At 36.8% G+C, this 57,671-nt stretch carries 56 protein-coding genes, 1 tRNA gene and 1 riboswitch (1 of these 58 running past the window's edge); of the genes, 37 read left to right on the top strand and 20 right to left on the bottom strand.

Annotation, left to right across the window (positions count from 1 at the left end; genetic code table 11):
- Window positions 1-2,060: the 5' portion of a TonB-dependent receptor gene (locus tag LIV57_RS11840; RefSeq protein ID WP_227942743.1), read on the bottom strand. Its footprint begins 550 nt before the window's first position; only the first 2,060 of its 2,610 coding nucleotides appear in the window; its start codon is at window positions 2,058-2,060; its stop codon lies off the left edge, out of view.
- Between the two features lie 374 nt (window positions 2,061-2,434).
- On the opposite strand from LIV57_RS11840, the gene LIV57_RS11835 reads away from it, so the two are divergent.
- From LIV57_RS11835 to LIV57_RS11820, 4 genes are read left to right on the top strand one after another with little or no spacing between them, the layout of a single operon-like run.
- The gene (locus tag LIV57_RS11835) at window positions 2,435-2,830 is read left to right on the top strand and encodes a low affinity iron permease family protein (RefSeq protein ID WP_120230957.1); all 396 of its coding nucleotides are present in this window, start codon (window positions 2,435-2,437) and stop codon (window positions 2,828-2,830) included.
- Window positions 2,831-2,857: 27 nt separating this feature from the next.
- Window positions 2,858-3,427, top strand: coding sequence for a CinA family protein (locus LIV57_RS11830; RefSeq protein WP_227942742.1), 570 nt, complete (start codon window positions 2,858-2,860; stop codon window positions 3,425-3,427).
- Window positions 3,428-3,458: 31 nt separating this feature from the next.
- Window positions 3,459-4,211 (top strand): SDR family oxidoreductase, encoded by a 753-nt coding sequence (locus LIV57_RS11825; RefSeq protein ID WP_227942741.1) that lies wholly within the window; start codon window positions 3,459-3,461, stop codon window positions 4,209-4,211.
- An 11-nt stretch (window positions 4,212-4,222) separates the two neighbouring features.
- The gene (locus tag LIV57_RS11820) at window positions 4,223-5,695 is read left to right on the top strand and encodes an alpha-amylase (RefSeq protein WP_227942740.1); all 1,473 of its coding nucleotides are present in this window, start codon (window positions 4,223-4,225) and stop codon (window positions 5,693-5,695) included.
- A gap of 18 nt (window positions 5,696-5,713) precedes the next feature.
- On the opposite strand, the gene LIV57_RS11815 is transcribed toward LIV57_RS11820, so the two are convergent.
- Window positions 5,714-6,718 (bottom strand): NAD-dependent epimerase/dehydratase family protein, encoded by a 1,005-nt coding sequence (locus tag LIV57_RS11815; RefSeq protein ID WP_227942739.1) that lies wholly within the window; start codon window positions 6,716-6,718, stop codon window positions 5,714-5,716.
- Window positions 6,719-6,741: 23 nt separating this feature from the next.
- On the bottom strand, window positions 6,742-7,509 hold the full coding sequence (locus LIV57_RS11810) for a succinate dehydrogenase/fumarate reductase iron-sulfur subunit (RefSeq protein WP_202842380.1): 768 nt from the start codon (window positions 7,507-7,509) through the stop codon (window positions 6,742-6,744).
- A gap of 187 nt (window positions 7,510-7,696) precedes the next feature.
- On the opposite strand from LIV57_RS11810, the gene LIV57_RS11805 reads away from it, so the two are divergent.
- Window positions 7,697-8,269, top strand: a complete 573-nt coding sequence (locus tag LIV57_RS11805) for a ferritin-like domain-containing protein (protein ID WP_227942738.1) — start codon at window positions 7,697-7,699, stop codon at window positions 8,267-8,269.
- 59 nt (window positions 8,270-8,328) lie between these two features.
- On the opposite strand, the gene LIV57_RS11800 is transcribed toward LIV57_RS11805, so the two are convergent.
- The 3 genes from LIV57_RS11800 to LIV57_RS11790 are packed head-to-tail and all read right to left on the bottom strand — an operon-like array spanning window position 8,329 to window position 10,241.
- Window positions 8,329-9,177, bottom strand: coding sequence for a cyanophycinase (locus tag LIV57_RS11800; RefSeq protein WP_227942737.1), 849 nt, complete (start codon window positions 9,175-9,177; stop codon window positions 8,329-8,331).
- Between the two features lie 25 nt (window positions 9,178-9,202).
- On the bottom strand, window positions 9,203-10,048 hold the full coding sequence (locus LIV57_RS11795; RefSeq protein WP_227942736.1) for a hypothetical protein: 846 nt from the start codon (window positions 10,046-10,048) through the stop codon (window positions 9,203-9,205).
- The gene (locus LIV57_RS11790; protein ID WP_227942735.1) at window positions 10,041-10,241 is read right to left on the bottom strand and encodes a hypothetical protein; all 201 of its coding nucleotides are present in this window, start codon (window positions 10,239-10,241) and stop codon (window positions 10,041-10,043) included. The genes LIV57_RS11795 and LIV57_RS11790 overlap by 8 nt, the downstream gene beginning before the upstream one ends.
- A gap of 219 nt (window positions 10,242-10,460) precedes the next feature.
- Here LIV57_RS11790 and LIV57_RS11785 point away from each other — a divergent pair, with 219 nt between their 5' ends.
- The gene (locus tag LIV57_RS11785) at window positions 10,461-11,072 is read left to right on the top strand and encodes an alpha-ketoglutarate-dependent dioxygenase AlkB family protein (protein WP_227942734.1); all 612 of its coding nucleotides are present in this window, start codon (window positions 10,461-10,463) and stop codon (window positions 11,070-11,072) included.
- A 130-nt stretch (window positions 11,073-11,202) separates the two neighbouring features.
- The gene (locus tag LIV57_RS11780) at window positions 11,203-11,814 is read left to right on the top strand and encodes a DUF4142 domain-containing protein (RefSeq protein WP_227942733.1); all 612 of its coding nucleotides are present in this window, start codon (window positions 11,203-11,205) and stop codon (window positions 11,812-11,814) included.
- Window positions 11,815-11,937: 123 nt separating this feature from the next.
- On the opposite strand, the gene LIV57_RS11775 is transcribed toward LIV57_RS11780, so the two are convergent.
- Window positions 11,938-12,399, bottom strand: a complete 462-nt coding sequence (locus LIV57_RS11775; protein WP_227942732.1) for a PA2169 family four-helix-bundle protein — start codon at window positions 12,397-12,399, stop codon at window positions 11,938-11,940.
- Window positions 12,400-12,520: 121 nt separating this feature from the next.
- Window positions 12,521-12,629: riboswitch (TPP riboswitch) on the top strand.
- Between the two features lie 25 nt (window positions 12,630-12,654).
- On the opposite strand from LIV57_RS11775, the gene pnuC reads away from it, so the two are divergent.
- On the top strand, window positions 12,655-13,251 hold the full coding sequence (pnuC, locus tag LIV57_RS11770) for a nicotinamide riboside transporter PnuC (RefSeq protein WP_227942731.1): 597 nt from the start codon (window positions 12,655-12,657) through the stop codon (window positions 13,249-13,251).
- Window positions 13,238-14,269: a hypothetical protein gene (locus LIV57_RS11765; RefSeq protein WP_227942730.1), complete on the top strand. Its 1,032-nt coding sequence runs from the start codon at window positions 13,238-13,240 to the stop codon at window positions 14,267-14,269. The genes pnuC and LIV57_RS11765 overlap by 14 nt, the downstream gene beginning before the upstream one ends.
- Before the next feature lie 493 nt (window positions 14,270-14,762).
- Here the strand turns inward: LIV57_RS11765 and LIV57_RS11760 are convergent, their stop codons facing one another.
- The gene (locus tag LIV57_RS11760) at window positions 14,763-15,299 is read right to left on the bottom strand and encodes a GNAT family N-acetyltransferase (protein ID WP_227942729.1); all 537 of its coding nucleotides are present in this window, start codon (window positions 15,297-15,299) and stop codon (window positions 14,763-14,765) included.
- Between the two features lie 164 nt (window positions 15,300-15,463).
- Here LIV57_RS11760 and LIV57_RS11755 point away from each other — a divergent pair.
- The 6 genes from LIV57_RS11755 (at window position 15,464) to LIV57_RS11730 (ending at window position 22,660) form a co-directional block, all read left to right on the top strand.
- Window positions 15,464-15,537, top strand: a tRNA-Ala gene (locus LIV57_RS11755).
- Window positions 15,538-15,947: 410 nt separating this feature from the next.
- Window positions 15,948-16,382 carry an NAD(+)--rifampin ADP-ribosyltransferase gene (gene arr / locus LIV57_RS22980; protein WP_410673731.1) on the top strand — a complete coding sequence of 145 codons (435 nt, stop codon included), beginning with the start codon at window positions 15,948-15,950 and terminating at the stop codon, window positions 16,380-16,382.
- Window positions 16,383-16,759: 377 nt separating this feature from the next.
- On the top strand, window positions 16,760-19,777 hold the full coding sequence (locus LIV57_RS11745; protein WP_227942727.1) for an ATP-binding protein: 3,018 nt from the start codon (window positions 16,760-16,762) through the stop codon (window positions 19,775-19,777).
- Window positions 19,774-20,388 carry a response regulator transcription factor gene (locus tag LIV57_RS11740; RefSeq protein WP_227942726.1) on the top strand — a complete coding sequence of 205 codons (615 nt, stop codon included), beginning with the start codon at window positions 19,774-19,776 and terminating at the stop codon, window positions 20,386-20,388. Before LIV57_RS11745 ends, LIV57_RS11740 begins: the two co-directional genes overlap by 4 nt.
- Before the next feature lie 162 nt (window positions 20,389-20,550).
- Window positions 20,551-22,137 carry a hypothetical protein gene (locus LIV57_RS11735; protein WP_227942725.1) on the top strand — a complete coding sequence of 529 codons (1,587 nt, stop codon included), beginning with the start codon at window positions 20,551-20,553 and terminating at the stop codon, window positions 22,135-22,137.
- A gap of 337 nt (window positions 22,138-22,474) precedes the next feature.
- The gene (locus LIV57_RS11730) at window positions 22,475-22,660 is read left to right on the top strand and encodes a bacteriocin-like protein (RefSeq protein WP_227942724.1); all 186 of its coding nucleotides are present in this window, start codon (window positions 22,475-22,477) and stop codon (window positions 22,658-22,660) included.
- An 88-nt stretch (window positions 22,661-22,748) separates the two neighbouring features.
- Here the strand turns inward: LIV57_RS11730 and LIV57_RS11725 are convergent, their stop codons facing one another.
- Window positions 22,749-23,432: a hypothetical protein gene (locus LIV57_RS11725; RefSeq protein WP_227942723.1), complete on the bottom strand. Its 684-nt coding sequence runs from the start codon at window positions 23,430-23,432 to the stop codon at window positions 22,749-22,751.
- A gap of 384 nt (window positions 23,433-23,816) precedes the next feature.
- Here LIV57_RS11725 and LIV57_RS11720 point away from each other — a divergent pair, with 384 nt between their 5' ends.
- Window positions 23,817-24,185, top strand: a complete 369-nt coding sequence (locus LIV57_RS11720; protein ID WP_110008797.1) for a hypothetical protein — start codon at window positions 23,817-23,819, stop codon at window positions 24,183-24,185.
- A 38-nt stretch (window positions 24,186-24,223) separates the two neighbouring features.
- Here LIV57_RS11720 and LIV57_RS11715 read toward each other — a convergent pair whose 3' ends face one another.
- Complete coding sequence (locus LIV57_RS11715) at window positions 24,224-24,919, bottom strand: hypothetical protein (RefSeq protein WP_227942722.1); 696 nt, start codon at window positions 24,917-24,919, stop codon at window positions 24,224-24,226.
- 124 nt (window positions 24,920-25,043) lie between these two features.
- On the opposite strand from LIV57_RS11715, the gene LIV57_RS11710 reads away from it, so the two are divergent.
- From LIV57_RS11710 to LIV57_RS11635, 16 genes are all read left to right on the top strand, one after another.
- Window positions 25,044-25,589, top strand: coding sequence for a C40 family peptidase (locus tag LIV57_RS11710; RefSeq protein ID WP_227942721.1), 546 nt, complete (start codon window positions 25,044-25,046; stop codon window positions 25,587-25,589).
- Between the two features lie 299 nt (window positions 25,590-25,888).
- Window positions 25,889-26,497: a methyltransferase family protein gene (locus LIV57_RS11705; protein WP_227942720.1), complete on the top strand. Its 609-nt coding sequence runs from the start codon at window positions 25,889-25,891 to the stop codon at window positions 26,495-26,497.
- Window positions 26,498-26,569: 72 nt separating this feature from the next.
- Window positions 26,570-27,382 (top strand): 2,3,4,5-tetrahydropyridine-2,6-dicarboxylate N-succinyltransferase, encoded by an 813-nt coding sequence (locus LIV57_RS11700; RefSeq protein WP_089691708.1) that lies wholly within the window; start codon window positions 26,570-26,572, stop codon window positions 27,380-27,382.
- 29 nt (window positions 27,383-27,411) lie between these two features.
- Window positions 27,412-28,581 (top strand): glycosyltransferase family 87 protein, encoded by a 1,170-nt coding sequence (locus LIV57_RS11695; protein ID WP_227942719.1) that lies wholly within the window; start codon window positions 27,412-27,414, stop codon window positions 28,579-28,581.
- 5 nt (window positions 28,582-28,586) lie between these two features.
- Window positions 28,587-29,516 carry a glycosyltransferase family 2 protein gene (locus tag LIV57_RS11690; RefSeq protein ID WP_227942718.1) on the top strand — a complete coding sequence of 310 codons (930 nt, stop codon included), beginning with the start codon at window positions 28,587-28,589 and terminating at the stop codon, window positions 29,514-29,516.
- A 1-nt stretch (window position 29,517) separates the two neighbouring features.
- Window positions 29,518-30,294 (top strand): polysaccharide deacetylase family protein, encoded by a 777-nt coding sequence (locus tag LIV57_RS11685; RefSeq protein ID WP_227942717.1) that lies wholly within the window; start codon window positions 29,518-29,520, stop codon window positions 30,292-30,294.
- A complete protein-coding gene (locus tag LIV57_RS11680) occupies window positions 30,291-31,388 on the top strand; it encodes a glycosyltransferase family 4 protein (protein ID WP_227942716.1) in 1,098 nt (365 codons plus the stop codon). The genes LIV57_RS11685 and LIV57_RS11680 overlap by 4 nt, the downstream gene beginning before the upstream one ends.
- Before the next feature lie 248 nt (window positions 31,389-31,636).
- Entirely contained in the window at window positions 31,637-32,494 is an 858-nt protein-coding gene (gene hisG / locus LIV57_RS11675; RefSeq protein WP_227942715.1) for an ATP phosphoribosyltransferase, read from the top strand.
- A 210-nt stretch (window positions 32,495-32,704) separates the two neighbouring features.
- Entirely contained in the window at window positions 32,705-33,979 is a 1,275-nt protein-coding gene (gene hisD / locus LIV57_RS11670; protein ID WP_227942714.1) for a histidinol dehydrogenase, read from the top strand.
- A 435-nt stretch (window positions 33,980-34,414) separates the two neighbouring features.
- A complete protein-coding gene (gene hisC, locus LIV57_RS11665) occupies window positions 34,415-35,440 on the top strand; it encodes a histidinol-phosphate transaminase (RefSeq protein WP_227942713.1) in 1,026 nt (341 codons plus the stop codon).
- A gap of 165 nt (window positions 35,441-35,605) precedes the next feature.
- On the top strand, window positions 35,606-36,700 hold the full coding sequence (hisB, locus tag LIV57_RS11660; protein WP_227942712.1) for a bifunctional histidinol-phosphatase/imidazoleglycerol-phosphate dehydratase HisB: 1,095 nt from the start codon (window positions 35,606-35,608) through the stop codon (window positions 36,698-36,700).
- 2 nt (window positions 36,701-36,702) lie between these two features.
- The gene (gene hisH / locus LIV57_RS11655; protein WP_227942711.1) at window positions 36,703-37,281 is read left to right on the top strand and encodes an imidazole glycerol phosphate synthase subunit HisH; all 579 of its coding nucleotides are present in this window, start codon (window positions 36,703-36,705) and stop codon (window positions 37,279-37,281) included.
- Between the two features lie 2 nt (window positions 37,282-37,283).
- Window positions 37,284-38,006 carry a 1-(5-phosphoribosyl)-5-[(5-phosphoribosylamino)methylideneamino]imidazole-4-carboxamide isomerase gene (hisA, locus tag LIV57_RS11650; RefSeq protein WP_227942710.1) on the top strand — a complete coding sequence of 241 codons (723 nt, stop codon included), beginning with the start codon at window positions 37,284-37,286 and terminating at the stop codon, window positions 38,004-38,006.
- Window positions 37,999-38,751: an imidazole glycerol phosphate synthase subunit HisF gene (gene hisF, locus LIV57_RS11645; RefSeq protein ID WP_227942709.1), complete on the top strand. Its 753-nt coding sequence runs from the start codon at window positions 37,999-38,001 to the stop codon at window positions 38,749-38,751. The genes hisA and hisF overlap by 8 nt, the downstream gene beginning before the upstream one ends.
- Window positions 38,748-39,335: a bifunctional phosphoribosyl-AMP cyclohydrolase/phosphoribosyl-ATP diphosphatase HisIE gene (hisIE, locus tag LIV57_RS11640; RefSeq protein WP_227942708.1), complete on the top strand. Its 588-nt coding sequence runs from the start codon at window positions 38,748-38,750 to the stop codon at window positions 39,333-39,335. The genes hisF and hisIE overlap by 4 nt, the downstream gene beginning before the upstream one ends.
- Window positions 39,304-39,849 (top strand): tetratricopeptide repeat protein, encoded by a 546-nt coding sequence (locus tag LIV57_RS11635; RefSeq protein ID WP_227942707.1) that lies wholly within the window; start codon window positions 39,304-39,306, stop codon window positions 39,847-39,849. Before hisIE ends, LIV57_RS11635 begins: the two co-directional genes overlap by 32 nt.
- Before the next feature lie 83 nt (window positions 39,850-39,932).
- Here LIV57_RS11635 and LIV57_RS11630 read toward each other — a convergent pair whose 3' ends face one another.
- The 6 genes from LIV57_RS11630 to LIV57_RS11605 all read right to left on the bottom strand — a co-directional run bounded on the left by LIV57_RS11630 (window position 39,933) and on the right by LIV57_RS11605 (window position 45,783).
- Complete coding sequence (locus LIV57_RS11630) at window positions 39,933-41,102, bottom strand: M28 family peptidase (protein WP_227942706.1); 1,170 nt, start codon at window positions 41,100-41,102, stop codon at window positions 39,933-39,935.
- A gap of 196 nt (window positions 41,103-41,298) precedes the next feature.
- Window positions 41,299-42,474, bottom strand: coding sequence for a M28 family peptidase (locus LIV57_RS11625; protein WP_227942705.1), 1,176 nt, complete (start codon window positions 42,472-42,474; stop codon window positions 41,299-41,301).
- A 62-nt stretch (window positions 42,475-42,536) separates the two neighbouring features.
- Entirely contained in the window at window positions 42,537-43,718 is a 1,182-nt protein-coding gene (locus LIV57_RS11620) for a M28 family peptidase (protein WP_227942704.1), read from the bottom strand.
- 353 nt (window positions 43,719-44,071) lie between these two features.
- Window positions 44,072-44,416 carry a 50S ribosomal protein L20 gene (rplT, locus tag LIV57_RS11615; RefSeq protein ID WP_002979659.1) on the bottom strand — a complete coding sequence of 115 codons (345 nt, stop codon included), beginning with the start codon at window positions 44,414-44,416 and terminating at the stop codon, window positions 44,072-44,074.
- A gap of 117 nt (window positions 44,417-44,533) precedes the next feature.
- Window positions 44,534-44,731, bottom strand: coding sequence for a 50S ribosomal protein L35 (gene rpmI, locus LIV57_RS11610; protein WP_034694453.1), 198 nt, complete (start codon window positions 44,729-44,731; stop codon window positions 44,534-44,536).
- Window positions 44,732-44,961: 230 nt separating this feature from the next.
- A complete protein-coding gene (locus tag LIV57_RS11605) occupies window positions 44,962-45,783 on the bottom strand; it encodes an alpha/beta fold hydrolase (RefSeq protein ID WP_076594815.1) in 822 nt (273 codons plus the stop codon).
- A gap of 360 nt (window positions 45,784-46,143) precedes the next feature.
- Here LIV57_RS11605 and LIV57_RS11600 point away from each other — a divergent pair, with 360 nt between their 5' ends.
- The 4 genes from LIV57_RS11600 (at window position 46,144) to LIV57_RS11585 (ending at window position 52,124) form a co-directional block, all read left to right on the top strand.
- On the top strand, window positions 46,144-46,386 hold the full coding sequence (locus tag LIV57_RS11600; protein ID WP_227942703.1) for a hypothetical protein: 243 nt from the start codon (window positions 46,144-46,146) through the stop codon (window positions 46,384-46,386).
- A gap of 371 nt (window positions 46,387-46,757) precedes the next feature.
- The gene (locus tag LIV57_RS11595; RefSeq protein WP_227942702.1) at window positions 46,758-49,223 is read left to right on the top strand and encodes a tetratricopeptide repeat protein; all 2,466 of its coding nucleotides are present in this window, start codon (window positions 46,758-46,760) and stop codon (window positions 49,221-49,223) included.
- 61 nt (window positions 49,224-49,284) lie between these two features.
- Window positions 49,285-51,492 carry a histidine kinase gene (locus tag LIV57_RS11590; RefSeq protein WP_227942701.1) on the top strand — a complete coding sequence of 736 codons (2,208 nt, stop codon included), beginning with the start codon at window positions 49,285-49,287 and terminating at the stop codon, window positions 51,490-51,492.
- Between the two features lie 2 nt (window positions 51,493-51,494).
- The gene (locus LIV57_RS11585; RefSeq protein ID WP_227942700.1) at window positions 51,495-52,124 is read left to right on the top strand and encodes a response regulator transcription factor; all 630 of its coding nucleotides are present in this window, start codon (window positions 51,495-51,497) and stop codon (window positions 52,122-52,124) included.
- 81 nt (window positions 52,125-52,205) lie between these two features.
- Here LIV57_RS11585 and LIV57_RS11580 read toward each other — a convergent pair whose 3' ends face one another.
- Both LIV57_RS11580 and LIV57_RS11575 read right to left on the bottom strand, forming a co-directional pair.
- Window positions 52,206-52,772 (bottom strand): hypothetical protein, encoded by a 567-nt coding sequence (locus tag LIV57_RS11580; RefSeq protein ID WP_227942699.1) that lies wholly within the window; start codon window positions 52,770-52,772, stop codon window positions 52,206-52,208.
- Between the two features lie 306 nt (window positions 52,773-53,078).
- Window positions 53,079-54,152 (bottom strand): resolvase, encoded by a 1,074-nt coding sequence (locus tag LIV57_RS11575; protein ID WP_227942698.1) that lies wholly within the window; start codon window positions 54,150-54,152, stop codon window positions 53,079-53,081.
- 158 nt (window positions 54,153-54,310) lie between these two features.
- Between LIV57_RS11575 and LIV57_RS11570 the strand changes: the two genes are divergently transcribed.
- A complete protein-coding gene (locus tag LIV57_RS11570; protein ID WP_227942697.1) occupies window positions 54,311-54,874 on the top strand; it encodes a hypothetical protein in 564 nt (187 codons plus the stop codon).
- A 93-nt stretch (window positions 54,875-54,967) separates the two neighbouring features.
- On the opposite strand, the gene infC is transcribed toward LIV57_RS11570, so the two are convergent.
- Together infC and thrS are read right to left on the bottom strand one after the other, a co-directional pair.
- Window positions 54,968-55,468 carry a translation initiation factor IF-3 gene (gene infC, locus LIV57_RS11565; RefSeq protein ID WP_027372223.1) on the bottom strand — a complete coding sequence of 167 codons (501 nt, stop codon included), beginning with the start codon at window positions 55,466-55,468 and terminating at the stop codon, window positions 54,968-54,970.
- Window positions 55,469-55,632: 164 nt separating this feature from the next.
- The gene (thrS, locus tag LIV57_RS11560) at window positions 55,633-57,552 is read right to left on the bottom strand and encodes a threonine--tRNA ligase (protein ID WP_227942696.1); all 1,920 of its coding nucleotides are present in this window, start codon (window positions 57,550-57,552) and stop codon (window positions 55,633-55,635) included.
- Window positions 57,553-57,671 lie beyond the last annotated feature (119 nt).

Here is a 57,671-nt window from a genome sequence, read left to right as displayed (position 1 = left end):
AATGATACCATTCCTCTCAGTCTAAGGTTAGCGAAAGGCCTGGCTTTTGCTTCCAATTCGATTCCCTGGTGTAGCTGCCCAACGTTCAATGCATTATAGAAATAAGCATTTCCAAGGGTTAACTGAGAGAATTTGGCAACATCTGCAGCCGTAGCATTGAATGTTCTTGAAATAAATCGGTCATCCCACTGCGTTCTGTAAGCATTGATGTTCACGTCCACATAACGGGATTTGAAACCGTAACCTAATTCCACAGAGAAGATTCTTTCATTCTTGGCATCATTGTAAATATTCTGGTTTGAAGGGAATAAAGCATTGAATAAAGGTTGTCTTGAAATAACTCCAGTATTGAAAAATACATTGTGGTGATCGTCAATATTATAGTTGGCACCTCCTTTTACAATATAACCTGTTTTGTGATACCATTTTGTTTCCTGATTCCCTGGAGTGTACAGCATATAATCTCGTCTCTTGTAATATTGCTCGGAAACAGATCCCTGAACGGATGCACTTAGCTTTTCAGAGCTGTATTCAACCATACCATAGATCCCTGCCCATTTTACAAGTCCTTCGTTGTGTATGGATACTTTCTGAGCATCTTTAAGCTTGGTAAGCGGCTCCGGCTTTACAGTTTGATTAATATAATATCCTTTTGGCGCATTGGCTGTGGAAGGAACAAATAACGCATCAGATCCTAACATATCAGTTACAATGTCATACAAAGCTCCTTTGTACGTTTTAAGATCGATACCTCCGTTGAAAGTCCAGTTGTTTTTTTTGTAATTAAGGTCTGCAATTACACCATACCAGTCATGAGCATTGATACTCTGCTTTCTCACGATACCAGTGGTTCCGTTCAGAGTAGAGACATATTGGCCGTTATAATCACCGGGAGATCCTGCGGGAGCCGTAAAGGTAGATTTCTGGAAGGTATTTCCATTATAATCTGTTACCATACCGCCTCTGTTGTAACGGTAAATCATATCCCAGTTGATTGTACCGTCTCCGCCTGCACCATAATTCATGAAATTCATGGTTTGTCCTGCAGCGTTTTTGATAGAACCGTTAAGTCCGGTACCGCCGCCGCCGCGTCCCCATGAGCCGTAAACCACTGTAGATAACTTCAGGTTGTCATTCATGGTCCAGTCCCAGTTCAAAGAGGCGATAGGCTTATGGTAGAAATTAGGAGCTAAATTGAATTGAGAACCATTCAGCATTCCTGTTTGAGGGTTATATCTTCTTCCGTAAGTTTCAAATTGCTGTAAAGTGGCAACATTGGCTCCGGTTGCAGAAGACCTTCTCGTATCGTGTACCTGTGGTGCTCCGGTTGCAATTAAATTAAATGCATGTTTTTCATTAGGCTTAAATCCTGTTGAGAAAAACCATGAGTAACCTTCTCCTTTTGTTCCGTTGATGTATCCGTCACCTTGCCAGCGGGAAAGCAATACGGTTGTTCCCCACTTGTTTTTTAACCCTGAAGAGTACATGGCAGAAATTCTGGAGTAGTTATCGTTTCCGACTTCTCCTTTGATCATTGCTTTTTGCTCGGAATCGGTAGCTTTGGTTACAATATTGATGGTTCCTCCAACAGAAGGTACTACAAATTTAGAAGCACCCAATCCTCTCTGGATCTGAATATTGCTGGCAATATCAGCCAAACCGGTCCAGTTGGACCAGTACACTGTACCTCCCTGCATGTCATTCACCGGCTGTCCGTTGATGATTACCGCAATGTTGGCACCATCAAAACCTCTCATGTTGATTCTGCTGTCTCCGAATCCTCCACCTACTTTCGTTACGTAAACGGATGGAGTAGACTTCATAATTTCAGGGAATTCTCTGTTTCCCAGTTTCTCCTGAATTTCTGCTGCCTTAATGTTGGAAACCGCAACAGGAGTTTTTCTCTCTTTGGCTGTTTGGGAAAGGTTTCTACCTACCAACATAACCTCATCAATAGATTTGGATTTCTCTAAAGAATCCTTCGTACTCTGCCCATAATATATGGCGGCCGTAGGTAATACAAGCGCTATAATAAGTCGCTTTTTAAAAGTAATGCTCATGAAATAAACTAGCGTGTTTGATTTTTAAGGCTGCAAAGATGGATAATTATTTTTTAATTAAGTATTAAATCTTAACGAAGTGATTTTATTCAGTTTTTTGAATATGCTTTATTTCCCGCTTTTTTGAATATGTTAATTATTCCACATCTTTCGTTTACAATTTGTTACAAAAGAGATTGATCAAAAAAATGGTTTGTTTTTAACGGGTAAAAATAATTATGTGCTTCTCCATATTTTTAAATAAAACTCAATATTCTTGGAAAATATACTATAATAATAGCTATGTATTAAAAGTCAGAGATGACTTGAATCATAATTTTTATACTGTTGTTTTGATAACTTGTATTATCATTTTATTCAAAATTGTATTATTTATGAAAAAAAATTTTTTTGAAAGGTTTTCAGATCGTGTTGTCTGTATAACTGGAAGTCCGGGTGCTTTTATGGGAGCCAGTTTACTGGTGGTTGTGTGGGCTGTATGCGGACCTGTTTTCAATTATTCAGAAACCTGGCAGCTTGTTATCAATACCGGTACCACTATTATTACTTTCCTGATGGTATTTCTGATTCAAAAAACCCAGAATAAAGATTCTAAGGCTATTCAGATAAAACTCAACGAATTGATAGCATCCTATGAAAAGGCCAGTAACAGGCTGGTGGATATAGAAGATCTGACGGAAGAAGAACTGGACAAGCTTCACAAATATTATGAGAAGCTTGGACAACTATCCCAAGAAAAAGAACATTCACAGGATCCCGTGCAAAAATAGTCTTAATACTATTATAATATATATAGCATGATTTTAAAATCTTCTCAAATTGCCCACGCTGATTCACTGTCAGTGAAATCCCTGGTGCATTTCGTCATAGAACTCGAGAAACTGTTTAAACGTATCGGAGAGTATCTTCTTTCCGGACAGGAAACCGTTTCAACGGCTGAAAGTGTTACATCCGGATTTTTACAGTTTTCATTTTCCCAGATGAAGGATGCCTCTCAATTTTTTAAAGGCGGCATGACAGCGTACACTTTAGAAGAAAAGGTAAATCTTCTTGATGTAGATGCTCTGGAAGCCAGACAATATAACTCTGTATCTCCTCATATTGCTGAGACAATGGCGTTGCAGGTAGGTAAACTCTACAAAACAGACTGGTCTATTGGAGTTACAGGATATGCCACTCCGGTGGAAGAATCAGAAGGGAAGCTCTTCGCTTACTTTGCCATTGCCCACAAAGGAAAAGTGGTTCTTTCAGAGAAATTAGATCTGCATTCCAGAACCAAGCCTGTTAATGCCCAGCTCTATTACAGTGAATTCATCCTGGGATGTTTTAAGCTGGAACTGGATAAGAACCGGAAAAACAAAGAATAAAACTATTTCAATAATAAACTATAATCACACTATGAAAGATTTACAACTGAAAAATAAATCTGTTCTTATTACAGGAGCAGACAGCGGAATTGGTAAAGCCATCGCTCTTTTATTTGCTAAAGAAGGAGCTGATATTGCCTTCATACACTATCATGATGCCAAAGATGCCATGAAAACAGTGGATGAAATAAAAAAAACAGGAAGAAAAGTTCTTTCGTTTGAAGGAGATATTAATGACAGCAAATTTTGTGAATCTGTTGTTAAGGAAGTCGTATCCAAATTAGGAGGAATAGATATCCTGATCAATAATGCCGGAACCCAGGTTCCCTGTGAAAGTATAGAAAATCTTAAAGAGGAGGATATCCGCAAGACTTTCGATTCCAACATTATTGGAATGATCCTTCTGACAAAGATCGTATTCCCTTATTTAAAACAAGGAGATTCTATTATCAATACTACTTCAGCTACTGCCTATCTGGGACATGAAGAATTACTGGATTATTCAGCAACCAAAGGCGCTATCGTTTCGTTCACCCGTTCACTGGCACTGCAGGCTAAACCTAAAGGAATACGGGTGAATGCTGTTGCACCCGGACCGGTGGCCACGCCGCTCACGGAAAAAACATTCGGGGAAGAAGATGAAGATCAGAATAAACCACCGCTAGAACGTAATGCTTCTACCGAAGAAGTGGCAGCAAGTTTTCTATTTCTTGCCACAGATGCTTCATCACAGATAACGGGACAGGTTCTTCATCCTAATGGAGGTTTAATTGTTAACGGTTAATCTTAACGGATATGAATGGAGTTATTATTCAGTTTTTCCATTGGTACCATCCCGGAAACCTATGGAATGAGTTTGCTGAAAAAGCAGAATATTTAAGAGATTTGGGATTTACTGCCGTCTGGTTTCCTCCTGCCAATAAATGCAGTCTCAATATGGAAGGGCGTGGCTATGATGTATATGATCTTTATGATTTGGGAGAATTTGATCAGAAAGGCAGTATACCAACCCGGTACGGGACAAAAGCCGAATATTTAATGGCAATAGAGAAAGCGCATGAAGCGGGAATGTCTGTATATGCAGATATTGTTTTAAACCACAGGATGGGAGGAGATGAAGAAGAAAAGATTATGGTACATCAGCTGAATGAAGAAAACCGTAATGAAAGAATCTCTGAAAATATGGAGGTTTCAGCCTATACGAAATTTACTTTTCCGGGAAGAAAGGGAGTGTATTCGGACTTTATATGGGATCATCACTGTTTCAGCGGTATTGATTATGTGATCAGAGAAGGAGAGGAGATGAAGGGTGTTTTTAAAATCCATAATGAATATGGTGAGGAGTGGACAGATGCCGTAAGTCATCAGTTCGGTAATTATGATTATCTGATGGGAGCTGACATAGAGTACCGTAATCCTTATGTTGTGGAGGAAATGAAAAAATGGATCAGATGGTATATGGAAACAACGAAAGTAGACGGAATCAGATTGGATGCCTTAAAACATATCTCCTCCGACTTTTTGAAAGACTGGATCTCCTATATTAAAACAGAAGTGAATCCTGAATGTTTTGTTTTGGGCGAATTCTGGAAAGACGAGGCAGAAAAAATTGAGTATTTTTCCGATAAAATGTCTGATCTTATCTCTTGTTTTGATGCTCCGCTGCATTATAATTTCTTTAAAGCATCACAGGATGGTAAAGACTACGATATGAGCCGGATTTTAAAAGGAAGCTTCCTGGAGAAGAAACCGGTATTCTCAGTTTCTTTTGTTGAAAACCATGATACACAGCAGCTTCAGGCTCTTGAATCTGCGGTGAAAGACTGGTTCAAACCCTTGGCTTATGCTATTATTCTTCTTACCGATGAAGCTTATCCCTGCATATTTTATCCCGATCTTTTTGGTGCAGACTATATCGATATAAAAGATGAACAGGAAGTGCATATCATCATGCCGAAGGTTGAAGAACTTCCTGGTCTGCTTGAAGCGAGAAAGCTTTTTGCATATGGTGAGCAGATCGATTATTTTGATCATCCCAACTGCGTGGCTTTTGTACGGAAAGGAGATGAAAAGCATCCGGGTTGCATTGTAATCATGTCTAATAGCGAAGAAGGCTACAAAGAAATAGAATTGGGAAAAGAACATGCGGATTCGGTTTATACCGATTTTTTAAAGAACCGTCATGAAGAAATTTATACAGATAAAAACGGGAAAGCGGTGTTTACTGTAAATCCTGGTTCGGTAAGTGTATGGGTGAAAAAAAACTGAAATTATAATATCGAGGAACTATTTTTTTTCGCTGAGAAAGTTATCAATATGGAATAAAAGACTTTCTCTAACCGGAATAAAATGGTATTTCAGCAGAGTAGCAACTTTTTTATTGGATATATTTTGGGATGAGGTTAGAAATTCAATGTTTTGGGTGGTCAGCATCCTTAGCTTTGGCACTAACCCTCCCAAAAGTATATTCAGGAATTTTCCTATGTTTAAGAAAATTTTTGGCAATACGAATGGTTTTATTTTATGCAGCTTCCCGGCAATGATAGCAGACAGCTCTTTGTATTTTATATTTTCAGAGGCAATAAGAAACCTTTCCCCGAAAACATTTTTATCCATTAGTGCTGTAGCAATGAAAGCCACGTCTCTTACATCTGCACATCCGGCTTGCCCTGAAAAAGTGTAAAAACTCCTTATAAAATTCTTCAGGAACTTTCCACTGCTTTTATCCCAGTTTCCGCTTCCTATGATCATTCCCGGATTGATGATAATGGTATTCAATCCTTCTTGAAAAGCTTTACAAACAGCCAAATCAGCTTTATATTTGGAAACAGCATATATGGTATTATCTGTGCCATTAATAAGAGGAGAGTGCTCATCAACAGGTTTATCCATTCTTTCCTTTTTAAAAATAACCGCAGAGCTTACATACAGAAACTTGCTGATTCCTGAATTTTTACAGCATTCTAAGAGGTTTTGTGTTCCTTCCACATTCACACGCTCTACCTTTTCCCTGTCATCAGGATCATAACTCACTTTAGCAGCGCAATGATAGACTTCCTTTACACCTTGCAGCGCCTGTTGTAAGGTTTTTTCGTCATCAAGGCTGATATCTACCCATTCAATTTTATCAAAAAGAATAGCTGCATTTTCTGTGTAGTAACTTAGTGATCTTTTGACCTCTTCGAGATCACTTGACTTTCTTTTGCATGCCCTTACCGTTCTGCCTTTTTTTAGAAGCTCCAGAACGATTACCCTGCCAAGAATTCCGGTGGCTCCGGTTACTAATACCATGGTTTCAGGTTTAAAATTATTGGTTATGGTTTACTGATCCAGGCAGACATATATTCTCTGTTCATTCTTGCAATATTATCGAGTGATATATTTTTCGGACACTCTACTTCGCAGGCTCCGATTACCGAACAGTTTCCGAAACCTTCATCATCCATTGCCTGAACCATGTTCAGAACTCTTCTTTTTGCTTCTACTTTTCCCTGCGGAAGTAATGCCAGGTGGGAAACCTTTGCTCCCACAAAAAGCATTGCAGCGCCATTAGGACAGCAGGCAACACAAGCTCCGCAACTGATACATGCAGCAGCATCCATGGCTTTATCGGCATCTTCTTTCGGAACTAAAATCGCATTGGCGTCTAATGTATTCCCTGAAGTATTTACAGAAATAAACCCTCCGGCAGCCATTATTCTGTCAAAAGCACTGCGGTCTGTAATGAGATCTTTGATGACAGGAAAGGCAATACTTCTCCAGGGTTCAATAACTATTGTTTCGCCATCATTGAACATTCTCATGTGGAGCTGGCAGGTTGTGATTCCTGTATCAGGGCCGTGTGCTCTTCCGTTGATATAAAGAGAACACATTCCGCATATTCCTTCCCGGCAGTCGTGATCGAAAGCTACAGGCTCTTTATTCTCATCAATCAGCTGTTCATTGAGAATATCCAGCATTTCAAGGAAGGATGAATCTGTAGAAATACCGGATACTTTATACATTTCAAATTTTCCTTTTGTTTTTCTGTCTTTCTGCCGCCAGATTTTCAGCGTAAGATTTAAAGTGGTTCTTTTTCCCATGTTAATTATTGATTTAGTGATATTAAAAGTACATCTAAAAGCACTTTCATGTTTATGAGTCTTCTCATATTATATCTTAAAATAGATATTCAGGCTGATAATTTTAGATACCACATCTTGGCATTTCAGGTAAAAATGGTCTTATAGTTGCAGATTTATCACCAATCAAACACTAAATTATTATATTATGGAAACTAAAACGGCAACCAAAAAATCACCAGCCAAAAAAACGACAACAGCAAAAACAACAGCAAAAACTCCGGCTAAAAAAAATGCAGCCAAAAGTTTGGAAGATCTTTTTGAAGATGCACTGAAAGATATTTACTGGGCTGAAAAAGCACTGCTGAAAGCGCTACCGGTAATGATGAAGAATGCTACCGATGAAAAGCTTAAAAAAGGTATTGATAAGCATATTATTGAAACGGAAGGCCATGTGGAAAGACTTGAAGAATGTTTTAAAGCATTAGGGAAAAAAGCCCAGGCAAAGAAATGTGATGCTATGCAGGGACTGCTGGACGAAGGAAAGAGCATTATGGAAGAAACAGAACCGGGAGCTGTAAGAGACGCGGGAATTATTGCAGCAGCACAAAAAGTTGAACATTATGAAATCGCCACATATGGTACACTTGCTGCATTCGCTAAAGTATTAAAAGAAGAGGATTGTCTTAAAAACCTTTTAAGCACATTGGAAGAAGAAAAAAAATGTGATGAACTGCTGACAAAGGTTGCTGATACCAACCTTAACAGCAAAGCAATGTAAACATACAATCTTTATAAAAAAGGAGACCTGATTTTTTATTCGGGTCTCCTTTTTCGTTTTTATTGATTTCCTGTGTTTGCTCCTTCAAATGTATTATTCATAAGATCAATTTTACAGTTGTCTGTTAAAATATGGACCTTGAGGTTTTCTACATAAACGGGAAATCCTTTTTTAACAGTTTCAGTATTCGTCTGCCCGATTTCCTTTGCACTGATCATCCATACAGAACCCGATCCTCTGCAGGTCGCGTTATGTCCTTCTTCAATAAGAAGGGCAGTATCTTCTCCTAGGCCGATTCCCAGGCATTCCGGATGAAGAATCACAGCATGTGATAGCCTGCCGAACCTTGCACGGTGTGCAAAATGGGTATCAATAATACAGTTCTTGATGAATCCTAACCCGGAATCCAACTCAATATCATTTTCCAGAATTGCTTCACCGTTGACTGCTTCAAGAATAACTATTTTAGGCATACACATTGCTCCCGCGCTGGTGCCTGCAATCATAAAGCCTTCTTCTTCATTATATTTTTTCTTTAAAACATCCGTAACAACAGAGGGCTGCAAAAATCTGCAGATTTTATCCTGGTCACCGCCTGTAAAGAATATCGTTTTTGCTTCCTCAATTCTTTTCAGATAAAAATCTGTATGTACCTGATCATCACAAATATCCAGAAAACCAAAGTTGGTATATCCGATTTCTTCAAATGTTTTGGTGTAAGTTTCCTGCATTTCTTCGGGTTCGGAAGTAGCCGTTGTAATTACTTCAATGCGGTCATCTTTAGAGGTTACCAGCAGTTTAAGAATTTCATTGGGCGAAAAATTATTGTTTTTATTTTCTATCTCGGGTTTATCGCCGTCTCTATCTTCTTTACCGCCGATAATCAGTAGTTTTCCTTTAGGTATCATATGTAAAGTCATTTAAAAATTAAAATCATTGAATGCTATTCCTGTTGGTGAAATTTAAATTGTAATGGAACTGTTTATCTTTAATAAAATCTCCATTATATAAATTAATAACCGATCCTTCGGTAAGGATATGTCCCTTCAGATATTTCATAAAAACGGAGGTTCCCTTTCTTATCTTTTTTTTATTAACATTTCTGGCATTAATAATCATTATCGTACTGCTGCCGTAGCAATAAGCTTTGTAACCTTTCTCAATAACCAGCATCATTCCTTTATTCAGGCCGATACCAAAACATTGAGGCTGAAGAATAATAGTTCTGACCAGATCTTTAAATCTTGTTCCATTGTTAAATTTGGTATCAATGATACAGTTATTGATAAATCCCAGACCTTGGTGAATCCCTTTTTCGTTCAGCAAAAGTTCCGGAATATACATAGAGCTGGTATTCATTCCGATAACTGTAAAATCTTCTTCATGAAGGTATTTATTATGTAAAAGTTTTAGGATCTCAGATCTTTTCAGGAGTTCACAACTTTCCGGATCCTCATTCGCGAAGAAAATTACTTTAGCCTGGAAGATTCTGTCATAATAATCATTAAAATTATTTTCCTGCAGAATATGAATAAACCCGAAATTGCTGTATCCATGCCTCTGCAATACGGCCGAATATTTCTCTCTGTATTCTGGCTCGGAACCTGAAATGATAATTTCAATACAGGTATTTCTCCGTTCCGGCAATAACCCGAACAGCTGAGGTGGAAATTGACTGGTTTCCGTTTTCTGTTCTGCCTCTTCACAAGAATCAGGATTGTTGCTGCCAATAAAGATGAGCCTGCCTTTTGGATTCATAGCACAACAATCCTTATTCATTATCGGGTTTTACCTTGACACTGTCACTTTCCTGCTGCATGGTGTCTGAAACTCCATCAAGGGTTTGGATCGTATCTGAAGCCTTGTCGTTTACCGTTTCTCTTTTGTTGTTTTGATCGATATACTGTGTTTCGGATTTTGTACATGCTGATAACATCAGCAATAATACCATATATAGTGCTGTTTTTTTCATAATAATCTATTGGTTACAGCAAACATAATCATCAAAAAGAGAAGTATTTATGATGTGAATCACAATTCCCGGATAGCAAAGGCTGAACAAAACCGTCTTTAAAATTGCTGTTAAATTGCTGTTGAAAAGCGAATGTTAATATTTGTATCTTTTTCAATATATTTGTGGATATTTTTCGTATCAATGCGGTGGAAAAATTAATAGTAAATAGTAACAACAATGGAGCAGCTTAGTTTATTTAATCCACAGGATCTGTACGAATTTCCAAAAGACCTGCTGGAATACAGAGAACATTTTCTGAATCAGGAAGAAGCTGACCGCCTGAAAATTCATCTGCTTGAAACAGCTCCCTGGAAACAGCGTACCCAGAAAATGTACGATAAGATGGTGCTGACCCCACGCTTAACAGCCTGGTACGGAGATGAAGAAAGAGCTTATCCTTCAGGTATTGGGGAACTGGATACCAGCCCCTGGACACCTGAACTGTTTTCTTTAAAACAAAGAATAGAAGAAACATTTGGGTATCAGTTCAATTCCGTATTATTGAACCTTTACAGAGATCATAACGATTCTGTTGCCTGGCATCGGGATAAGGAAAGCAGATATGGAAAACGTCCGGTGATTGCATCAGTAAGTTTAGGGCAGACCAGAAATTTTGATTTCAGGAAAAAAGACCATCATCAGAGTAAATACAGCCTGCCTCTTCCTCACGGTTCGTTATTGATTATGAAAGGAGACCTTCAGGAAAACTGGGAACATCGGATTGCCAAATCTGCCACCACCATGAAAGAGCGTATTAATCTTACGTTCAGACTGGTTAATCAGTTGTAATATATTCATTCATATTATTTTATAATTAGGTTTAAAGTATTGTGATCTGCTTTTTTGGCAAATAAATTGTTGCATTTATAAACAAAGTCATTGTTTGACTTCTCTATATCACCATTTAAAATTTATTATTATGAAAAATCTTGTAGTAACAATTTTTGCATTAGCTGCTTTAACTGCCTGCAAAAAAAACGAACCGACAACCACGAGTCAATCTGAGGAAAGTACCACAATGTCTGCCCCTGCAGAATCCGGAATGACGGTAACCGACTCAACAAAAATGACAGACACCAAAGATCAGAAAAGTACTCTCAGCGATCAGGACAAAAAGTTTGCAGATGCTGCAGCCATAGGAGGACTGATGGAAGTAATGATGGGTAAACTGGCCGCGACAAACGCTGAAAACTCAGTAGTAAAATCTTTGGGAGCAATGATGGTAACTGATCATACCAAAGCGAATGACGAGCTTAAGAATTGGGCTTCAGGAGCAGGGTATACATTACCCACAAGCTTAGATACCGAAAAGCAGAAGATGTATGATGACCTGAAAGCTAAGAAAGGTAAAGACTTTGACAAAAAATATACAGATCTTATGGTCAGTGATCATAAAGAAGATGTGGAAGCGTTCAAAAAAGAGGCATCGGAAGGAACAGAAGCCTCATTAAAATCTTTCGCAGCGAAAACACTTCCGACACTTGAACATCATTTGAAGGAATCGGAAAAAGCTAAAAATGCGGTCAAATAATATTGAGTTTATATGACTTGCATCATAAGTCCGAACATAAGGTATTTAATACTTTTGATGTGATTAAATATTATTTTGTTCTTGATTATAGTAAGCTCCTCTTTTTAAGAGGAGTTTTTTTGATTATTCTTTCTTTTTATATTCTTCAATTTTCTTAAACTGTCTATAAGAATCTTTCAGCTTTCGAAGCTGTTCAGATACAACCTCAGTACTTTTTGGGCTGAGATCACCAGTATCCAGGGCATTTTGATAAGCTTCTATAGCTGCTTTTTCGCCAAACACCACATTTTCTAATGTAGATTCTATCAGATTTCCCATGGTAAAAGAATTTTTAATGTCAATCCATGTTCTGTGAACAGCTCCTGCCACGGACGTTGAGTCCTCCGGAGTACCTTGCTTTTCTGTGATGAGGTTGATCAGTTCATTTTTCATGATTTTCGACTGCGAAATCATATGGTCGTATTCATCCTTTATTTCCGGATACATTTCCCAGACTTTTCCCTCAACTTTTTCGAAACCTTCCTTCCTGTCGTTGGTAATGTGTAGTAAGTCATTAAGTACCGATATTTCCTGCTGATGATCCATAATATAATTTTTAGATTAACTATAAAAGTAAAACTTATCCGGTGAACTCTTTATAATCCTGATCATATCTCAAAAATAATAGGCTAAAGTCCTTTCTTTTTTCAACAAAAAGCTGCACCTTTGCCCAACAATGGGGTGCTACAGATAACAGTGGCTGAGATGATACCCAGGAATATACTTCCACACCTGATCCGGATAACGCCGGCGTAGGGATTGCTTATTGATCATCTCATCATTTGATTTCTAATAATTAATATGATGCAGGACATTTTAAAACAAATTACCTTACCGGAATGGTTCGGAGTCTTATTTTCAGTAATCCAGGTTTTACTGGCCCGTAAAAACAATGTCAACAACTATCTTTTCGGAATTGCAGGTATTCTGCTTACACTGTATGTGATGCTGACTTCGAAGCTCTATGCTGAATTTACCTTAAATCTTTATTATCTGGTCATGAGCATCTATGGATGGCTGTACTGGAAATTTGGGAAACAAAGATCCGAGATGGAAATCTCTGTTACCTCAACCACAGAAAAATGGATTACCGGAGGAATTGTTCTGGGAACTTTTATCTTATTCTGGTTCTTCCTGACTCATTTTACCGACTCGGATGTTCCGGTTTGGGATTCTCTGGTGAGCGCCTTTGCCTGGGCCGGAATGTGGCTGATGGCAAGAAGAAAAATTGAAAACTGGGTAATACTGAATGTCAGTAATCTTATTTCAATCCCGCTAATGATTCATAAAGAATTATATCTCTATGCTGTTTTAACGTCGTTTTTATTTTTAGTGGCCATTTCCGGATATATAGAATGGCAGAGAATCATTAAATCCAAAGCTAATGCTGAGTATTAAAGAGATCAGGCAAGAACTTCAGGGCGCCTCTGTAATTTCTGATAAAGTAATGCAGCATATTCATGAGGAAGGACTGCTTAAGATCTGGGTTCCCCAAAAATATGGCGGACTCGGCTACCGTTTTGAAGAAGGGCTTAAAGCCTTATTTGGCTGGGCTGAAACCGATGGAAGTTTCGGCTGGATGCTGACACTTTGTGCCGGTGCCAATTACTTTTCCAGAAATATCACGCCTGAAATTGCTCAATTACTCTTTACACATTCTGAAACCTGCTTTGGAGGAAGCGGAATGGTTGGCGGGACGGCAGAAAAACAGGATGACAGCACTTATCTGATCAACGGTTCATGGAATTTCGCAACAGGAACACCTCATCTGACTCATTTTACATTGAATGCCAGGGTTATGGAAAATGGTAAAGCTATAAAGGATAAAGACGGCAATGAGATCATCCACTCATTCATCGTTCCTAAAGAGGAGGTTCATATTATTCCCAATTGGAATTCTATGGGAATGAAAGCCAGTGGAACCTATTCTTTTACCATTAATAATGTCTGTGTCAGTGAAGATTACAGCTTTGTTTATGATACTTTTTTCACGAATGATATTCTGGACAGCATTCCGTTCCGGGTTTTTGCTGACTTAACACTCCTTGTCAATTATCTTGGAATAGCTTCTCATTTTATTGAAGAGGCAGAATGTATTCGTTCTGAAATCAATTTCAAGCGTTTTACTGAATCTGTTGAAAAACATTTGGGAAAAGTATTAAGCATAGCCAGAGAAGTAGAACATATACTCGGTGATCACAAAGAGATTCCGGAGGATAAACAACACGTGATTCATCAGTATGGAGTAGAGCTGGTTCAAAAATTATCCCGTCAGATCCTTACTGTTTATACACAGCTGGGAATTCGGGCAACCGATACTGATTCTGCAGTGTACCAGGTATTCTGCGATTATTTTACAGCGGCTATGCATTCCAATTTCAGGCCTTCTGCAGATGATCTGGACTTTTCATTCTGAGTTAAAGTTTCAGAAAATAATTCTGTTAATGAGTGTTTTATGTGAATATTTTGTTAACAATATTCTTTATAGTGAATATTGTACAATAAATTTTAATTATTTCACTATATTTGGAATAAACTAAAACCTGAAATAAGCCCAACATAACACCTGCTAAATAAGAGCAACCAGATTACAAAAACATTATGAAAGACTTATTTTCACTCAACGGAAAGAGGAAGGATCATGTAATTATGTATTTTAAAAAAGAGAGGCATCCATTGGTAGAAAATGATAACTGGATAACGGTTACAATTAAAGAATGGTACCGGACAATGATCATATCCTGTTTAATATGCAATGACTTAGTCACTCTAATTATCGTAAGAATAAAATTCACTCCATTTTACGAAAAATATACAGTACTGTAAGTTGATTCCTGTTGATACCTTTGTAAAAATAGATGGCCGGAACAGTTGATGGTGATATTGATCCCCGGAAAGGAGTTATATTCTTATCTGGCAAGCCATTCTTCCCGAAGAACCGCATAAATAACATCATCAACCCATTTATTTTTCCAGAACAGACTTTTTACAAAATGACCTTCTTTTCGTAAACCGATTCTTTCCATCAATAGAATAGAAGCTGTGTTGTCCGGATCCACAGACGCTGTAATTCTGTGTTTATGTAAATCATTAAACAGGTAACTTATGATGCCTTTTAAAGCCTCAGAAGCATATCCTTTTCCTTGAAAAGACGTATTTAATGTAATTCCCAGTTCTACCTGTGCATTTTCATCTCCGGTAAAATGAACTCCGATATCTCCGATAACCGTTTTTGTTTCTTTATCCGTAATTAACAGCTGATACCAGCTTTCAGGCTGGTTAAATTCTGTAGTATTTCTCAGGATAAAATTTTCCACCTCTTCCAGCGTTTCAGGGATCCAGCCTTGAAATCTATTGGCTTCAGCATCGGAACGGTAATCGAAGATGTCCTGTTGATCCTCAATTGTAATGTCCCGTAGAACTAATCTTTCTGTGTAGAGCTGCATAAGGGTAATATAATTTCGGACAAAAATAGGGGTAATTGGTAGTTATTCAATGGGCAATTCAAGTTTTTATGAAGATTAAAGCTAATTTATTTCAATAAAAACGATAAAATATTTGCAAATACCATTTAAATACTTACTTTTGTACCGCTTTAAAAACAAAATACGGGGGATTGGCGCAGTTGGCTAGCGCGTTTGACTGGCAGTCAAAAGGTCACGGGTTCGAATCCCGTATTCTCCACTAAAGAGCTGTAATACAATATATTGCAGCTCTTTTTTATGATTAATATTTTGTCCCGGCAATTCCAACAGAATACACTAGATTTGAAATAAAAAATTAACATGGAATTTTCTCCTTTTAATCCTGTGATTAAGCTTTGTCTGCAAGGAATGGATTTTGAAGACAAAGGAATGCCTGAAAAAGCAGGTGAATTATTTTTGCAAGCCTGGGAAGAAGCTACGGATGACCATGAAAAGTTTCTGGCAGCTTATTATCTGTCACGTAACCAGAAAACAACTGGTAATCAGTTGAAATGGCTTGAAACTTCTTTAGAATTTGCTTTAAAAATTAATGATGATACCATTAAAAGTGCATTGCCCGCTCTTTATCAGAACATTGCTCAATGCTGGGAGAAGTCGGGAGATACAGAAATGTCAAAAAAGAATGCTGAACTGGCATTACAGTTAAAAAACCATCCGTCCGATAAAGGACCTTTTTATCACGGAACAAAAGCAGATTTAAAAATTGGAGATTTACTGAAAGCAGGCGGAAGTTCCAATTATCAGTCTGACCTGAAAATGAATCATATCTATTTTACCGCTTTGGTAAACGGAGCAGGACTTGCCGCCGCATTAGCAAAAGGAGAGGGCACAGAACGTGTGTATATTGTAGAACCAACAGGAAATTTTGAGAATGATCCCAATGTTACCGATAAGAAATTTCCTGGAAATCCCACCCGCTCTTATCGTTCCGAAATGCCTTTGAAAATTATCGGAGAAGCAGCTGATTGGACCAGACCCGCTCCTGCAGATCTTCAGAGATTCCGAGAAAAGCTGGAAAACAATAATGGGGAGATTATCAATTAGTCTCTCTTATTTATTTTTTGATGATCTTTAATATATTCCAAGGTTTTATCGATAAGAATAGAGTTTCCACCGCCGTTATTTCGGAGATCAATAGCCCAATTTTTACTATTTTTCTGATGCGGTAAATACCTTATCGGGAAACTTATTAAAATCATTCCTATTCCAGACATACTTCTGAAATCCAGAAAAGCCGATTTGTGATCAACAATTTGGCTTTGCGATTACCGATATCAACCAGGCAAGGGATCTTTGAACTTCATTTACGGTTTGTAGAAATATTTAGTATGAAAATACCTACTTTATAGTAATGTCCTATATTTTAGCAATAAAGTGTTTTAAATAAATTATCTTTACACTATTGGTAAAAATGATTGGTTTTGTGTAGAAATATTCTTACGGTTGGTTTTCTGTTTGCTTTTCTTTTGTTTTATTCTCAACAATACACGGTGCAGTTTTTCAATACAGATAACGGACTGCCTCAGAATAGTGTAAAAGATATTATAAAAGATAAATATGGTTTTATCTGGCTGACTACAGAAAACGGAATTGTAAGATATGACGGGCTTAATTTTTTTGTTCATAAAAAATTTCCACTCAATAGCCAGCGGTTTACCTATTTTTATGGTAATGCTGATAAGGACAGTATTTTTACGGCGGTAGATGATGGAAAAACGGTTTTAATCCATCAAAAAATTCCAAAAGTAATAAAAAGCATTAAAAGATGTCCAACAATTATTGTTAGGGGCAATGTCAAGTATCATCTGTGTATTTCAAATTACAGCTACAGTCCGTCTCCGGGAGTCTATTTTTTTATGGATTTCAAAAAAGGAAGGTATTTTATCACACAAGACTCCTTTGTTTATGAAGATTTTCTTTCAAAAACACAGGTTAAACTTGATGTGAAGCCGCTTTTTAAAAATGATCCAAATGCCTTTACAATAGGAGAGATTCTGTTTTATATTGATCGGAATGCTAAAAAGGTAAAAAAAATAGAAGAAGGAAAAATTACCGGTTCTTATGATCTGCCCATTGTAGCGGATGTCAGAAGCAAAATTTTCTGGAACAGAACCAACGGGCAGGGATTTGTCCTGAATAACAATATCCTTTACAGATGCATCTACAATAAAGGAACCCTTAAATTATCAAAACTGATCCGGCTTGATCATATAGGCGAAAGTAATCTGATGTGCATTTATTATGATGTAAAATATAAAAAACTTTACCTTGGAAGCAGTACAGACGGGCTCAAAATAGTGAGCTTAACCGATTTTACCTCTTCGAAAAAGAACATCCCAAAATCATCAGCTGTTTTTTATGCGATCCAGCCTTATAATGATTCATGTGTAATTAATCCTGCAGGGGAAATCTACAACCGCTACGGATTGGTTAAAAGCAAAAACTTCGATAAAAGTATATCGTATTTTTTAAATTTTGACAGACAGGGCAATCTTGTAACCCGGAGAGAACAAACTCTTTTTGTATACAGTAAAAAGTCTGATTTTACAGATTTTCAAAGCATTTCCACCGGAGAAGACACTGTGAATGATTTCTTCTTTGCCAATGGGAAATATTACGTACTGGCAGTGAAACAAAAAAAAGGAAATACCGAGTTCACAGGCACACTAAGCATTTATGAAAACTGGCCTTTTAAGTCATTAAAGAAAAAATACCTGTTTGCCAACGAACCTACCAAAATGGTATTGACAGAAGCAGGAGATATTCTGGTTGGTACAATAAAAGGATTGTATAAAATATCCGTCAATCATAACAAAATCTATAGTTTAAACGGTCAAAATGAATTATCAGTTCGTGATATTGTACTTACTGCAGACGGAAATATATGGGTAACCACTCTTGGAAAAGGTTTTTATCTTTTAAGAAACAACCGTCTTATAAAGCTGCCGGGTGATTCTGAAGGCAATCTTTTGTCACCGCATACCCTGATGGAAGATCCTAATGGTTACTTCTGGATTCCAACCAATAATGGATTGTATAAAATAAGAGAAAGCATGCTTTTAAAATACCTGCAAAACAGCAATTTTAAATTGAACTATTACAGATATTCAAAAGAAGCCGGCTTTAGTACCAACGAGTTTAATGGAGGAAGTAATATCAATAGCAACAAATTGAAAAACGGAGATTTTGTTTTGCCTTCATTAAGCGGACTGGTATTTTTTAACCCGCTGAAAGTTAAAAGTTATTATCCCGAAGCGATGTATATAGAAAGGGTTCTCGTTGATGATAAAGAAAAATGGTTTATAGATGTCCTGAAACTGAGTCAGGAGAACAGACGGGTTGAACTGTTTATCGATATCCCTTACTACGCAAACCCTGATAATATTGTCATTGAAGCAAAACTGGATGACGATGGAACCAATAAATGGCTGTCTGTAGGAAAAGACCGGAAGTTTTTACTCAATAATCTTGGCCATGGCACCCATTTTCTTATCGTAAGGATGCTCGTTTCTGATAAGCAGGAATACGTTTTCAAAAAAATTAAAATTATCATTCCTCCCTTTTTTTATCAGACATTATGGTTTAAACTACTGATTGTTTTTATCTTTCTTCTTTTACTGTATGTATCCGTAAGATGGAGGACGAGCTTTCATAAAAAGAAAAACCGTGAGCTGGAGGAAATTATCCGTTTAAGAACCAAAACTCTTTCAGAAACTGTAGAAAATCTGGAAATCACTCAGATAAAGCTGGGAAAAGAAATTGAACAGCAGAAAAAGCTCATCGGAACAATTACCCATGATATTACCACACCATTGAAATTTATTGCTTTAACCAGCAAAGAAGCCTTGGACTATGATGAAAAGAATGCCTACCGTACTGAAAGAATTCTTAATTCTATTTACAAATCATCTAACCAGCTGTACAATTTTACAAAAACACTGAAAGAGTATGCTGATATTTATAATGAATACAGGAGTGATGAAACAGAGCTGTATTCTTTCTGTGATCTGGTGCAGGAAAAGAAAATCCTTTTTGATGAGATTGCAGCCAATCACAACACGACAATTGTTAATAATGTAGATGAAAAATTAATGGTGAAAATCAGTAAAAATATTCTTGCTGTGATTATTCATAATCTAATGGATAATTCTGTAAAATATACAAGAAACGGAACGATTATAATCACCGGGGCAGATGAGCCGGAAACTGTTATTCTGGAAATTACAGATACAGGAATCGGGATGGACGACCATAAAATTGAATATTATACCAAACTTCAGGAGAATATTGAAAATGAAAAGCTGTTATTGCAGAAATATGGTATGGGACTTCATCTGATCCTACAGCTGCTCCAGATGCTGGAAAGTAAAATTATAATCAGAAGAAACGAGACCAAAGGCACTTCTTTCCAATTAATTATAAAAAAATCGAAAAAATGATTAAAAAGATCCTTATAGCAGATGATCATGATATTGTATTAACAGGAACCGCTATCATTTTAGAAGCACGCATTCCTGATGTACTGATAGATACTGCTTCAGATTATCCTGAAGCCCTCGATAAAATTTCCAGACAGAAATTTGATCTGCTTATTCTGGATATCAATATGCCTGAAAGCAGAAACAAAAAAATGATCTCAGAAATCAAGCAGCTTGATCCTGCCTTGAAAATACTTGTTTTTTCGGCGTATGAAGAGGAAATTGCCATACAATATATCAAAGAAGGGGCAGATGGATACATTAATAAACTCAGTAAAGTAGCTACCATTTCTGAAGCAGTCATGAAAATGTTTTCAGAAGGAAATTATTATCCTAATGGCTTTGTCAATAAGCTGTTGCAGCCGTCCGCACTGGATGCTGTAAAGAGTTTATCAGAAAGGGAATATGAAATTTTTATGCTCATGGTAAAAGGAAACGGAAACCTGGAAATTTCAAACGAGATGGATATCCAGATGTCTACAATAAGTACTTATAAAAAAAGAATCCATAAAAAACTGAAAACAAGTAATCTGGCCGATCTTATTAAACTGTATGAAGCTTACATGTCCTGATACTTATTTTTATGAATAAAAACTATTTTTTGAGTGTAGAAAATTTTCTACATTTTGTTTAGTTTTTTTCTACGCTTGGTGATGTTTCTTGTAGAATTTATTCTGATACTTTTACATTATGTTAAACAATCGGGTTTATTAATGTAAATAAAATAATGATAAATGTTTAAAATTTCTACAAAACTAATCTTTGCAATGATAGCCTTAAGTCCGGCTATTGCTTTTGCCCAGGCAGGAAATGTTGGGGTCAACACAGTGAATCCCGGTTCTACCATGGATATTAACGGATCATTGGCGGCTAATTATAAAGCGGTTACTACAGCCACTTATAATTTAGTATTATCAGACTTTCATGTTTCATACAATGGGAGTTCAGATGCTGTATTTGGTTTACCACCTTCTGTCAGTGGGGTTGGAAACTTCAAAGGGAGGATTTACAGAATTAAAAACAACACAAATTTTAAGATCACCGTGAATGCTGTAGCTCCGGAAACAATTAACGGAAATGCCAGTATTTCAGTACCAGCCAATCAGAGTGTGGAGCTGGTGAGTACGGGACTTACCGGAACGAATTCTACATGGGAACTTCTTTCAACCGGAACATCTTCAACAGGGGATTATATTATTGTGAAGCCAAACGCAGCCCAATCAGTATCTACAGGATCAGATGTGACATTTGGATCTGTGGTTGCCTCCAATAATATTACTTATAGCGCAGGTGTTTTCAATCTGAAAGCAGGTAAAACCTATGTTCTCCGTTGTCAGCTTCATGCTACAGACTTTTCGCTGGCAGGTGGATTCTTCGTGTATGAATGGGTAGATGCTTCCAATAATTCTGTTCTTCCTTCCAGTACAACAGGAGTTGTTGATGCCATAAATAATTATCCGGCAACATCAATTGGCGGCCAGCCGGAAGCCTATGCTATTTACAGACCAACAATTGATACCTCTGTAAAAGTAAGGCTGGGAGGAGCCGGAACAGCACAGCTGAACCCGACAATAGGTTTTATGACGGTAACCGAGCTTGCAGGAGGTAATGGAAATGGCGGTACAACAATCATTAATAACAATATCACAGCAAGTAACGGTCTTAGTTTATCCGGTACAGATGTGAAATTGGGAGGAACCCTTTCGCAGGCAACCGATATTGCAACGGCAGGAAATAATTTAAGTATCAACGGTACAGGAAAAGTCCTGGTAGGCACCAATACAGTACCGGCGGGAGCTGCCAGTGCAAAGGTTGTTATTGATAACGGAACAGCCAATGGAGCTCTTCAAATTAAAGACGGCACCCAGCAGCTGGGGTACGTACTGACCAGTGATGCTAACGGACTGGCTACATGGTCTTCCACTGTTACTACAGCATTTGCTGATAACTGGACTTCTTACACTGGAACACTGGTTAATCCTTTTACCGGAAACTCAGGAGGAGATAACCTGCCAACAGGAATTTCTGTGAATATTCCTGCTAAAGGATGGTATTTTTTCCGTTCAGGAATTACAATAACTTCTACCTGTAATGATTACTGGTTTTACATTCCCGGGATAGGGGAAGTATGGAAAACATATTGTGGAACTGCAAGTCCTGATCCTATTAATTTTGTGCCGAGAGATCAAACCAGAGTATTATACTTCGCGGCTCCCGGGGTTTATCCCATATTTGCTCATAAAACCAATCTTGTAGTTCCATCTGGGTTTAATGTTGGAAACCCTACTTTTTATCTGGATTTTGTAAAGTTCCAAAATTAAATTCCGGATAGTTATCAGACCAGAAAAGATTCTAAAAACATACTATGAAAACAAAAGCTGCGAAGTTAATTCTTTGCAGCTTTTTGTTACTTTTATTTCAAGCGGTAACATAATTTCTAATAAGCAGAAATCATTTTATACTGTAAATTCTCAATATGACTGTACTCATAAAACCAGAGACGAATATATCATACATTTGGGATAAGTTTTTCATCATCCAATAATAGTTTCTAGCCTCTCTTTAGAGGCTTTTTATGTGAAAAGTTAAATTTTTCATAAATTAAATCGCTCTTTAATGAATATTTATATATTTGAACGAACTAAAATATTTTAAACCATGAAAAACTTAAAGAAAATCTCAAGAGAAGAATTAAAAAAAGTTAAAGGAGCAGGACCTAATGTTCCGGCATGCCCTCCAGGTGCTTTATGGAGATGTGAAGCCATTGGTGTTTGTTCGGAAGATTTTGATCAATGGGACTGCCTTTGTGGTTGCTATCCGGCAACGCTTCCATTACCAAGATAAATCAAATCCTCTTTCAGAAGGTTTTTATTAACAAAAACAGCCACAATATTTTCATTGTGGCTGTCTTTTTGAAATCAAATATCGACTATTATAAAGATCTGGAGCGGGCAATATTAATAAGGTACAAAAGGTGTGCGTACATGCTTCGCTTTACAGACTCTATTTTTATGTCTCCGGTAGCCTGATTGATCGTTGTTACCAGATCGGTATTACATTGACCGGCAAAATTACCGCTTCCTAAATAGTTCACTGTATTGGTACTCGGATAAGAAATTCTGGGGTAGTCGGGTGCTGTCTGGTTGGCAACAGGTGTTGTATTGGCAAATCCTTTATTATCAACATATCGGGCTGTCCATGTGCCTAAAAACTGTCCATTGGAGGTATTGATCCCTTGCCCCACAATGATCTGAGTATCTACTGGATTGGTAAATCCCGCACAAGAAGTGTAATGATTTACGGAAACTGTACAGGAAGATGCATTATCACCAGGCTGAAAACATTTTCCTTCGTATACAGTTGACCTCTGTTCACTGGAAGAGGTTGAAGTGTTCAATATAGCCTTTGGAGCAAAAATTTCCTCAGGAGAAATAAGAGTTAAAACTCCCTGCGCATCCGCCGCAACAATCTTTTTTTCAGCATTTGAAAGTCCTCTTACTCTTACCAGGCCATTTACGTCTAAAGTATGACTTGGAGTGGCGGTATTAATCCCAACCTGTGCCGTTGAGCTGCCAAAAATAGCAAGTGCTCCCAAAAATAATGTTTTTGTTTTCATGTAATTTTTAGAAAAGGTTAAATTTTTCACTAAGGTAAGAAATATCTTTAAAACATACCGCAAATGATCTGCAATCTAGTATAAAGTAATTGTAAACGAATTTTGAACATATTACTATCCAACTTTAACCTTATATTTTTAATCAACTCAAATTTGTACAGTCTCTGTTTGTTTGAAAAATATTTGTATTTTAGCCGAAATATGTTGTTTTTTAACAAACATATTGAACGCTGATTAAAATTCAGATAATTTGAATGAAAAAATTAGTAGATTTGCACGGAACAAAAAAATAATACATATTAAGCAATATTCTCAGTAAGCTGTATTTTTGGAAGGAAGGCAGATGAGAATAACAGAATTTTAGGTTATAAAACTACTGAAACTATGAAGAAACTTTTTTTACTTTTATTTACGGCGTTTTTATTTATCGGTTGCAGCTCTGATGATGATACTATTTATGATTATGTAGGAACATGGTCTGGTTCTTATGAAGGAGGTGATAAAGGAGTTTGGAACTTCGTGGTAGATGAGAGTGGTAAAGTGGTGGGAACAATGCATTCCGATGTCAATAATGAAAACTATAACATTTCCGGGAATTTAAGTGAAACAGGAGATCTGAACGCAACGGTAGGACTTCCTTCGAAAGGAGAATTCAGAGGAACATTATCTACAGATAAAAAAGGAAACGGAAACTGGTCAAACTCACTTCCAACCCCTTCCATATCAGGAACCTGGAAAGGAGAAAAGAAATAAGACAAGAAAGTCTGCAGGATATCCTGCAGACTTTTTATTTATACAAATCCCATACGGGTAATCTCATCATGTTCATTTTTCAATGCTGCAAAACAGAGCAGAAAATCCTCATCAGAAAAAAAATTTTTTAACGGTTGATCTTTCTCTTGATTCCAACTCATAATCTCTTCATTACTTTCTACGCTATAATTTTCAGAATCTAATTTTAAAGTTAAAATCACCGCATGGTCTGATGTACAATGATCATTTTTATACAGAACATGATCTTTAATCCTTATACAATCAGAAACATTCTTAATGGTGCCGAATTGAAATGCTCCCAGCAATTTTCTTCCTTCTTCAGTCTTTAAACCGTTTTCAACTGTTCTTTTTCCCCTTTCAGAAATTGTATCCAAATCTTTGATGGCTGTCATTACCTTGGCAAACTTCTGGTAGAGCAGGGGATCTCCTGATTCTTTAATATAGGCATCCAGACTCTTCCGGATAACTTTTCCCATTTTGGAACAATGCCCGAATTCAGAACTGTTCTGTCTTACCTTCTCATATGACGGATTCTTTTTAAACGCAGCTTTATTAAACCCGCTTTTCTTCCGAACCACATTTTTGCCGTTCAGGTTATAAAATACCAGGTCGCCCACCGCTCCTGTAATCTTGATTACACTTTCATAGGTTGCCATATCTTTAAAATAGAAATCAAATATACCAATAAATAACGAAAACCAAAATTTTAACATATATTTATAATATAGTTGTAGTATAGTTATACTATAATTATAATATAAAATGTATATTTGTAATGTGTTTTGTTAATTAATTATAAATCAGAAGAGTATGGGAACGGGATTATTTCAACAAAAAATGACAATAAAGCAGATTGCTGTTGTGTTGGCAGCCTCTGTTTTGGTGGTTTCCTGCGGATCCTCGAAAAGCGCTTCCGCCAGTAAAAAATCAAATACAAAGAGCGTTGCAAAAGCTGAAAACCTCAGAAAACTGGATTCAAAATTTAACGGAAGTGTATCCAGATCAATCAATGATATTCTGAAAGATGCAGAAAAGTATATCGGAACACCCTATAAATTCGGAGGAAGTACTTCTTCAGGATTTGACTGCTCAGGATTTACCGTAAAAGTATTTGAAGAAAATGATTTTAATCTTCCCAGAAGATCTTCTGATCAGGCCGAGGCCGGAAAAAATATTGATATAAAAGACGTAAAACCCGGAGATCTCTTATTTTTTGCAACAGCCGGAGGAAGCAGAGTCTCTCACGTAGGGATTGTTCATGATATCGGTCCTGATGGAGAAGTGAAATTCATTCATGCTTCTACTTCAAAAGGTGTTATTATTTCATCTCTGAATGAAAAGTACTGGAATAAGGCCTATCTTCATGCTCAAAGAGTGCTGTAAATCTTTAAAACGTACTAACAGGAATTAATATTTTGTCATGCAGGGAATGGTTGAAATTCAATAGAAACGGGCTTTAGCCCGTTCAATAGAAAAATCAAACAATCAATTGGCTTTAGCCAAAACTTATAACTATATTCTTTAACCACCCCGTCAAAAATTCTCTGAATTTTTGCCACCCCTCCGGAGGAGGGGAATTGCCAGGTTTATAACTTCGCATTTCTGCAAATCAATAATATTCTTGTCATTGCAATAGCATTGCATCCCAATACTCATGAAATTTGTCCAAAACTATTATCATTATGACAGATTTCATCAGATTCTTTATTCCCTTTTATTTTATTATTTTTTTTACTGTTTCCTTTGTGGGAATAAGTTACAGAGTCGCAAAACGGATTGGCAAAAATCCTAACGTCCTTCCCAAAGATGATTCTGCCTACGGATTGGTTGGATTTTATTTTAAGCTGATTTTATTGGCTTTGTTTATGTATACAATACTTCTTTTACTCTTTCCGAAAGACATGTTCTCTGCTTTTAAAATCAATGCTTTGGAATATAATCTCATTCAATACACAGGGTTGGGTTTAATGATGATGGCCTTGATTTGGGTTGTTATTGCCCAGTTACAAATGAAAAACTCGTGGCGTATCGGGATTGACAGCACAACAAAAACAGAACTTGTCACTGACGGATTATTCAGGTTTTCAAGAAATCCTGTATTTCTGGGTATGACCATCAGTCTTGTCGGATTTTTTCTTGTTTTTCCTACTGTCATTACTTTTTCTTTTCTTCTGACGGGAAATATTTTAATGCAGATTCAAATCAGGCTTGAAGAAGAGTTCCTGCTAAAGGAACACGGAGAAGTTTACCTGACCTATAAAAAGAGAGTGAAGCGTATGCTGGGCTATTAATTAAACTAATGTTAAAAACAGTTTTGCTGAACTTTTTTGTATCTTTGGCCGGTATAATTTTAAATAAGAAACATGTCGTTACAACAAACTATTGAAAATATCTGGGACAACAGAGATTTATTGCAGAATGAAGACAGCCAGAAGGCAATTAGAGAGGTTATTTCTTTGGTTGATAAGGGTGAACTTCGTACAGCAGAGCCTACTGAAAACGGATGGCAGGTAAATGAATGGGTGAAAAAAGCAGTGGTAATGTATTTTCCGATCCAGAAAATGGAAACTATTGAAGTAGGTCCGTTTGAATTTCATGACAAGATGCCTTTAAAGAGAAATTATGCTGAAAAAGGAGTAAGAGTTGTACCGCATGCGGTTGCCAGAGAAGGAGCTTATATTGCTCCCGGAGTAATTATGATGCCTTCTTATGTAAACATTGGAGCTTATGTAGATTCAGGAACAATGGTAGATACATGGGCAACAGTAGGAAGTTGTGCACAGATCGGTAAAAATGTTCACCTGAGTGGAGGTGTTGGGATCGGTGGAGTATTGGAGCCGTTACAGGCAGCTCCGGTAATCATTGAAGATGACTGCTTTATCGGTTCAAGATGTATCGTTGTGGAAGGAGTTCACGTAGAAAAAGAAGCTGTATTGGGTGCTAACGTAGTATTGACCGCTTCTACAAAAATTATCGACGTTACAGGAGATACACCTGTTGAAATCAAAGGAAGAGTTCCTGCACGTTCAGTAGTTATTCCAGGAAGCTATACAAAACAGTATCCGGCTGGAGAATATCAGGTTCCATGTGCTTTGATCATCGGTCAGAGAAAGGAATCTACAGATAAGAAAACATCTCTGAATGATGCATTGAGAGAGAATAATGTAGCTGTTTAAGATTAATATTTTAAGCTAATACCACAATCTTGAAAGAAAAATTTCTTAAAATACTATTAAACCCTAAATATATATTTGGGGTTTATCTTATTATATCCGTTGTTACAGCAATTTCCAAATATCTGAGAGGAGATTATGCGATCAATAATTATCTGATTTTTAAAAACGTATTCTTTAATACCATTCATCAGAAAAACTTATTTATCCATTATCCTGATCTTTATTTTGATCTGAACCATTATGGTGTATTTTTCAGTGCATTGATCGCACCATTCGCCATGATGCCGGATTGGCTGGGAATCTCACTCTGGAATATTGCCAATACTTTCATCTTTATCTACGGAATTTATAAACTGCCGTTTTCAGACAGCAAGAAAGCGATTTTTGGGTTGCTTTGTCTTCAGGAATACATCACAGCAGCTTTAAGTTTGCAGTTCAATGTAGCGCTGACAGGCCTTTTGCTGTTATCTGCAGTCTATATTTACGAAAGAAAAGAAGTAAAATCTGTAACCGCAATTTTAATTGGGGTATTTGTGAAAATCTACGGAATTGTAGGATTAACGCAGTTTTTCTTTATTAAAAACAAAACTAAATTTATTCTTTCAGGAGTTGCTATTGCCCTATTATTTTTCGTGCTTCCAATGGTGTATTCAAGTCCGCAGTTTGTTATTCAGTGCTACTCAGACTGGTTTCAGTCTATTGTAGAGAAGAATAATGAAAATCAGGTTCTCGGAAATATGCAGGATATCTCTTTAATGGGCTTTGTCAGAAGAATTTTAGGGGATGCATCTATTTCAAATCTTGTATTTTTAGCAGGCGGACTACCACTTTTTGTTTTGCCTTACATCAGAATTAAGCAGTATAAACACTATGCTTTCCAACTGATGATTCTGGCTTCAACATTACTGTTTTTGGTATTGTTCAGTTCCAGTTCAGAATCTCCAACCTATATTATTGCGGTGGTAGGAGTGCTGATCTGGTTTTTCCTTCAGAAAGAAAGAACACCATTGATTATTGGATTGCTGGTTTTTGTCATTATTTTTACCTGTTTCTCCACTTCGGATCTTTTCCCGAAATTTGTAAAAGAGAATTATATCATCAAATATTCATTAAAAGCCGTACCTTGTATTGTGATCTGGTTGAGAGTAACTTATGAGCTTATGACTAAAGATTTTGAGAAAAATTACAGCCTGAATTAATACATATGAAGAAAATTTCAATTGTAATTCCCGCCTATAACGAAGAAGGAAATGTCGCAATGATTCATCAGAAAATTAAAGAAGTTTTTGATGGCTTAAGAAATTACGACTTTGAAATCATATTTGTGAATGATGGCAGCAGAGACAATACTCAACAAAAATTAGAAGAACTTTCCAGTCAGTATGATGAAGTAAAGTTCATTGAATTTTCCCGTAATTTCGGACACCAGCCGGCTGTAAAGGCAGGTATGGACAATGCCCACGGAAATGCAGTCATTTCTATGGATGGAGATCTTCAGCATCCGCCGGCGCTTATTCCGGAAATGATTCGGAAATGGGAAGAAGGCTATGACGTCGTTTTTACCTTTAGAACGTATCCTAAAGAGATTTCTTTTTTTAAAAGAAAAACATCAGACTTATTTTACAAGCTTTTATCAAGCCTTTCAGATGTTAACTTAACGAAAGGCGGCGGCTCAGATTTCAGATTGTTGGATGCAAGTGCAGTTGAAGTGATGAGAAATTTTAATGAAGACGATCTGTTCCTTAGAGGATTGACGAGCTGGATGGGGTTCAAACAAACAGGAATCGACTTTACTGCAGCAGAAAGACTTTCAGGGAAAAGCAGTTACAACCTTAAAAAGATGTTTACTTTTGCTTTTACAGGAATCACTGCTTTCAGCGTGAAACCTCTTTATCTGGCTGCGTATCTGGGCTTTTTATTCTCAGCGCTTTCAGTAATCGGATATGGAGCCTACGTAATTCATTCATTTATTGCCAAAACAGAGATTTCCGGTTGGGCATCTTTGATTATGACCATTGTTTTCTTTGGAGGACTTCAGCTGATTATCCTTGGTATCATGGGAATTTATTTGGGTAAAATATTTAAACAGGTGAAAGACAGACCTAATTATATTATTAAAAACAAAAATTTTTAAAATGGTTTTATTGAGTTTTGACATTGAAGAATTTGATATGCCATTAGAATATAAGGGTGAAATTCCCTTTGAAAAGCAGATTTCAATTTCACAGACAGGATTGGAGAGAATCCTCAATATCCTTAAAAAACATAATGCCAAAGCTACCTTTTTTTCCACGGTAGTTTTTGCAGAAAACAGCAAGCACCTTATTGAAAGGTTATTACATGAAGGCCATGAGCTGGCCTCTCACACGTGGTTTCATTCAGAATTTGAAGACAAACACCTGAAAGAATCAAGAGAAAGGCTGGAAGAATTATTTTCCACAAAAGTGACCGGATTAAGAATGCCGAGAATGATGCCTGTAGATGAAAAAGCAGTGGAAGAAGCAGGATACGCATACAATTCCTCCATCAACCCTACATTTTTGCCGGGAAGATATAATAATTTAAAAGTATCCAGAACCTATTTCAAAGAAGGAAATGTGACTCAGGTGCCGGCTTCGGTTTCTCCTAATTTCAGGATTCCTTTGTTTTGGTTAAGCTTTCACAATTTTCCTTTGTTTTTGTACAAAAAACTGGCTTCGGATTGTTTGAAAAAAGATCAATATCTGAATATTTATTTCCATCCCTGGGAATTTGCAGAAATAAAAGATGAAGCTTTTAAACTTCCCGGATTTACGGTAAAAAACTCAGGAAAAGAGATGGTGGAAAGGTTTGATTCGTTTGTAGGCTGGCTGAAAGAAAAAGGCCATACATTTGGTACATTTCAGGAATTTCAAAAACAGATCCAACGATGAAGATTGCCTTTGATGCCAAACGGTTTTTCCACAATACATCCGGCCTGGGAAACTATTCAAGAGATCTTGTAAGAATTCTTTCCGAATATGAACCGGAGAATGAATATCTGTTATTGAACAAAAATAAGTCCGAGAGAGGGAAAGATGTTCTGGAACGCCCGAATGTTCACTTTATTGAAACCTCAAAAGGAAACTTTTCACGTCAGCTGAAAATGGGTAAAGATGCCCAGAAGCAGGGCGCAGATATTTTCCATGGATTATCAGGTGAACTTCCCTTAAAATGGGATCCAAAGCCTATTAAAAAGGTCGTTACCATTCATGATCTGATCTTCGTAAGATATCCGCAGTATTATTCTTTTTTTGATAGGAAAATCCATTTCTGGAAATTCAAAAAAGCAGCTGATACGGCCGATAAGATTATTGCCATCTCAGAACAGACCAAAAGAGATATTATTCAGTTTCTAAACATTCCTGAAACTAAAATTGAAGTCATTTATCAGGGCTGTCATCATGCTTTTAAAGAACAGCAATCTCCGGAATTGATGAAAGCTGTCAAAGAGAAATTTAAGCTTCCCGAAAGGTTTGTACTCAATGTTGGAACCATCGAAGACCGCAAAAATCTTCTGAATGTTGTAAAAGCGATCAACGGAACGGAAATTCCTCTTGTAGTCGTGGGAAGAAAGACAAAATACTATCAGAAAATAGAAAGTTTCCTGAAAAAAAACAAAATGGAGAAGCAGGTGCTTTTCCTGGAAGGCGTTTCTATGGATGAGCTGGCTTGTCTTTATAAACTGGCGGATATTTTTGTCTATCCAAGTTTCTTTGAAGGCTTTGGAATCCCCGTTATTGAGGCACTTTTCTCCAAAACGGTTGTGGTGACAAGCAATACCAGCTGTCTGCCTGAAGCGGGCGGAAAAGACTCTGTGTATGTGAATCCGGATAACGATCTTGATATCCGGGCCAAATTAAAATTTCTCTGGGAAAATGAATCCGAGAGAAAACGCCGTGAGGAAAAGGGTTTCGAGTTTGTTCAGAAGTTTAATGACGAACCCATTGCAAAGGAGCTGATAAATTTTTATCAAAAAATTCTTTGAAAAAACTTTGCATTTTAAAAATAAATCCTACATTTGCATCATAATTCAAACAATGAAACCAATATTTTTAGCATTACATCATTATCATCATCATCTCTGCTAGACGGAATTGATTGATATAAGTATGTGCTAAAATCAAAAATAATTAAAACCGTCTGAGTAAATAGGCGGTTTTTTTGTTTCCTGAATTCTCCTCAGAAATTTCAACAGATCAGTTTTTATTTACTCGGACCCCAAAAAAAGGCAAAATGAGTAAATTAAAAATTGCAATTCAAAAAAGCGGCCGGCTGTACGAAGAATCTCTTCAGCTTCTCAAAGACTGTGGAATCTTTGTCAACAATGGTAAAGACCAGCTCAAAGTTTCAGTCGATAACTTTCCGATGGAAATCATGTACCTTCGGAACTCAGACATCCCGCAATACCTGGAAGACGGAGTGGTGGATGTAGCCATTCTTGGCGAAAATCTTCTGGTTGAAAAAGGTAAAAACATCAAAACTATCCAGAAGCTTGGTTTTTCAAAATGCCGTGTTTCACTGGCTGTTCCCAAAGAAATAGAAACTGATGAGCTCTCTTATTTTCAGGGTAAAAAAATTGCGACCTCTTATCCTAACACCCTCAAAAACTTTTTAGAAAACCAGGGAATTGTATCAGACATTCACGTCATTTCGGGTTCTGTAGAAATAGCTCCTAATATCGGTCTGGCGGACGGAATATGTGATATTGTAAGTTCCGGAAGTACTCTATTCAAAAACGGATTAAGAGAAACAGTCACTTTGCTGAAATCGGAAGCTGTGCTGGCTCAAACGCCCTATCTATCAACTGACAAAGAAGCCATTCTTGAAAAATTTGTCTTCAGAATCAAAGCCGTTTTAAAAGCAAAAAACTCAAAATATATTCTGATGAATGTTCCCAACGAAAAAATTCAGAAAGTAGCTGATGTTCTTCCTGTTTTAAAGAGTCCTACGGTGATTCCGCTTGCAGAAGAAGGCTGGAGCAGTATTCATTCTGTGATTGATGAAGAACGTTTCTGGGAAGTGATTGATGAGCTGAAAGAAAATGGTGCTCAGGATATCTTAATCATCCCGATTGATAAAATGGTTATTTAAAAAAAATAAGAATGGTTAATGTTGGCCGACGCAAAGACGCAATAGAATAAAAATTAAGACTGTTTTAAGGCAAAGATTTTATCTGCGATAAAATTGAATACTATTTAATACTCACATACTTGCTGAAAATCTAAGATTTTCTTGCGCCTTAAAAAAATAAATATTAAAAAAACTTGCGCCTTTGCGTAAAAAACAATTAAAAATAGTACAATGAAAATATACCGATATCCCACAAAAGACAGCTGGAAAGATGTAGTAAAACGTCCTGTTTTGGAACAGAAAGAAATCTCTGGACTTATCACAGATATTTTTGCAGAAGTTGAAAAAAACGGAGATAAAGCTTTAAGAGAATTCAATAAAAAATTTGATAAAGCAGACACTCAAAGCATTTCAGTAACCGAAAAAGAAACTGAAAACGCAGAAAAACAGGTTAGTAATGAGCTGAAAGAGGCCATTCAACAAGCTAAAGAGAATATTTCAACATTTCACGCCTCTCAGAAACAGGATATTCAAAAAATTGAAACAACAAAAGGAGTGGTTTGCTGGCGTGAAAGCCGTGCGGTAGAAAGAGTCGGGATTTATATTCCGGGAGGAACAGCACCTTTATTTTCTACTGTTTTGATGCTTGCAGTTCCTGCCAATCTTGCCGGATGTAAAGAAATAGTTCTTTGTACGCCGCCGGATCAAGATGGGAATATTAATCCAGCGATCCTGTATGCAGCAAAGCTTTGCGGTGTTTCAGAAATCTTTAAAACGGGGGGAGCACAGGCTGTTGCGGCAATGACTTTTGGAACAGAGAGTATTCCGGCTGTCAATAAGATTTTCGGTCCTGGAAACCAGTTTGTCGTAGCGGCCAAAGAATATGCACAACGGTATGGAGTAGCTATTGATATGCCTGCCGGACCGAGTGAAGTTCTTGTGATTGCAGATGAACAGGCTGTTCCTGAATTTTGTGCGGCAGATCTTCTTTCGCAGGCAGAGCACGGAAGCGACAGTCAGGTAGTTTTTATCACTACAGATCTTAAAGTTTTTAATGAAACAATCATTGCTGTTGAGCAGCAAATCAAAGAATTACCAAGAAATGAATTCGCAGGTCAGGCCTTGGAAAACAGCTCTTTTATTTTGATCAATACGCTGGAAGAGGCTCTTGAGTTCAGCAATCTTTATGCTCCTGAACACCTTATTCTGGCCATCAATGATTTTGAAAAATATATACCGGAGGTTCAGAATGCAGGTTCGGTTTTTTTAGGAAACTATTCCTGTGAGAGTGCAGGAGATTATGCGAGCGGAACCAATCACACGCTTCCTACCAATGGTTATGCAAAGAATTACAGCGGCGTATCCCTGGATAGTTTTGTGAAGAAAATAACATTCCAGCAACTTTCCAGAGAAGGACTTCAAAATTTGGGAAAAACCATAGAGCTCATGGCTGAAGCAGAAGGTTTGTTTGCTCACAAAAATGCAGTTTCGATAAGATTGAAATAATTAATTGTTGGAAAACGCAAAGACGCAAGAGAATTATAATGAAAACCCTTTTTAAGACGCAAGGATTTTATCTCCGATAAAATTGAATGCCAAATATTTTGATCTCTCACAGATTCTCCAAATGAAGAAGGCAAATATGAAAAATCTGTGAAATTTGTGAAATCTGTGGGAAAAATAATGAGGCATCACTTGACGAAAATCTTTGATTTTCTTGCGCCTTGAAGAAACATAAAGATTAAAAAACTTTGCGCCCTTGCGTTTACCCAAAAAAGAATTTAAACCATTAAGAAAAATGAAACTTTTAAGTAAAATTAAGATTTAAATACATTTGAATTTAGCTCAATGCTTAATAAAGATCGGAAGATATTTTCTTCACTATTCTTAATAACTCAATTCATCTTAATGGTTTAAAAATAGTTTTAAATAAACAATGCAATGAAAAATAGCAGTATCAAAACACTCGTAAGAGAAAATATATTACAATTACAACCCTACATCAGTTTCAGGGACAATAATGAATTTAATGCTCCTGTCATGCTGGATGCGAATGAAAGTCCGTTCGGGGAATGTAACCGCTACCCGGATTCTACTCAGAAAAAGCTTAAAAGCAAGCTTGCAGGGCTTAAAAACCTTTCACCTTCACAGATCGCCATAGGAAACGGAAGTGACGAGCTGATAGACCTTATCATTAAAATTTTCTGTGAGCCTAAAAAAGATGCCATTCTGATGATGAATCCATCCTTTGCGATGTATGCTTTCTATGCGGCAATCAATGAAAATAAAGTTGTGAAACTGGATCTGGATGAAAACTTTGAAATCGTAAAAGATAATTTCTTAAAGATAGCGGAAGATTCTTCACTGAAGATTTTCTTTTTATGCTCGCCTAATAACCCTACGGGAAACAGTATGGATGATATTGAATTTTACCTTCAGAATTTCAACGGCATTGTCGTGGTGGATGAAGCTTATATTGAATTTTCAGAAAAAAAATCAAGTCTGGAGCTGTTGAATCAATATTCCAATCTGATTGTATTGCAGACGTTTTCCAAAGCTTGGGGAATTGCCGGAGCAAGAGTAGGGATGGCTTATGCATCTGAAGAGATTATCAGCTTTATTAATACTGTAAAAGCGCCTTATAATGTGAATGTTTTGAGCCAGGAGTTGATTTTAAAAACGCTGGAGGATAAAAACAGACTTCAGGGAAACGTAAACCGTATTCTGGAAGAGAGAACATGGCTAAAACAGCAGTTTGAAGGAATTCAATGTATTTCCAAAGTCTTTTCAACGGATGCCAATTTTTTCCTGATCAGAATGGATAATGTGGATCGTGTATACGGAAAAATGCTTGAAGAAGAGATTTTAACCAGCAGAAGAGATCCTGCGATTCCCGGATGTATCAGAATTAATGTGGGAAACCGTACTGAAAATGAAAAATTAATTAACCTTTTAAAAGGAATATAATCTAGCTTGCCAAAATATAAACCATTAAAAAAGATAAGATCATAAGAAATTTAAGATTCATCGGATGAATAAAATAGAAGCTAAATTAATAGCTTAAGCTATGTTCTTAATGCTTCTTAACCACTTAAAAAAGCTTAATGGTTAAAAATAATTTATAAAAAAAATATGAAAAAAGTACTCTTTATAGACCGCGACGGAACGTTAATTATTGAACCGCCTACAGATTTTCAGGTAGATTCTCTAGAAAAGCTTGAGTTTTATCCGGGAGTTTTTCAAAACCTTGCAAAAATTGTCAATGAATTAGATTATGAATTGGTAATGGTAACCAATCAGGATGGGTTGGGAACTGAAAGTTTTCCTGAAGAAGATTTCATAAAACCACAGGAAAAAATGCTGCAGGCATTTGAAAATGAAGGGATCATTTTTAGTGATATTTTAATTGACAAAAGCTTTGAATCTGAAAATCTTCCCACCAGAAAACCAGGAATCGGAATGTTGACAAAATACCTTTATGGCAACTATGATCTTGAAAATTCCTATGTAATTGGTGATCGAAGTACTGATGTTCAACTTGCTAAAAATCTTGGTGCTAAAGCTATTTATCTTAATAAAAACTTCAACGAGGCGGCAGAGCTGTCTGCAACACGATGGTCAGAAATCTATCAGTTCTTAAAATCCGGAATGAGAAAGGCTAAAGTTTCCAGAAAAACCAATGAGACTGATATTGAAATTGAAGTTAATCTTGATGGAAACGGAAAATCAGATATTTCAACCGGGCTTCACTTTTTTGATCATATGCTGGATCAGATTGCCAGACACGGAAATATGGATCTTACGATTAAAGTGAACGGAGATCTTGCCGTAGATGAACACCACACGATAGAAGATACCGGAATTGTGCTGGGAGAAGCTATTTTAAAAGCCTTAGGAAAGAAAAAAGGTATTGAGCGATACGGTTTCCTGCTTCCGATGGATGACTGTCTTTCTCAGGTGGCTATCGATTTCGGCGGAAGACCGTGGCTGGTGTGGGATGCTCTGTTTAAAAGAGAAAAAATTGGAGACATGCCTACGGAAATGTTTTTTCACTTCTTTAAATCCTTTACTGATGCTTCAAAATCCAATCTGAATATCAAAGCAGAAGGAGATAACGAACACCACAAAATTGAATCCATTTTTAAAGCCTTTGCAAAAGCCGTTAAAATGGCAGTGAACCAATCGGATGCTAACTACAGTTTACCTTCTACAAAAGGAAGTTTATAAATATGATCGCTATAATAAAATACAACGGAGGAAATGTAAATTCCGTTCAGAATGCCCTCAACAGACTGAATATTGATTCTGTGATCACCGATGATCCCGAACAGATTTTAAAAGCTGATAAAGTGATCTTTCCGGGTGTGGGAGAAGCTTCATCAACCATGAAACTGCTGAAGGAAAAAGAGCTTGATCTGTTGATTCCTGGTCTTACACAGCCGGTTTTAGGAATATGCCTGGGTATGCAGCTGATGTGCGGGGAAAATGAAGAAGGAGATACCGAAGGAATGGGGATTTTTGATATCAATGTCAGAAAGTTTCCGGCAAAGGATATTGTTCCCCATATGGGCTGGAATACCGTTTCCGGACAGACTTCGCCACTGTTTTCAGGAATTGAAAAGTGCAGTGATGTGTATTTCGTCCACAGCTATTATTGTGAACTGTCAGACTATACAACATCGGTTTGTGATTATATCCTGCCATTCAGTGCTTCTTTGCAGAAAGATAATTTCTATGCAGTACAGTTTCACCCGGAAAAATCGGGAATAGTGGGAAATCAGATCGTTAAGAACTTTATAAATTTATAATCATGAAAATAATTCCGGCTATTGATATTATCGACGGGAAATGTGTCCGTTTGTCAAAAGGAGATTACAATACAAAGAAAATATATAATGAAGATCCTGTAGAAGTGGCAAAAGAGTTTGAAAGCTTTGGGATTCAATACCTTCATTTGGTGGATCTTGATGGGGCGAAATCAAAGCATATTGTCAACCAGAAAGTTCTGGAAAATATTGCCCGTTCTACTTCGCTGCATATCGATTTTGGAGGAGGGCTAAAAACTCAGGAAGATATTGAAACCGCCTTTAATTCCGGGGCAAAGCAGATCACTTTAGGAAGTATTGCCGTTCAGAATCCTGAATTTTGTTTTGGAATGATTGAAAAATATGGAGCGGAAAAAATTATTTTGGGTGCAGACTGTGAAAACAGAAAGATTAAAACATCCGGATGGCTGGAAGAAAGTGCCCATGATATCATTGATTTTATCCTTCAGTATCAGGAAAAAGGAATACAGACCGCTATCTGTACCGATATTGCAAAAGATGGGATGCTGGAAGGTCCCTCAACAGGGCTTTATATTGAGATCTTATATAAAACATCCGTTCAGCTGGTAGCAAGCGGCGGTATTTCAGGCATTGCTGATGTCTATAAGATGAAGGATATCGGCTGTGCAGGGACGATCATCGGAAAAGCAATTTATGAGGGAAAAATAAGCTTACAACAACTTCAAAATTTTATTGAAAATGCTTAAGAAAAGAATTATTCCATGTCTGGATATTAAGGATGGAGCTACGGTAAAAGGTGTTAACTTTGAAGATCTTAAAAGCGCCGGAGATCCTGTGGAACTTGCCAAAAAGTATGAACGGGAAGGTGCCGATGAGCTTGTTTTTCTGGATATTACCGCCACAATTGAGGATAGAAAAACATTTGTAGAGCTGGTAAAAGAGATCGCAAAAGAATTGAGTATCCCTTTTACAGTAGGAGGCGGGATTTCGTCTGTAGAGGATGTGAGAAAGCTTTTGGAAGCAGGTGCAGACAAGATCAGCATCAATTCTTCAGCCGTAAAAAATCCAGGTCTTATTTCTGATCTGGCCCAAGAATTCGGGAGCCAGTGTGTAGTGGTTGCTATTGATACAAAGCAAGTAGGTGATAAAGATCTGGTGCATATCAAAGGAGGAAGAGAAGCCACAGCACTTTTAACGATGGAATGGGCTCAAGAAGCAGCAGCATTAGGAGCAGGTGAAATATTGCTGACTTCCATGGATGGTGACGGTACTAAAAACGGTTTTGATATTAGGATTACAAAGCTGGTTTCAGAAAATATAAGCATTCCGGTGATTGCTTCCGGAGGTGCTGGTACCATTCAGGATTTTGTTCAAGTATTTAATGAAACAAAAGCTACAGGAGGATTGGCAGCCAGTATTTTCCACTTTAATGAAATAGGGATTCAGGATTTGAAACAACAGTTAAAAACTCAAAAAATAGAAGTACGATGAAAATAGATTTTAATAAAGATAATGGCCTTGTGCCTGTGGTTATTCAGGACAGCAGAACATTGCAGGTTTTGATGCTGGGCTACATGAACGAGGAAGCTTTTGAAAAAACACAAGCAGAAGGAATTGTAACCTTTTTCAGCCGTTCCAAAAACAGACTCTGGACAAAAGGTGAGGAATCGGGTAATTTTTTAACGGTAAAAAGTATTGACATCGACTGTGATAAGGATACCATTTTAATTAAAGCCGTTCCGAAAAATGTGGTTTGCCATAGAGGCAGTTTCAGTTGCTTCGGAGAAAAGAGTCCCAAAGGATTTCTATATGAACTGGAAGAAAAAATCTCTCAGAGAATAGATACGAAGGCTGAAGACTCATATACTTACTCATTATATCAGAGAGGAATCAATAAAATGGCTCAAAAAGTAGGCGAGGAGGCCGTAGAATTGGTTATAGAAGCAAAAGACAATAATGATGATCTCTTTAAAAATGAAGCCGCAGATCTGCTGTATCACTTTTTAATCTTATTGAAAGCCAAAGGGTTTTCAATGGAGGAGATTGAAGAGATTCTTAAAGGCAGAGATCAATAAAATTGACTCGCTTTTTGATTGTGAGACAAGAATTCTTTCGGTAAATGAAAAGCGTTATTTTAAGATCATAGAAAATAAACTTTCAGATATGATTGATGGGTTACAGAAAGCTAAGAATTTAATGGATAACGGGCAATATATGCCCGCTGTAGAAATTTTACAGAATATCAGCAAGTTATCTACAAAATCTGAAATCTACAGACTATTATTCATGTCAAACTGCTGGTATAAACTAGGAGAATATCAATGGGCTATTGATATTGCGGATAATTTATTACAAAGAGACAAGCACAATAAATTAGCATCTCAGATAAAATATCTGTCCTATTGTGGACTTAAAGATTTTGATAAAGCCTTAGAAGAAATGCTCCGTTTTTTATCATTTAATGAGGCCGATCTTTATAAAGTAACTCTGGAGGAATTATTGACAGATATCAGAGATGGACTTATTAATGAAGAGGATATAGTTTCTAAAATCAAAGAGTTGGCATTCAAAAATAATTGTTTAAAGTGAGAAATTTTTTAAACAGGCAGGCAGATTTAAAACAAAACAGCAGGTCTATTCCTGCTGTTTTTTATTATCAATGAATTGAATTTTTATCTTTCAATCATAATATTCTTAACAAGGGTTTCTTCGCCCACTTTCAAAACTCCAATATAGACTCCGTTCTGAAGAGATGAAACATTAACCTTTCTTTCATTATTGACTTTCAAAAGGGACCTTCCCAAAGAATTGCTGATTTCAAAGCTGAAATCCATCCCCTTAGCATCCGGTAAGTCAATGTTAATCACATTGCTGGCTGGATTAGGGTAAATCTTTACAGCTTCCAGTGAATTTTTTAAAGCGGGTTTGCTCATGGTAGTGGATGCTGCTGCAAAATGTTGTAAGGCACCCACTGTTGCTTTTCCGATTTTGTATACGTAAACAGGATCCATATTGGTGAAAGTATCCTTAGAACTGTGAGGATAAGTGCTTCTTATCCTTTCAAAAAATCCGGTAATCACTTCACCTTTCTGTTCGAAAGGAATATAATCCGTATCAGCTGCCGGATCTACGGCGGTCAGAAGAGGAGAGTAGAGTGCTGTACAATTTCTCAGTTGTTGTGTGACCGCTGCAGAAGCTGCATTATTACTGGAAACACCTCCCTGATCTTCATCACAATATACGGTGGTATTATTATTTCCTTTCACTCCGCCTACCTGATCCAGATTGAAAACCAGTTTGATATCCAGTTTACGGACACCTCCCTGATATACGACATTGTTCACATAATGGCTGCTTCCTTTTAACCCTTGTTCTTCCCCGGAAAAATGAATGAACTTTATAGAATATTCAGTAGGGACATTTCTCAGAATCCTTGCGGCTTCCAGTATAATTGAAGTCCCGCTGCCGTTATCATTCACTCCCGGGCCATAAATGGTATCGAAATGCCCACAGATAATGACATACTTGTTAGGATAAAGTGTTCCGGTTTTGGTAATTATTAAATTTTTAGAGCTGGTACTTCCAAAGGTAAAAGGGCTTTCTTCTATCTGACTGGCCGTATAACCGTAAGAAAGGTACTTGTTTTTGATCCAGTTCAGAGTATTGGTATTCGCTACCGAACCTGTTGTTTTTACCCCTAAATTACTAAACTCCTGAAGGTTGGTAGTAATATTGGTTTGGGTAACCAAATCCGCTCTGTCTTTATAAGCCTGAATAAAAGTTTGAGCTGCAATGCTCTGCATCATCAATGCTGAGCATAAAAGTGTTGTGAATTTTTTCATATATAATATTATTTTGGTGACACGAATGTAGTAAATAAATCACAACAAAGTGTTTAATGTGTTAAAATAAAATAATATTTATTATGAATATCATATTAATTATTACAATTGCCTTATGAATATTATAATACAGTTCTGACAATAAAAAGACCTTTGAATAGCTTCAAAAGTCTTTTTATTCGTATTGTATGCTCACTTATCTTTCAATCATCACTTTTCTGACAACCTTTTGATCTCCGGTCTTTAAAATCCCGATATAAGCTCCGTTTTCCAGGCCTGAAGCATTAATACTTGTTTCATTGTTTCTCCTGAAAATGGAACGCCCCTGAAAATCCGTGATTTCAAAAGTGAAATTTTTAATTCCGGAGTCCGGAAGTTCAATATTGATAACATCTTTGGCTGGATTTGGATAGATTTTTACACTTTCCAACGTATTTTTTACTGCTGTTTCATGCGTTCCCAATGTGCCGGTAGCAATAGCGAAATGCTGCAATGCTCCTACGGATGCTTTTCCTATCTTGTAAATATAAACAGGATCGGTGTTGGCAAAAGTATCATTCACTGTATGTGGATAGGTACTTCTTATTCTTTCAAAAAAACCTGTGATCACTTCACCTTTTTGTTCAAAAGGAATATAATCCGTATCAGCAGCCGGATCTACGGCAGTCAGAAGAGGAGAGTAGAGCGCTGTACAGTTTCTCAGTTCCTGAGTTACAGCAACCGAAGCGGCATTATTGGAAGAAAGTCCGCCCTGATCTTCATCACAGTAAACGGTATTGTTGTTATTTCCCATAACCCCACCTACCTGGTCGAGATTAAAAACAAGTTTAATATCCAGAACACGAACACCACTTTGGTAAGCCACATTGTTGACATAATGTTTGCTTCCCAGAAGTCCTTGCTCCTCCCCGGAAAAATGAATGAATTTTATAGAATATTCAGTCGGAACATCCTTCAGAATCCTTGCTGCTTCAAGAATAATAGAAGTTCCGCTTCCGTTATCATTGATTCCTAGGCCGGTAATACTGTCGAAATGTCCACAGATGATTACATATTTATTGGGGTATACCGTTCCTGTTTTGGTAATAACAAGGTTTTTAGAATTATAACTTCCTGCAGTGAAAGGATCTTCTGCTATCTGGCTGGCAGTATATCCGTAAGAAAGATACTTGTTTTTGAGCCATGTCAATGCATTGGCATTAGCTGGTGAACCCGTGGTTTTCACCCCTAGATTAGCAAATTCCTGAAGGTAAGTGGTAATATTGGTTTGATTTACCATATCCGCCCTGTCCTGATAAGCCTGAATGAAACTTTGAGCTCCAATACTTTGCATAGCAACAGAAGCGAATAAAAAAGCAGCGATTTTTTTCATTTGATGAGAGTAATGCTGAATATTCCAGAATGTAAAACAGATTCAGAATATTCTACCTGACATTATTTATTAATGATAATTTTTTTTGTGGTATTTCTCTTATCGGTCGTAACAGTAAAAGTATAAACCCCGTTTGTTAGCCCTGATGTATTTATTTTTTCCTGATTTTCAAGGTTTAAAACGGTATTTCCTGCCATGTCATTGACTTCAACTTTGAAGTGTTTTACTTTCTCCTGAAATTCCACAGTCACAAGATCTTTAGCTGGATTAGGATAGATCCTGATGGCTTCACCTGATTTTTGCACAGAGCTTTCGTTGGTACTTAACAGGTTACTGGATGTAGAGGCAACAGCAAAATGCTGCAAAGCTCCCACTGCTGCTTTTCCTACGTTGAAAACATAGACGGGATCCAGATTGGCAAAAGTATCACTTACAGTATGCTCATTATTACTTTGGATGGTTTCATAGAATCCGGTAATGGTATATCCTTTTGCCTCAAAAGGCATATAATCTGAGCTGTAAGCGTAAGAAAGATTGGTCTGAAGAGGCGAGTAAAGGGTAGTGCAGTTCATCAGTTCCTGCGTTACAGCTGTAGAAGCTGCATTATTGGAAGATACACCACCGGTATCTCTTTCGCAGGTAATTGTATTGTTGTTATTTCCAAGAAGACCACCTACCTGGTCAATATTTAAAACCAGTTTTATATCCAGAACCTGACTGCCATTCTGGTAAGCTACGTTATTGACATAATGGTTGCTGCCTACAAGACCTTGTTCTTCCCCGGAAAAATGAATAAATTTGATAGAATATTCCGTGGGAACATTTTTCAATATTCTCGCGGCTTCCAGAATAATGGAGGTACCGCTGCCATTGTCACTTACCCCGGGACCTACAATCGTATCGTAATGTCCACAGATAATAACATATTTGTTGGGGTATACTGTTCCTGTCTTGGTAATAATTAAATTTTTTGAAGTGCTGCTTCCGTAGGTAAAACTATCTTCAGACATATTATTGACAGTATATCCGTAGGAAAGATATTTGTTTTTAAGCCAGTTTAAAGCGTTATTGTTAGCTGTTGTACCTGTTTTTTTAATCCCAAATCCCGCAAATTCCTGAAGGTTTGTACTAATATTGGTTTGGGTAACCATATCTGCTCTGTCCTTATAAGTCTGAATAAAACTTTGTCCACTCATATTCTGAAGTGCAATTGAACTGAGCAAAAGAGCCGCAACTTTTTTCATTTTTAATACTTTCTTTAGAGATTGCTAATATAACAATTAATCATTATTTATTGTTGATTATTAAGTAAAATATTGCTTATTTGCCTAATTTATCAATAATAATATGTGTTTTTGTTAAATTTATCATTATTTTAGATTAAAATTCGTTTAATGTATAAAATTTAGGTAAATTTTTCTTTATTATTAAATATAATCAATGATAAATTCATGTTTTATCAATGCAGTTTAATAGAAAATACTGTTGATATTGCAATTACAGCAGGATTCGACTCTTGATAAAAAATGAAAAAGTATATAACAAAAAAATCCCGGGAAAACCCGGGACTTATATTGATAACAAAATCTATTCTACATTATTTTACTTGATCTACAACAGCTTTGAAAGCTTCAGGGTGATTCATTGCTAAATCTGCTAAAACTTTTCTGTTAAGTTCGATGTTGTTCTTTTTAAGAGCTCCCATAAATTGAGAGTAAGACATTCCGTGCTCTCTGGTTCCCGCGTTGATACGAGTGATCCAAAGTGCTCTGAAATTTCTCTTTTTCTCTTTTCTACCACGGTAAGCATATTGCATTGCTTTTTCTACCGCGTTTTTAGCTACAGTCCAAACGTTCTTTCTTCTTCCGAAATAACCTTTAGCGTGCTTAAAAATTTTCTTTCTGCGAGCTCTAGAAGCTACGGCATTTACTGATCTTGGCATAATTTAAATTGTTTTTTTGAAAAGGGCGGCAGTGTTATTGCTCTTATTTGCACCGTTTCAGGGTTAAAATTGTGAATTTGTTTGAATTCTTATAAACCGAATATAGATTTATAAAAACTACTTAATTGCTAATTGACGTTGAACGCTTTTCTCATCCACTTTAGCTACGTAAGAAGTAGACGTAAGATTTCTCTTCTGCTTAGTTTCTTTCTTAGTTAAGATGTGGCTTTTGTAAGCGTTTTTTCTTTTGATCTTACCTGTTCCGGTAAGAGCAAAACGTTTCTTAGCACCTGATTTCGTTTTTAATTTTGGCATTGTTTTGCTTTTTTATTGTTTTTGTTATCAATATCTGTTTTGGCTACTCCTAAAGACATTAGGAATAATAGTGTGCAAAATTACGAAAAAAATGTGATACACGAAAGGAATTTTTAATGTATATCAACAGGAAGGTGTTTTGGGTTGAATTATAAAGGCAAACCCATATCAATACGGATTTGCCTTCAATGCTATACGTTCATAAAAACGTAATGATGTTCTTATTCTTATTATGATTTAAAAAACTCCAGAAGATCTCTGTTGATGGTTTCAGCCTCTGTAGTTGGCATTCCGTGTGGAAACCCGGGATAGGAAATCAGTTTTCCGTTTTTAAGAAGGGTAGCAGCTACCTTGCCTGTGGTCTCAAAAGGTACAATCTGATCATCTTCGCCATGCATTACCAACACCGGAACTTCTACGCTTTTAAGATCCTCTGTGAAATCTGTCTCAGAGAATGCTTTCACACAATCATAATGTGCTTTGATAGAACCGCTCATTCCCTGTCTCCACCAGTTTCTCTGAATACCTTCAGAAACTTTGGCTCCTTCTCTGTTGTATCCATAAAAAGGAAAGGTAATATCAATAAAGAATTGTTGTCTGTGTTTCGCCGTATTATTTCGGATATCATCAAAAACAGAGATGGGAACTCCATTAGGATTATTCTCATTCTGAACCATAATAGGAGTTACTGCACTTACCAGAACAGCTTTTGCCACTCTTCCGTTACCATGCTTTGCTACATAGCGGATCACTTCACCGCCTCCTGTAGAATGTCCTACATGAATCACATCTTTTAAGTCCAGCGCTTCAACAATTTCTGCCACATCAGAAGCATAAGTATCCATATCATGTCCGTAAGGAGTCTGTTCGGATCTTCCGTGGCCTCTTCTGTCATGAGCAATTACTCTATAACCCTGTTCCAGAAAGAAGAACATTTGGGCATCCCAGTCATCACTTGATAATGGCCATCCGTGGTGAAAGAAAACCGGCTGTCCTTTCCCCCAATCTTTGTAATAAATTTCTGTTCCGTCTTTTAATGTAAGTGTGCTCATTTTTTTCTTTTTTTTAATATTAATAAATAGTGTGTTTGATTTTTTATATCACAAATGTAGATAGAAAATCTTCAGAATACCTTGATCTAAGATAATAATTGATTAAAAATTTGTCAACAATAGTATTGTGTTGGTAACACTCTTCAAAGAGTAAATGGGTTGAAAATCTTTTTGTTATGAAGAAAAACACTCAAAAAAGTAAGGCAGCACAAAATATACCTGATAATCGGGATTGTGGTATTTGACGGTTCTCTCTAATATTGACGATGAATATGAAACATACAATTAAGGCAGGTTTGATCATTTCTATGTTCAGTCGAACCTGCTGAACTTATTGTTAACCTGTAAATTTAAACCCTTATGCTTTCATCTGCAGACTTACACCTGGAAAGAGCTTTATTTTTTGCTGTCTTAATTATATTTTTTGGAGCAGGATTCCTGTTCACGCTGATTACTTTCATTATCAATTTTATACAAAAGAAAGATAAAAAAGCCGTGTATTACCTTCTTATATTTCTTATTTCAGGCCTTATCGGAGTAGTTTTAACTGCATTTTATTGTTACATGATTCTGTTTGAACAGGCCGAAACCTACAGGCCATAAAGAAGATGCGATGCATTATATTATGAAACAGACTAAACTAAAAACCACTGATATCAGGGATGTTTTTATACTGTCTCTATTTTTATCTTTGGCCTAAAATATAATAAAGATAAAAAGGCTAAATATCTTTCTGATAAACAATAATTTATAACTTTTATAGCTTTCTTTTTCACACCCGATTCAACGATAAATTCTTATTTCGAATAAACACTAAAAAACTATGGGTAAAAACACTAGCCAGATACAATGGAGTGAGGAAGAAGCTGTAAAAGTAATATTGCTGCGTATATTTGTAATTTGCAGCTACTCGGGAGACAACCTTAGGTAACAGGGAATGCTGTGATGCTTTCCGATATGTTAAAATTGAATGAATGGCACACCGGATTTATTTATACAATTACGATCAAAAAACAAATCAGACATTCGATACCTATCTGGGTGAGTGGAATTATGAAATTCCATTATTGTTGTATCCTCTGCTGGCAGAAGATATCAAAGTGGAAGGTGTTGAATTTTTCTCCGATAAAAACCAGGGAATTGTTCAGCTGCGTTATTTTTTCAATCTGCTGGCAGATACTTATCAGCTGCATTACAAGAAAGCTTATTATGAACCTGTTAATAAAATGTTCGAGTTTCTGGAAGCTTTACCTTACGACACTTTTGTATTGAATGCAACAGATGTTTTCAATATGAACGAAGGAGAACATCCGGTACAGGCAAAGGAATGGCTGGTAGAAATTCAGCAGAAAAGTAAGCTGTATAAAAAGGCTGTTAAAGCCCGCAATCTTTCGCTGCTGGATGCCTTGTTCTCACAGACAGGGTATTCCTCATTTCTTGAAATTTTACAAACCGACTGGATTAATTACGGATTAGGATATTTTGAAGAGCTTGCCTATAAAAAAGTGGCATCTTCTGTATTTGAAGAGAACGGAAAGTTTGGCCTTAAAGATGCAAAAGGTGCTGTTTTAGCTCCTGCGGTTTATGACGATATTTTTGAAGCAGATGATTACTACAATATATCGGTAATTCAAAAAGGGGCTTTGTTCGGTTACCTGCAAAGTGACGGAAAAGAATGGATTTCTCCGGTGTATGAAGATGCTTTTGACGTATTCGATTTTGGGCAGGAACCTTTAGGCGAAGTAAAAGTGAATGGAAAATCAGGGATTTTAAAAATCTATTCAAATACCTGGATGGTTCCTGCGGAATATGATGCTATTGAAAGAACAGCCTATGGATTCTTTGGGGTAGAAAAAGACGGCAAATTTGGAGTTTACAGTGATGAAAACGGACTGGTTATTCCTGTTGAAAGCGAAAACCCTTATGAATATGATTATTTCCCTGAATTATTTTTTACCAGGCAAAAAGGTACCGGCAAACGAAAATATTATACAAAAGAAGGAAACTATCTCGGAGACTTTTTAGAAGGCAGCATCTCAAAAGCAAGTATCTGTTTCTGGGTCAAGCCGAACAAATTTGACAAGAAAGGCAGATTGATTGATGAAAGAGGCCGCCTCATTATAGACGAAGCAGATCAGCTGATCTTAATCGATAATTTTGAAACTCTTGCTGTTCGCAAAGACAAAAGCTGGAAGATCTATCATGCTTTAAAACACCAGTTTCTGCTGGAAAATGAATCTATTAGTAAAGTAAAAGCAGAATCCAATAGATATAGAAATAATGTCTTTATCCTGGAAACCAACGTAGGATCAGGACTTTTTGATGCAGGTAATGGAAATTGGTTAATCACTCCCCAGCCGGAAATTAAGCAGATTCACTATCTGGAAAATGGATTTTTCTCGGTTCAAAAAAATGAAGGGTATCAATTGTTCGATTTTGAGAATGGTCTGTCAGCCCAATTGTATGACTATATTTCCAATCCTTTGAATTATAGAACGGAAGAAGGCTTGTTGTTTTTGTATCAGGGTGAAAATATGTTGAGGATGCATGAAGACAGAAGCATTCACCGGGTAGAGGCTTCAGAATATGGTGCCGTTTATCTGGACCGGTATTCATTCCGGGGAAAAGATCTGGAATACTTTACTTCTTTTTATAACCGTTGGAAAAGCCAGACAGGTAAGAACGCCGAACAATTCATGGAGGTTGGAACGATTAAAAAAATGGCTTTTGACGAAAAGGAAAACCAGAATTACCACGAAGCACTTCGTCTTTTTGAGTTATCTGCCCAAAAGGGTGACATGGATAGCCTGGTAGAAATAGGGCTACTGCTTACGGATCCTGAAATAGAATCATTATTTGATCCACAAAGAGGCATTGCATATTACGAAAAAGCAGCACAACGAAACCATCCTGTAGCCTTGAACAATCTCGGGGCTTTGTACCATAACGGAATAGGGTATTCTTTTAATATCAAAAAGGCAATTCAGGCCTATGAAAAGAGTGCCGAGCTTGGTGACGAAATGGCTCTTGTTAACCTGGGTGATCTCTATTATTTTGGACAACACGTGAAGCAGGATTACAATAAAGCTTTGGATTTTTATCAGAAAGCTGAGAAAAAATACGCCTACAATTACGATAAAATCTCAGAAATCTATTACCAGTTAAGAGACTATAAAAACCTTTTGGTGTACTTGAAGAAAGACTATGATCAATCTTATTCCGGGATTTATTACGGCATTATCTACGAACACGGTATGGGAGTAAAAACGGATCTGAAGAAAGCCATTAAGTATTATGAACAGGCCAATACTTACAGTGCGTACGAATATGCAACTCAACGTTTGATGTATTATTATGGTGAAGATCCGGCCTTTAAAAATGAAAAGAAATACCTGAAGTGGAGTGCTTTTGCTGAAAAGCATGGTTTCGAAACAGATTAACAGGGATTTACCTATATTTACGTTCCTTAATGGAATGCAATTTAATAAAGATAAGGGTTTGATGCACAGGTTATTACTTATATTTACTTTACTTATTTGTCCGTTTTTTGCTCAGGCACAGGATGTTTTAAACAAATTAGAAAGAGAATACAGCCATGCCTCAAACAATACGGCAGAACAGCTCAACCTGGCTCCCAGGTATGCTACAGCATTATTTTTTCATAATCTTAAGCCCAAATCTTACCAGATTTTAGATACTAATATTTCCCTTGCTGCAAAACAGGCGGATGGAAAGTATGCCACAATTTTGTACGCAGTGCAGGCCATGAATTACCGGCTGGATAATAAAACCGCGGAGTCTTCAAAAAGCCTCGATATGGCAAAGGCCTACAGCTTAAAAACGAATAGTAATGAAGCAAAAGGTTATGTACAATATGCAAAAGGCTGGATTCTGGTACGCAATAATAAAACGACCGATGCTGTCGCCGCATACCTGAAAGCGATCGAATATTATGAAAACTCACCAACCACTTCCACACTATATGGAAGATTGGGCAATGCAGCGAAGGAATTATCTGCCATTTATTCTGACCTGAATGAATATCAGCTGGAAGAAAAATACAGCAAACAATTTCTATTGTTAGCTTCCAAACAAAATGATCCCAATCTTATCTTTGATGCTTACATGCGGATGGGCTACGTATATGAACAAAAATATACACAAGATCTATCCAATACAGTGTTTCGGGCTAAAACAGAACAGTATTATTTACAGGCTATTGCTACTTTTAATAAAAATAAAGATGCGATGCTTAGCAGAAACAGCCTTTCATATGCCGCCATCAATTTAGCTAATTTATATACTGGGTTTGACAGTAATAAAGCTATGCAATATGCGCAGTTAGCCAATAAAGTGAGCCTGGAAATTGGTGATGCTATTCACATTGCTTCTTCCTTTGGAATTCTGGCAGAATTGGCATTGCAGGATAAAAATTATGATTTAGCCAAGTCCTACTTTCTGAAAGCCTCCATGGAGATTGGGAAAAGCCCGGTAAGAAATCATATGATAGAATTGTCTATCCTTGAATCTCTATCCAGAATTAGTGAAGAGCAGGGCAATTATAAAGAAGCACTGACTTATTATAAAAGCTATGTTGATCAATACAAGAGCATTTACGATCAGGAAAAACTGGATATCACCAAAAGGTTAGAATCCCAGTTTGATAAAGAACGGCAGGAACAGAAGTACATCAAACTACAGCTGGAAAGCGACAAGAAAGCTCAGGAAATCAAGCTTATTAATATTTTGCGTGCACAGCGTGAACAGGTTTATAACAACCTAAAATTGGTAGAAGAAAACCAACGTGAAAGACTGAAATTCTCAGAACTTGAATCCGAGAAAAAAGAGCAGCAGCTTCGTTTGGCAAAACTGGAAACCCAACAGAAAAATAACGATATTAATACCTTTAAAAAGCTTCTGGCATTCAAGGAAAAGATCAATACGTACTACATTTTTTTTATTATCTTTTTCATTGTTTTGATCCTCTTGTTGCTGTATGCCTATAAGCAGCGTGCCAGGTCTATTAAACGAAGAGACGAACTGCATGCTTTAGCCATGGAACAGGAAAAACAGAACTCGAAAATATCTACCCTTACCGCATTGCTTGAAGGGCAGGAGCAGGAGCGTGGCCGTCTGGCCCGTGATCTCCATGACGGACTGGGAGGTTTGCTTTCAGGAACGAAACATCAACTGTCTTATTTAAATCCTGATCAGGCTGAAAATATAGAGGAAGGAATTTCAAAATCAATTGAACAGATCGATGGTGCTGTAGAAGAACTGAGAAGAGTGGCACATAATCTAATGCCTGATTTATTAACAAAATATGGTCTGGAAGTGGCTATTCAGGAGTTTGCTTCACGAATTTCCAATCACGCTATGGAAATCCATACAGAGTTTATCAATTACAGCAATTCCATATCGAAGGAAAAACAGCTGGTTATTTACAGAATCATCCAGGAACTGGTTAACAACGCTATCAAACATGCTGATCCTTCCGAAATTATTGTTCAGGTAAGCGAAGAAGAAAATCTGTTAAACCTTACCGTAGAAGACAATGGTAAAGGCTTCGATCATACAAACTTAGACGTTAGAAAAACAGCAGGTTTTCACAATATAGAATTAAGAGTCCAGTTTTTAAAAGGAACCATGAATATCACCTCCGAATTAAATATTGGCACCAGTATAGAACTTCAAATCCCTATTCATTAAACATGATAAAAGTAGCCATAACAGACGATCATCCGCTTCTATTGGAAGGACTGAAAAATATTTTAGGAAACAGTGAAACAATAGATGTCGTAGATTGTTTTAAAAATGTCTCAGAAATGAATGAAGGCCTTGCAAAACAGGCGGTTGATATTCTGCTGCTCGACATTAATCTGGCAGATATCAACAGCATTGAACTCATCAAGCCTTTAAAGAAAAAGTACAGCGGCCTACAGATTATTATCCTGAGTGTTCATAACGAACTGCCCGTCATCAACAGCACTCTTGCTGAAGGGGCTTTGGGATATATTCAAAAAAATGCTTCGGTTTCCGAAATCCTTGAAGGAATCACCTCTGTATATTCAGGTAACAGGTTTTTATGCTCTCAAACCAAAGCTGTTCTGGAGAAAAAATCAACAGACGGATTAAGTCAGGTTCCGAAACTGACACGAAGAGAAAAAGAAATTCTGGGTGAAGCAGCGAAAGGACTTACTACCAATCAAATGGCGGAAAAGCTTTTTATAAGTCCGCATACGGTAGAAAGCCACCGGAAAAATCTTATTGAAAAATTTCAGACCTCCAACCTGAGTTCAGCCATAAAATTAGCTATAGAATACGGCTTGATTATCGAATAAAATAATCATCCGGAAAAAAGGCTGCTCACATCATGTAAGCAGCCTTTTTCTTATATAATCAAATAATTTGGGTGTGTACGGTTAATCTTTGAATTTCAACGCAGCCTGAAACAGATTCTTTTTGTCTACTAAATCGTATTCGTCATTGTAAACCGGCTGATACATCAGGATGAAAACGCTGCCGTCAAAATCTTTTAAACTGATGGGCTGATCTACCATGATATCATAAAATCTTGTAATCGTACGGGTTGCAGTCCATTGCTTTGCATTGCCTTTAGGGTTTTTATCAAATCTGTGATCTTTTGCATCTGTATAATACCAGTATGAAGGCGCGGAATCCATCAGAAACATTTCTTTATCCTTGTTATAAAGCTCCTCGGCCATACCTGTATTCTGGAACCACTGAATTTCAGTATTCAAAACGCCCAAAGCTCCTGCATAGATGTCTTTATTTGTTGTGGCACCCAGTAAAAATCCTTCCAGATTGGAAGACGTGATTTCAAATAAAAAAGGAGATTTTTTCAGTTCATAAACATCATTCACGGGTTCAATTACTTTTCCATCCTGCTTAATAACGACTTTTAATGATTGTGCAAAAGTCATAAAACTTAATAAACAAAAAAGAAGGGTCAAACTTAATTTTTTCATTGTATCTCTTTAAATAATTACGGCAAAGATATTAGACTTTATTTCCCTGTGTACTCGCTGATTTCAGGGGTTTTTATTATTGAAATTGTTAAAATTTTCATCAAATAAAACCATTAAGAAGAATTTGAGAAATAAAGTATAGTTGAGATGAATCATTCTGATTTTTTAGCTTAAAGCGAAGCTTATCTTAATACTCTCAACATCTTAATATGATCTTAATGTTTCAAAATATAAAAGTTTACACAAGTTCATATTCCTTTAATAACTTCTATTTCCATTAAGATTCTAATTATCTCAGTTTTCTTACTAAAACAGATCAGCCTTTAACTGGATTTTTATATAAGCCGTTTTCTGTTTTTTACCATTTCCAGAAGCTGAATTAAGAGGGTAGACTTTTGCGTAGAAGGTATTATGATCATTCCAAAATGCCTTTTTATCATCTGCTATTTTAAAGTTGGTGAAATTCACATATAAAAGGTTGTCCTGTTTCTTAGTTTGAGGAAAGTATTTAGAAATAACAAAATTACTCCCCACATCATGATTGGAAGAGACGAAGGTAACCCAGCCTTTGGAAGGAAGAATTTGCGGATAACCTTCGGTACTCAGTTCAAACATAACTGCATTTTTTAAACTGTAAAAAGAATAGTAGGAATCTGCAACTTCATCAGAATTTTCTTTGAATACTTCCAGGTTTAAATAAGACGACCTTCCTACATATTCATTGGCAAGCGGTCCGGTCTCGGTAGAGACACTTTCATGTTGCGTAATTACGTCTTCTCTGCCGTTTTCTTTGTATACCCAGTTATCTGCCTGCAGTTGTATATTGGGATTTTTTACCAGCTTTTCACCAATTTGTTTTTTTGAACTGGCTTTAAATTCCTGTTCTGAAATCTCCACGATGGTTCCGAATTTCTTAAATGATTTATTCTTAAAATCACTTGATTCTCTAAAGGTGCTGCTTCTGATCTCATAAAGGTCAACACCTTTTAAACTAAGTTCGTATGCCGGTGTGAATTCCGACTTCAGGACAAACGCTTCAATACTGTTCGAAATGTTATTATTAATGCTGTAGTGAATAGAATAGAAGTCCTCAAACTCTTCAAATCCATAATAATTATCGAGTTTATTGTAAGGTAGTTTCAAATAGGGAGCATCTTTACTCGGAGCTGTAAAAAACTGTACAGAATCCAGTTTGGTAAATAATTGAAACGGTACCTCCTGAACATTGTCCACGCCTTGTATTTTATTGAAATCGGCAAATGTTACCGTTTTCTGCTTTACTTCGGTTTTTACATGATGTGTCCCTGATGTTTTATCCTTCTGGTTACATCCTGCAAGAATTACCAGGGATGATATAAAGAATTGATTGATGACTTTCATTTTTATATTTTTGCGCAAATGTATCAGTATTAAGACCAGCAGCCAACAAAACCTCCTGATATAGGGAATAAATGGCCGAAAACAGGGATATTTTGAACGATGGATTTTGGAGAATTTTACAAAATGATAACCCCAATATTGTAATTTACTTTATAAGAATGAAAAACTTAATAATCAGCCTTTCAGTGATGACTGCTTTATTAGCATCCTGTTCACCTTCTGCAGACAAAAAAGCAGAAACAAATACTTTTCCGGAAACTCAAATAGAAGTGGCAGCATCTCAACCGGAACCCGTGAAGAATGATCCGGAAATAGTAGAGATACCCGGTGATTTTTCAACCCTGGTTCCTATTGACGTATTGAATAGTAAGAGTACTAATGTACATGATAAATATGGTATAGAATTTTCCGGGAACTGTTACTCATGCGATTTGGCCAGTCTGTCTATCACAAAGAAGCAGATCAGATGGACCAACGTTTGTGATGAAAAAGACACTTTTGAAATTGATGATTTTTCTTATACTACTGAAGGAAATAAAACGATCTTTAAAACACCGGAAAGAACCTATATTTTAACTCAAACAGATAAAGCACCTGTCTACGAACTCGTAATAGAAGGTAAAAAACTGGAGTTAAAAAACAAGAGAGTTTCGAAATATTTTACCACCAAAAAAGCTTTGCCGCTTTTCACAGAGCATGATTGCGGGGATTTTGAGGGATAAGCAATAGAGTAGTAGTACAGTCTCTTTTGAAAATATAAGCATAAAAAAACCTCAAATTACTTTGAGGTTTCTTTATATAAAATAATGACTTAATTATTTTGCTGGTTTTTTAGGACTCATCATCATAATCATCCTTTTTCCTTCAAGTTTAGGAAGCTGGTCTACTTTACCCACATGCTCAAGTTCCTGAGCAAGTTTTAAAAGCAAAATTTCTCCCTGGTCCTTAAAGATAATCGAACGTCCTTTAAAAAATACGTAGGTTTTTAATTTAGAACCTTCTTCAAGGAATTTTTCAGCGTGCTTCTTTTTGAATTCATAATCATGGTCATCAGTCTGAGGTCCGAAACGGATCTCTTTTACCACCACTTTTACCTGCTTGGCTTTAAGTTCCTTCTGTTTTTTCTTTTGCTCGTATAAGAATTTCTTATATTCCAATACTCTTGCAATAAATGGTTCTGCCTTGTCAGAAATTACTACTAAATCCAATTCCTGTTCCGCAGCAATTTGTCTTGCTTTGTCAATTGGATAAATTCCTGGCTCTACGTTATCGCCCACTAAACGAAGCTCTCTCACACGAATTTTATCGTTGATCAAGTGAGCGTCCTCTTGTACCGGACGTCTCTGTGGGCCCCTGTTGTTAAATCTTTGTGCTATTGTATTATAATTTTATTGGTTAATTACTTAATTTAATTGATTCAAATATTTAAAATTGAAAGACTTTATTAATTTTTTAATCCTTCAATCTTTTTATTTAAAATTTAGATTGCTGCTTCTTTTTTGAAGTAAGCAACAAAATCCTCCAGCTTCATCGCTCCAAGATCTCCTTCTCCACGTCTTCTTACAGAAATCGTGCCTTCTTTCTCTTCATTTTCTCCTACAACGAGCATGAAAGGGATTTTCTTTAATTCAGCATCACGGATCTTTTTACCTGTCTTCTCGTTTCTTTCATCAATCTGACCGCTAATATCGTGATTTTCCAAAAATTGTGAAACTTTTTTTGAATAATCTACATATTTTTCACTGATTGGTAGAATAATAAACTGATCCGGGCTTAGCCATAACGGGAAATCACCTGCAGTGTTTTCCAGCAGAATAGCGATAAAACGCTCCATAGAACCGAAAGGTGCTCTGTGGATCATCACCGGTCTGTGTTTTTCATTATCATTTCCGATATAGTGAAGATCAAATCTTTCCGGTAAGTTATAATCTACCTGGATTGTTCCTAACTGCCATTTTCTTCCTAAAGCATCTTTCACCATGAAGTCAAGTTTAGGACCATAAAATGCTGCTTCTCCGTATTCGATAACAGTTTTTAAGCCTTTCTTTTCTGCTGCATTGATGATCGCACTTTCTGCTTTCTCCCAGTTTTCATCAGAACCGATATACTTTTGTTTGTTTTCAGGATCTCTTAATGAAACCTGAGTTACAAAATCTTCAAAACCTAAAGATTTGAACACATAAAGCGTTAAATCAATTACTTTTTCAAATTCTTCAGAAAGCTGATCCGGAGTACAGAATAAGTGAGCATCATCCTGAGTAAATCCACGAACTCTTGTCAATCCGTGAAGCTCTCCACTTTGCTCATATCTGTAAACAGTACCAAATTCTGCATATCTTTTTGGCAAGTCTCTGTAGCTCCATTGTGAAGTTTTGTAAATTTCACAGTGGTGAGGACAGTTCATCGGCTTCAACAGGAATTCTTCTCCTTCATTCGGCGTTTTAATCGGCTGGAAGCTGTCTTCCCCATACTTATCCCAGTGTCCTGAAGTTACATACAATTCTTTTGCCCCGATATGTGGAGACATTACGAATTCATAACCTCCTTTTTTCTGAGCATCAGAAAGGAAATTTTCCAGTTTTCTTCTTAAAGCAGTTCCTTTTGGTAACCAAAGCGGTAAACCTGCACCTACTTTTTCAGAGAATGCGAAGATTCCAAGTTCTTTACCTAATTTTCTGTGATCTCTTCTTTTGGCCTCTTCCAGTCTTTCAAGATATTCTGTAAGATCTTTCTGCTTAGGGAAAGAAATACCATATACTCTTGTTAATTGTGGGTTCTTTTCATTACCTCTCCAATAAGCTCCCGCTGCATTTAATATTTTAACCGCTTTTACGATTCCAGTATTCGGAATGTGGCCGCCACGACATAAATCTGTGAAGTTATCGTGGGTTACAAAAGTGATTTCCCCATCATTAAGATTAGAGATCAATTCCACCTTGTAAGGGTTATCTGCATACGTCTTTAAAGCTTCTTCTTTAGAAACCGGATATAAAGAGAAGGTAGAACCTTTTTTTGCATTTTCCAGGATCTTTTTCTCAATCTTCTCAAAATCTTTTTCAGATAAGCTCTCATCCCCGAAATCTACATCATAATAGAATCCGCTTTCGATAGCAGGACCGATGGTCAACTTAGCATCAGGATAAAACTCAAGGATTGCCTGCGCCAGAAGGTGGGCAGAAGAATGCCAGAAAGCTTTCTTTCCAAGATCATCATTCCAGGTCAAAAGCTGTACCGTAGAATCCGTGGTTATAGGTGTGGTCGTTTCTACTTGTTTGTCATTAACAATTGCGGAAATGGTGTTTCTAGCCAATCCCTCGCTTATAGATTTTGCCACATCAAGGGGAGTCACTGCTCCCTCGAATTCTTTGACACTATTGTCTGGAAGTGTAATTTTTATCATTGTTTACTAAGAAATTTTAAGAGGCAAAAATACGGAATTTTTAGATAAAATACTATATTAGCATATATTTAGAATGAGAATTAATATTAAAAATGTAAAAGATGCAGATGGTTTTAGTC

Source organism: Chryseobacterium sp. X308 (assembly GCF_020733145.1).
GTDB lineage: Bacteria > Bacteroidota > Bacteroidia > Flavobacteriales > Weeksellaceae > Chryseobacterium > Chryseobacterium cupriresistens.
The sequence above is the reverse complement of the archived record's forward strand: the minus strand, read 5'-3'. Positions and strand labels throughout refer to the sequence as shown.

What these genes read in the sequence shown, in the direction of transcription:
- LIV57_RS11835 (WP_120230957.1), top strand. Translation starts at nt 2,435, where the DNA reads ATGAAAAAAAATTTTTTTGAAAGGTTTTCAGATCGTGTTGTCTGTATA.
- LIV57_RS11830 (WP_227942742.1), top strand. Translation starts at nt 2,858, where the DNA reads ATGATTTTAAAATCTTCTCAAATTGCCCACGCTGATTCACTGTCAGTG.
- LIV57_RS11825 (WP_227942741.1), top strand. Translation starts at nt 3,459, where the DNA reads ATGAAAGATTTACAACTGAAAAATAAATCTGTTCTTATTACAGGAGCA.
- LIV57_RS11820 (WP_227942740.1), top strand. Translation starts at nt 4,223, where the DNA reads ATGAATGGAGTTATTATTCAGTTTTTCCATTGGTACCATCCCGGAAAC.
- LIV57_RS11815 (WP_227942739.1), bottom strand. Translation starts at nt 6,718, where the DNA reads ATGGTATTAGTAACCGGAGCCACCGGAATTCTTGGCAGGGTAATCGTT.
- LIV57_RS11810 (WP_202842380.1), bottom strand. Translation starts at nt 7,509, where the DNA reads ATGGGAAAAAGAACCACTTTAAATCTTACGCTGAAAATCTGGCGGCAG.
- LIV57_RS11805 (WP_227942738.1), top strand. Translation starts at nt 7,697, where the DNA reads ATGGAAACTAAAACGGCAACCAAAAAATCACCAGCCAAAAAAACGACA.
- LIV57_RS11800 (WP_227942737.1), bottom strand. Translation starts at nt 9,177, where the DNA reads ATGATACCTAAAGGAAAACTACTGATTATCGGCGGTAAAGAAGATAGA.
- LIV57_RS11795 (WP_227942736.1), bottom strand. Translation starts at nt 10,048, where the DNA reads ATGAATAAGGATTGTTGTGCTATGAATCCAAAAGGCAGGCTCATCTTT.
- LIV57_RS11790 (WP_227942735.1), bottom strand. Translation starts at nt 10,241, where the DNA reads ATGAAAAAAACAGCACTATATATGGTATTATTGCTGATGTTATCAGCA.
- LIV57_RS11785 (WP_227942734.1), top strand. Translation starts at nt 10,461, where the DNA reads ATGGAGCAGCTTAGTTTATTTAATCCACAGGATCTGTACGAATTTCCA.
- LIV57_RS11780 (WP_227942733.1), top strand. Translation starts at nt 11,203, where the DNA reads ATGAAAAATCTTGTAGTAACAATTTTTGCATTAGCTGCTTTAACTGCC.
- LIV57_RS11775 (WP_227942732.1), bottom strand. Translation starts at nt 12,399, where the DNA reads ATGGATCATCAGCAGGAAATATCGGTACTTAATGACTTACTACACATT.
- pnuC (WP_227942731.1), top strand. Translation starts at nt 12,655, where the DNA reads ATGATGCAGGACATTTTAAAACAAATTACCTTACCGGAATGGTTCGGA.
- LIV57_RS11765 (WP_227942730.1), top strand. Translation starts at nt 13,238, where the DNA reads ATGCTGAGTATTAAAGAGATCAGGCAAGAACTTCAGGGCGCCTCTGTA.
- LIV57_RS11760 (WP_227942729.1), bottom strand. Translation starts at nt 15,299, where the DNA reads ATGCAGCTCTACACAGAAAGATTAGTTCTACGGGACATTACAATTGAG.
- arr (WP_410673731.1), top strand. Translation starts at nt 15,948, where the DNA reads ATGTCAAAAAAGAATGCTGAACTGGCATTACAGTTAAAAAACCATCCG.
- LIV57_RS11740 (WP_227942726.1), top strand. Translation starts at nt 19,774, where the DNA reads ATGATTAAAAAGATCCTTATAGCAGATGATCATGATATTGTATTAACA.
- LIV57_RS11735 (WP_227942725.1), top strand. Translation starts at nt 20,551, where the DNA reads ATGTTTAAAATTTCTACAAAACTAATCTTTGCAATGATAGCCTTAAGT.
- LIV57_RS11730 (WP_227942724.1), top strand. Translation starts at nt 22,475, where the DNA reads ATGAAAAACTTAAAGAAAATCTCAAGAGAAGAATTAAAAAAAGTTAAA.
- LIV57_RS11725 (WP_227942723.1), bottom strand. Translation starts at nt 23,432, where the DNA reads ATGAAAACAAAAACATTATTTTTGGGAGCACTTGCTATTTTTGGCAGC.
- LIV57_RS11720 (WP_110008797.1), top strand. Translation starts at nt 23,817, where the DNA reads ATGAAGAAACTTTTTTTACTTTTATTTACGGCGTTTTTATTTATCGGT.
- LIV57_RS11715 (WP_227942722.1), bottom strand. Translation starts at nt 24,919, where the DNA reads ATGTTAAAATTTTGGTTTTCGTTATTTATTGGTATATTTGATTTCTAT.
- LIV57_RS11710 (WP_227942721.1), top strand. Translation starts at nt 25,044, where the DNA reads ATGACAATAAAGCAGATTGCTGTTGTGTTGGCAGCCTCTGTTTTGGTG.
- LIV57_RS11705 (WP_227942720.1), top strand. Translation starts at nt 25,889, where the DNA reads ATGACAGATTTCATCAGATTCTTTATTCCCTTTTATTTTATTATTTTT.
- LIV57_RS11700 (WP_089691708.1), top strand. Translation starts at nt 26,570, where the DNA reads ATGTCGTTACAACAAACTATTGAAAATATCTGGGACAACAGAGATTTA.
- LIV57_RS11690 (WP_227942718.1), top strand. Translation starts at nt 28,587, where the DNA reads ATGAAGAAAATTTCAATTGTAATTCCCGCCTATAACGAAGAAGGAAAT.
- LIV57_RS11685 (WP_227942717.1), top strand. Translation starts at nt 29,518, where the DNA reads ATGGTTTTATTGAGTTTTGACATTGAAGAATTTGATATGCCATTAGAA.
- LIV57_RS11680 (WP_227942716.1), top strand. Translation starts at nt 30,291, where the DNA reads ATGAAGATTGCCTTTGATGCCAAACGGTTTTTCCACAATACATCCGGC.
- hisG (WP_227942715.1), top strand. Translation starts at nt 31,637, where the DNA reads ATGAGTAAATTAAAAATTGCAATTCAAAAAAGCGGCCGGCTGTACGAA.
- hisD (WP_227942714.1), top strand. Translation starts at nt 32,705, where the DNA reads ATGAAAATATACCGATATCCCACAAAAGACAGCTGGAAAGATGTAGTA.
- hisC (WP_227942713.1), top strand. Translation starts at nt 34,415, where the DNA reads ATGAAAAATAGCAGTATCAAAACACTCGTAAGAGAAAATATATTACAA.
- hisB (WP_227942712.1), top strand. Translation starts at nt 35,606, where the DNA reads ATGAAAAAAGTACTCTTTATAGACCGCGACGGAACGTTAATTATTGAA.
- hisH (WP_227942711.1), top strand. Translation starts at nt 36,703, where the DNA reads ATGATCGCTATAATAAAATACAACGGAGGAAATGTAAATTCCGTTCAG.
- hisA (WP_227942710.1), top strand. Translation starts at nt 37,284, where the DNA reads ATGAAAATAATTCCGGCTATTGATATTATCGACGGGAAATGTGTCCGT.
- hisF (WP_227942709.1), top strand. Translation starts at nt 37,999, where the DNA reads ATGCTTAAGAAAAGAATTATTCCATGTCTGGATATTAAGGATGGAGCT.
- hisIE (WP_227942708.1), top strand. Translation starts at nt 38,748, where the DNA reads ATGAAAATAGATTTTAATAAAGATAATGGCCTTGTGCCTGTGGTTATT.
- LIV57_RS11630 (WP_227942706.1), bottom strand. Translation starts at nt 41,102, where the DNA reads ATGAAAAAATTCACAACACTTTTATGCTCAGCATTGATGATGCAGAGC.
- LIV57_RS11625 (WP_227942705.1), bottom strand. Translation starts at nt 42,474, where the DNA reads ATGAAAAAAATCGCTGCTTTTTTATTCGCTTCTGTTGCTATGCAAAGT.
- LIV57_RS11620 (WP_227942704.1), bottom strand. Translation starts at nt 43,718, where the DNA reads ATGAAAAAAGTTGCGGCTCTTTTGCTCAGTTCAATTGCACTTCAGAAT.
- rplT (WP_002979659.1), bottom strand. Translation starts at nt 44,416, where the DNA reads ATGCCAAGATCAGTAAATGCCGTAGCTTCTAGAGCTCGCAGAAAGAAA.
- rpmI (WP_034694453.1), bottom strand. Translation starts at nt 44,731, where the DNA reads ATGCCAAAATTAAAAACGAAATCAGGTGCTAAGAAACGTTTTGCTCTT.
- LIV57_RS11605 (WP_076594815.1), bottom strand. Translation starts at nt 45,783, where the DNA reads ATGAGCACACTTACATTAAAAGACGGAACAGAAATTTATTACAAAGAT.
- LIV57_RS11600 (WP_227942703.1), top strand. Translation starts at nt 46,144, where the DNA reads ATGCTTTCATCTGCAGACTTACACCTGGAAAGAGCTTTATTTTTTGCT.
- LIV57_RS11595 (WP_227942702.1), top strand. Translation starts at nt 46,758, where the DNA reads ATGGCACACCGGATTTATTTATACAATTACGATCAAAAAACAAATCAG.
- LIV57_RS11590 (WP_227942701.1), top strand. Translation starts at nt 49,285, where the DNA reads ATGCACAGGTTATTACTTATATTTACTTTACTTATTTGTCCGTTTTTT.
- LIV57_RS11585 (WP_227942700.1), top strand. Translation starts at nt 51,495, where the DNA reads ATGATAAAAGTAGCCATAACAGACGATCATCCGCTTCTATTGGAAGGA.
- LIV57_RS11580 (WP_227942699.1), bottom strand. Translation starts at nt 52,772, where the DNA reads ATGAAAAAATTAAGTTTGACCCTTCTTTTTTGTTTATTAAGTTTTATG.
- LIV57_RS11575 (WP_227942698.1), bottom strand. Translation starts at nt 54,152, where the DNA reads ATGAAAGTCATCAATCAATTCTTTATATCATCCCTGGTAATTCTTGCA.
- LIV57_RS11570 (WP_227942697.1), top strand. Translation starts at nt 54,311, where the DNA reads ATGAAAAACTTAATAATCAGCCTTTCAGTGATGACTGCTTTATTAGCA.
- thrS (WP_227942696.1), bottom strand. Translation starts at nt 57,552, where the DNA reads ATGATAAAAATTACACTTCCAGACAATAGTGTCAAAGAATTCGAGGGA.